This window comes from Thauera sp., assembly GCF_034003485.1.
In the GTDB taxonomy this organism is placed as follows: Bacteria; Pseudomonadota; Gammaproteobacteria; order Burkholderiales; family Rhodocyclaceae; genus Thauera.
Map to the genome: position 1 here is coordinate 1 of NZ_JAVEYL010000021.1, position 57,289 is coordinate 57,289.

Consider the following 57,289-nt stretch of genomic DNA (forward strand, 5'->3'; position numbering starts at 1 on the left):
ACCGAACGGCAGACGCGTGAACGAAGCACCAATTTCACGTCCCCCAACATGTCATGCGAGGTGACGGCTTCACTCGGTTACTTGCCGTTCGCACCACGAAGAGCCCGACGGCTGGATTGGGTCGGGTCGAGACTGTCGCGGACTGTTCGCCCGGTCGCTGCGAAGAAGGGCGAAGGTCTTAGTCCGGCCGAGGCTGTGTCAAAACGTACCTGCGAGTTTCGGCCGTGGGAAACGCGAGTCGAAGCTTGAGCGCAAACTTGCCCTAGGTGGGAACGACTACCATCCGGCCAACCCAATAGTGGTCATAAGTGGGAGTTTTCTCACCCGACTGGCCGAATTTCCGCGTTCTGATACACCCTCGGCCATCACCTGCCTGTCGCGCTTCTTCTGCAAGGCTGACGCCGAACTGGTTTGCGGCACGTGATAGACGAACTCCCTGCCCACCCTCGAGGGAAATTAATCACGGACTTAAGTGTTCCTGAGCGCATCGAGATCGCTCCAGGGGTCGCTGTAGGATTCGGGAAGAAGCCGCGCAGGTCGGTCCGTTACCGTACAGTCTGAAAAACGTATCAGCGCTACTCGCTGCCGCGCCTGATCTTCCCCAACGACAAACTCGGCCGTCCAACCATTTCTGGTCAACACGAAACGTTGCAGCGAGCAGGAAGCACTGTTGAGCACTTCGTCATCACCCTGCCACACCAGGATTGCCTCGAACTCGTTCACCAGTGCTCGCATCATCTTCGCGGTCACGCCTGACTTACCCTGACGCAGGTTCGGCAACTCGACGCCGATCTTCTTGTGAAACCCTTTCATGTTGAAGCTTTCCTCGCAAAGAGCATGCTTCAGCACCCCGCGCAGCGGGCCAACATAAGGCATCCAGCCTCCAGGATCGATCTTCGCGATGACATTCAATACGGTAAGCAGGGCGTAGGCTTCGTCGCTATCGAGCCACATCCCCGGGACATCGAAACGCTCCGCGCGATAATGCAACGTTCTGCCTGCGCTTTCGGCGTACTTATATGCGTTCAGTTCGGCATCGTATTCGATTGGGGCGCCAAGCCTGTCGCGCATGAGCTCGATGTCGCGCATGACTGTTGCACGCGATACTTCGAAATCGGCCTTGAGTTGAGCCAGCGTAACGATTCCCGTTGATTTCAGAAGGAAGTGAATTCGGGCGATACGCTCCGCCTGGCTCATGGAGTCCTCTCGTTGTCAATCTGCGCGAAAACAGGGTGTCGCACTCGGTGAGACACCACCCTCCGTATGATTGCGCCGTCTCCATTCCGATCGGCAGTCATGAAGGAAACCATACCCGTTTTCTACGATGCCCGGCAGGTGTCACAGCCGACATCGTTTTCGCCCAGCGCGGCAAAGCCTCGGAAGGTGGTAGAGCGGTGGCAGGCGATGTCGTTTCCGATCAGCCTCGTTGCGCCCCAACCATTGACTGAGGCGCAACTCAGGCTGGCGCATGACGCAGATTATGTTCGAGGCATTCTTGACTGCCGTGCGGTCAACGGATTCGGCGGCAAGGATCCTGCGGTTGCGGCGTCCCTACTCTGGACAACAGGTTCGATGCTGTCCGCAGCGCGCTGTGCGCTGGCGTCCGGACGTGTTGCGGTGTCTCCGACCTCCGGTTTTCATCACGCGGGCCACAACTGGGGCGGCGGCTTCTGCACGTTCAACGGTCTGATGACCACTGTTCTGTCCCTCGTCGCGAGCGGAGAGGTGCGGAAGGTTGCGATCCTCGACTGCGACGAGCACTTCGGCGATGGCACCGAAGACATCATCAAGGCGCTGGGCGTCCGGAACCTTGTCCGCCACGTCACTACGGGACTCTGCTACTCGCGCGATCCGGATGCCTTTCTCGCAACACTGCCGTCGATCATTGCCGAATTCCTGGATTGCGACCTGATCCTCTACCAGGCAGGCGCGGACCCGCACGTGGACGACCCCCTCGGCGGCTGGCTGACAACGGATCAGCTTTTCGAGCGCGATCGCCGCGTGTTCGGGTGTGCAAGAAGGTACGGGATTCCGATCGCGTGGAACCTTGCCGGGGGGTATCAGGATCCGTTCCACGAGGTTCTCAGGATCCACGACAACACGCTGCGCGCCTGCGCGATAGCGTTTCTCGGTGAAGACTCATGGCGTTGAAGGGCGAGCGGAAAGTCAGTTGGCCAAGGTCCATGGGGATCCGATTGCTTTGCTCGGTCGCCAAATTCCGCTGCCGTGTTGCGGGCGAGGATGCCGCAACCCTGCTGAAGGAGCGCCCATGAAATTCCAGACGGGGAATGGAAGCCGAAGACCGCGACCTCGCGTGGTGACCGTTGCCCCCGCGCTGGCGGTGCTGTGCGCGGCCGGGTTGCTGCTGCCGCTGCTTACCCGGGTTATCGGAGAGGTGTCCCCCACTGCCGCGTGGGCTCTGGATCTCGCCGCACATTGGCAACTGGTATTTGTGACCGGACTCACCATCAGCGTGTCATTAACGGTATTTTCCAAGCCGCATTGGGGATTACTGTTGTTCCTCATCCCGCTCCCGTGGCTCACGGCATGGTCGACGGCTCCCGACAAGGGCGATGGCGCGGAGCTCGTGGTCATCGCCGCCAACGTATCCGTAGGTAATTCCGATCCCGCGCCGCTGGTTGATTGGATACGCAGTGAACAGCCCGATGTCCTGGCAATCGTCGAGATTTCCAACGGGTTTGCCAAAAAGCTGGAACTGGACGATTCATTTCCGTACCAGGTGGTCCGCCCCCGGTCCGACCCATTCGGCCTTGCGCTGCTCTCGCGACATCCGATCGTGGCCCATTCGATCGTGGACGACGCTCATGGAGTCCAGCGTATCGAGGCGAAGCTAAACTGGCGCGGCAACCTTGTCACGGTTGTTGCATTCCATCCGAGACCCCCACTGACCTCCGCCGACCACGTCCGCCGCAATGAGAATTTGGCCGAACTGGCGAGCCGACTCACCGATATGCCCACCGTAATCATGGGCGACTTCAACGCAACGCCCTGGTCCTCAGCCTTTGCGGCGCCCACGCGTGCCGGTTTCCGTCTGGTGAACGGGTACTCGCCCACATGGCCTGCAGCGTGGGGCGGCCTCATGGGCCTGCCGATTGATAACGTCTTGCTGTCACGGCATTGGACGGCGACAAGGCGCGAGATAGGACCGGACGTAGAGTCTGATCATATGCCGGTGTTGGCAAGAATTGCGCTTGATCCGCTTAACGATTAGGGTTCGATCGTGATCGCGAAGCGACCCACAATCGGACATGCACTTTGAGATGACGCAATAGCGGCATTATTGCCGTGAGCTGAAGATGAAATTTTGCCGCTTGAGGATGAGAAATCATGCAGAAATCCTGCCTGTGCTGCACGAAAGGGTTAAGAGCCGAAACACCGAGAATTTGCCCAGAGTGCGGGCACGAGTTTAAGGGCAACGGTTGGGATGGGATAGACGCACATTGGAGAGCCAAGCACGAGGATGTGATGCCCTATAAGCGGTTCTGGGCCAGCTTGTGCTCCCTGCACAAAGGCGCAAAATAACAGACAATCTACTCGGCGCGGCTGCCACCCTCTTTCTCAAATTGACCCATTAGCAAGGGGGTCGACCTTTAATGTCGTACACTGAACAGCTCACCGCGAAGTTCATAAGTCGTGGCAGTCCTCGTGCTGTCGGAGCTGATGCTCGTCTCGCGCGTCGTGTTGAGCCTCAGCAGGTTAAATGCAAGTTGCACGCGATGGCGAAGAAACTTGGAGCTTTAATCTGGATTTCCTTGAGCTTATGCCTAAGCAGCACTTCCCCCTTAATAAGCTCCTGCCGCAAGGAAAGGAGTTCATCGATAGCGAAATGAAAGAGAATATAAAGGGAAAGTATATAGAGATCTGGGAGAAAGATTTTTCCTAACAATTATTTCGTAGGGGAGGTGACAAGACGTGTCCCTCAAGAAGATGCTAGGTTCCGCAAACGTGTGCACCACTCTACTGGTTCTAGTCGCTTCCTTCCCAGGGGGCGCGGTCGCCACGGGCTTTCTATGCACGGTTCGGGAGGCTCATCAACTCACCGATCAAGGGGGGCTGCGGCGGGACTCATGGTACGAGTCTGAGCTCTCTAAAAGACCCTTCTCGGTAAATCGCGAGCGGGGCGTCGTTACGGGTATGCCCATGGATAATGATTGGGCGACTGATATTCACGTGCTAAGCCCTGGAGGCGATGCGAGTGCATTCAAAGTGCTATCCATTCGTGCGAAGGATGATCCCCACTATTTGCGCATCGACGTGTTTCAACGTGGCATTGAAAAACCGTTTGTCGGTCACACGGGTTCATCTGTTTTCGTCGGCACGTGCAGGAGAATGTGATGGCGAATAGGGCGGTGTTGACCGTTTCCTTTATCGCGCTACGAGGCGAAACGAAACTAAAGCGGTATAAGGGGTATAACGATGACGATCACGAGCAGGTCATTAGATGAGCCAGACAATCATTCCCCAATTGCGCATCACCAGCCAAGGGAGCCACTTTGTTTTCCGTATCGACGGACTTCAACGTTGGGCGTCGTTGGTGAGCCATGGACTTTGAGAACCTAAACCGATTACCTGAATTCGGGTTCTCCAGAGGCGTTTCGGTATCCCACTTACAGGTCAGCGCAATCGCACCTTCATGTCAGAATCCCAAGCAGCTCGGCGCGAAATTCGCCAATCGTCGCAGCAGCATGCGCTTGGACTTGATGCTCGCCTTGCGCGTCGTGTTGAGCCGTAGCAGGTTCATCACGATGTGGCGAACGATGGCGAGATTGTTGGCAGCATAGCCGGTGCGCACCCGTAGGCTCTGAATCAAACGGCACGCGCATAAGAAAACGGCCGGCGCATTCAATCATGAGTGACCGGCCGTCTGTCAGGCTAACGCCTCAGTCTTGGTGCTTCATTCGCTTCTTCAGACGGCGAAATCCTCGCGGCTTTTGCCCTCGAGCCAGCGGGGAGCGCGCCCACGGCCGGTCCAAGTCTCGCCCGTTTCCGGGTTCCGGTACTTGACTGCCACTGCTTTTCCAGTCGATTTCTGCTTGCCGAAAAGCTCATCAACCGTGAGGTCGAACGTATCAATCAGGCTACGGGCATTCTGCAGGGCGTCCGCGCGCTCAGCCTTCTTTATCTGAGCGATCTGTTGTTCCAAGGCTTCTTTTTGAGCAAGGAGTTCTTGAAGTGAAGTCATTATTCTCTCATGGTAAATCTGGAAAGGGGTAGCTCCATTTCTGGAGTTGAACGAGAGAATAACATGTCTTCTTTTAAGCCGGGAGGCGCTTGAGTTTTCCGGTGACGACGCCCCAGACTTCCAGCTCGTTCTCCTCCTTCAACGTTAAAGGCAGGTATTTCGGATTTCCCGCCAGAAGCATCACGCTGCCATCCCTTATGGAAAGCCTCTTTACGAGCCGCTCGCCGTTCACAAAAGGCACCACGATGCAGGGCAATCGCACCTTCATGTCATAACGCCGCGAATCTCGGCACGAAATTCGTCGATCGTCGCAGCGAGCATGCGCTTGGACTTGATGCTCGCCTTGCGCGTCGTGTTGAGCCGCAGCAGGTTCATCACGATGTGGCGGACGATGGCCAGGTTGTTGGCGGCATAGCCGCTGCGCACCCGTGACTGATCCTCGTTGACCTGACACACATCCAGACACCAGTGAAGCCGATTCTCGATCTCCCAGTGACTGCGTACGGCCCGAGAGATGCGCTCGGCGTCGGCGGGCAGGCTGCTGATGTAAAAGACGCGCTCGGTGCTGGTGTGATCGCCCACGGTGCGAATGCGCTCGACCACCGCGAAGCTGGCCAGGTCCTCCCAGTCCTCGGACTTGTAGAGGCGATCGATCGCGGTGTAGGCGTGGCATCGACGGATTTCGATGCGACCGTGGTCCTTGATCGTGGTCTCATGGGTCGAGCTCGGCGTCAGCGGCCCTCGCGGATCGATGTCGGCAAACAGGATCGAATCATGCAGGTTCGGATGGTTCTCCTTCACGCACAGCAAGTAATGTGTCGGCGCGCGTCTAAAACGACCCACCGGTGCGCGTTGAATTTTACCCAGGCACTTTAGCTGCTCGTCATGGAGCAGCCAATATTCAGTGTAGTCGAGTCGCCGACCGCGAGCGGGACGCCCCGTTCGATAGGAAATCCTGACGCCGATCACTTGAGCGCCGGGTTTTGGGCGCTCTAGACGCTCGCAATCGCCGTCCCAAGGTCTCAGTCCGGCCATCAAGAGACATCGGGGTAGAGAAATTTCACCTAGCGCGAACGGCGGGTCACTAGTCCCGAATCAGTCGCCCGGTCGTGTTCGAGGTGAAAAACTCTTCGCCCTTTTGGGCCTCCTTCCGTCAAGAGTCACATAGATTGCAGAGTCCCGACCTTTCAGACCGCAATGGGTAAAACAACTTGGGCCGCCACCTGTTGTGCAATCGGCGTGTAGAGATCAACGTCAGTCTCAGGTGTACGGATGGAGACGATCAGGCTATAGCGGGCAGGCAAGTCGTAACGTTCTTGGGCTTGGCGAGTGCGCCACCAACCTTTCGCCGGATACACGGCAACAAAACCCCGGCTTGCCAACTCAGCGGCCGTGCCATGCCAGATATCCTGGTGCAAGGAGCCACGATGCCGCTGCCGATCACCTAAAATCCAGTTTGGATCTTTGGGGTCAATTGGATCGCCCTCGTCCTCACGGTCGGCGGCGGCATTGATGCGCGCCACGAAGTCTTCGGTAGTGGCGTCCAACGCACGTTGAACGTCAAAGCGCAAGCGGTGAGACGGATAATGGAACTTGGAAGACGTACCGCGCGCAGACGGGTTCGGCTCGACGAAATAGGACAGGGTAATTCGCAACTCCACCTGAGTTTTAGGCGGTAGTTCCAGCAATTGGTCTTTGGGCCAAGGCAACGAATGGAGGTTCATGTCCCGACTGACAACACCTTTACCCTTGACCTTCTGATAAGGGCGGACAACATCCTCGACCACCAAGGTGAGGGAATTACCCGCACTCCACAGAGCTCTATCCAAGTTCGGAGCACCCCAACCGCAGTGACGAATCAGGTTCACGTGGTCCGTCTTCGTTGCCGGCCGGGCGGAGGGCAAGTAGGCCGAACGCATCGCCGGAGTCCACTCCGCCGAGTGCACGATCAAGGCGCGAATTGTCTCCGGTCGGAGATCTGGATAAGCAGCCATCAACTGCCCCGCCATCCGAGCCCCCAATGCTGAGGCAGCGCTGGTGGCATTGGTCGTTGTGAAAAGACGCTCAAGCGGCAAATTGTTGGTCGTGAGCAAGTGAAGACTGGGAATCCCAGCAGGTCCCAAAGTATCCTTGCCCACATTTCCACCTTCGAAGACTACTTCAGGCTTTAGCGGCCAAGCGGTATTCCAGTCAGCCGACGTGCGGGTGTACGGACTCAGGCCACCGAATGGCGCAACAGGCGAGTAGCCTTTGGCATCAGCTTCGGAGATCACTACCTTCTCGGTAAAGGCACCAACTGTGAGCGCATTCCACGCTTGGCCGGGGTCTCGAATACCCTTACTGCTCAAGCTGGCTGGGTAGGTACTCCAGGATTGAGCGTCTTCAGTATTGCCAGCGCACAAGACAAACAGCCGGGGAAACTGACCATTGCCATCGTAGTCAGATGCGAGGCGATCAACGGTCGATGACCAAGCAGAGGGGCGCCCCCGATCTCGGTCATCGCTGGATGTAACCGCCGAAGTAAACACGCGTGAGCGAATTGGAGCTGAAATTTCGGGACGCGCAACCGCTTCAGAAAAAAGGTAACCGTGGTGCCTTGCATCACCATCATTGGCGCCCCGTTCGGGCGTGAGTTTTACCGACTCCAGCCGATGCGAAGCGACTATCGGGTCGTCAGTCGCCAAAGCATTCGACAAGTCACCAAACGCAACGAGCCCAGCAAGCCCAGAACCGTGATTCGCAGTGTCGTCCACGCCCCAAGCAGGATTGACGGTGTGCAGGTCGTCAGATGTTAGAAAAGGCGACAGCAGGGGATGCCCACGATTCACGCCGGAATCCAACAAGCAGACTCGCGGCACGGAGTCGTCATCCGGAGGAACAGAAAACCGCGCCGAGGTCTCGTCAACCCACTGCTGCTGCTCATGAGGTGTCATGCCGTCGAAGAAAGCGGCTGTTTCCTTGGCGCGGCGGAGTTCCGCTACGCAATTGAGCATCATGACAGAGGTGGAGAACTGCTTCCGAGAACCAAACATCAGAACGACCGAGCGTTCCGGAAAGTTTATCTGATGCTCGCTGACTTGGCATTCCGCCAGCCCCGCAACCTTTCGGAAGTCGGCAACGACCGCACCGCGATCACCGCGCACAGGCAGCCAGACCTCCCACCAGAACTGCTCGTCGGCATCCTGCGGGAAAGTATCAAAATCATCGGTCCAAAGGGAGCGGATTTCTGCGCTTCGAATGGAGGAAATGGTGTTTAAAAGCGCATGGTGATCGTTCGAATCACCGTTGACCTTCTTGCGCTCCGCCAAATAGTCTTCTACGTACTTTTCGAAATGGGCAAGCTTCCCGTCTGGCACGAAGACATTGGCGTGAGTGATGCCGTCTTCAGACGTGACACTCAGAACTTCAATCTGCTCCTTCCGATTCTTAGCTCGCTCATTTCCAAGACTCTCGAATGCCAGTGCAACGTCCTGCACGCTAACGAACTGGATTTGGAGACCCAAGCCACTTTCAAGATCCTGCTCTTTTTGGGCTTTAATCACCTGCTCCGCAATTGCATTTAACGCTTGCAATTGATCCATCAGCGCCGCCCCATGTTGGGCTCGGTCGGGCTGCGGTATTGCCGGTGTACCGCCGCCACCATTTTGCGGCGCCTTGAATCCTTGGGCCTGTGATGTGTTCGTCAGTACAAGGTGGGGGCGTTTATCTTGTGCTCGTTCCGGCATCGCTTCTTATTGACGTCTTGTTTCGGGCTAGTTTTTCACTGATGAGCCGGCGCTCATGTAGCGCGCGCTCCAGCGCAACTCGTTGCACCTTAGCCTGGTCATGCATGATCGCGTCTTTAATCGATTCGTCCACCGCACGACAAATTTCCGCGTAACTCAAACCCTCTGCACGTTCGGCCAAACCGTCTTTTTTGAATGGTTTTGGGGCAAACGCACCCAAACGCGACCGGATCAAATCAAGTGCCTGTGTGGAGGTCGGCAAGTGGTATTCCACAACGTCATCGAAACGCCGGAATAAGGCGCTGTCTAGGACTTCAGGATGGTTGGTTGCAGCGACAATGAGGCTATTCGACTGGTCATGCTCAATCATCTGTAGGAAGCTGTTCAACACACGCCGAATCTCGCCCACATCGTTAGCATTCCCGCGCTGCGATCCGATTGCGTCAAATTCATCGAAGAAATAGACACCTCGAATGTCAGCGATGGCGTCAAAAACCTGTCGAAGCTTGGCTGCCGTCTCGCCCATAAACTTCGTGATCAACGAATCTAGGCGGACGAGAAACAAGGGGATACCCAATTCGCCGGCCAAAGCGGAAGCTGTCATGGTCTTCCCAGTCCCGGGGGGGCCGACAAGCAAGAGTTTCCTGCGAGGGGATAGCCCATGTTCCTTGATCCGGGCGAGCAGCCGTTGTTCCTTGATGATGCGAGCGAGTTGCATGGCCGCAAATTCGTCCAGAACCATGTCACCCATTCGGTTTGCTGGATGAGTCACGGTTAAGAGATTGGCTAGCTCGCCCCGGGGTCTGGCCGTGTTGCTCAGGGCACCGGCGATGGGCACAAGCTTGCCAGAAGGGTCTTGACCCAAACGGGTCTTAGCTGCGTCGATTAGGTCGCGCAACTCTCCCGCGAACTTGCCATGACCCAGCTTCGCCTCGTGCGCAGCAACCTGCATCGCAACCGAATAGAAATGCCCATCGTCACGGCTGATATGTGACTTAATGAGGGCTTTGAGTTGTTCTGCGCTGGCCATGGCGTCATTGTGAACTAGTTTGATCGCCCAATACAGCCTAAGAATGCTCGAGTCTATGTCCCGAACGGCGCGGTGCGGCTGACTGTTGTTCCGCTACACGAGATTCTCGTGTCCGGCAGCGTCCTGACAGTAAGCTGCTATTGCGCGTGCATACGTCATCAGGCAGGTCTGGGTCGCAAACAGACTGTCGAGGAGGAGATTATGCGACACGGTCTAGATCGACCCATATGGCATTTGATGTCATCGCGCAGCCCGTTGTCACCACTTGCCGGAAGATTAACGTTACGTTTTAAAGCAAGCGTACTCTGGACCTGCCTTAAATGACTCCCATGTAAAATCTGGGTTTTGGGATACTCGGCAAGTGTTGCCCTTCGTATAACAGGATGTCGCGGCGATGAATCCCTGCCCCTGCGGCCACCATGGCGACCCGCTGCGCAACTGCCGATGCACGCCCGACCAGATCGCGCGCTACCGGGGCCGGCTGTCGGGGCCGCTGCTCGATCGCATCGACCTGGTGGTCGAAGTGCCCGCGATCGCGCCCGAGGCGCTCGCTCGCGGCCCGGCGGGGGAGGCGTCGGCAGTCGTGCGCGAGCGGGTAAATAGCGCACGTGCCGCGCAGAGCGTCAGACAGGGCTGCGCGAACGCAGACCTGCCCGCCGGCGAGGTCGAGCGCCACTGCCGGCCCGATCCGGCCGGCGAGACCCTGCTGCAACAGGCCATGCAGCGGCTGAAGCTGTCGGCGAGGGCGTATCATCGCGTGCTTCGGGTGGCGCGCACGCTGGCGGATCTGGCCGGCGTCGAGCGCCCCGGCGCGGCGCACATCGCCGAGGCCATCCAGTACAGGCGCAGCCTCGACGGCCGCTGAGTCCATCCAGTGAGTGCGGCCCGCGAGTGCGGCCCATGCGTCCAGCCACAGGCCGGGCCGTCACGGCCGCTGGACGTACCCGCGCCACGCAGTCCATCAGGCCGAAATGACAAAGACGCCCTCGCTCGATCGCCTCGCCTTCATGCTCGCGCTGCTCTCCGCCATCGGTCCGTTCTCGATCGATGCCTACCTGCCCGCGTTCCCGCAGATCGCCGCGACGCTCGGCGCCACCCAGCTCGAGGTGCAGCAGACGCTCACCGTCTATATGGCCGCGCTGGCGCTGATGGTGCTCTGGCATGGCGCGCTCGCCGACCGCTTCGGCCGCCGCCGCGTGCTGCTGCTGCTCACCGCGGTGTTCGCCGTGGCTTCGCTGATGTGCGCGCTGGCGCCGAGCATCGAGTGGTTGTGGGTCGGCCGTGCGCTGCAGGGGGTGAGCGGCGGGGCCGGGATCGTTGTCGGCCGCGCCGTGGTGCGCGACTTGCACGAGGGGCCTCAGGCGCAGCGCCTGATGTCGCGGGTGATGCTGATCTTCGCGCTCGCCCCGGCGATCGCGCCGATGGTCGGCGCCGGGCTGCTGGCGCTGGCCGGATGGCGATCGATCTTCGTGTTCCTGACGGTGTTCGGCACCTTCCTGTGCTGGATGATCTGGCGCTTCCTGCCCGAGACGCTCGATGCGGATGAACGCCAGCCGCTGCATCCGCTGCACCTGCTGCGCGGCTACGCCGGCATCTTCTCCCATCCGGCGTTCATGCTGCTGGCCATCGGCATCGCGCTCAATTTCAACGGCTTCTTCGTGTATGTGCTGTCGGCGCCGGTGTTCATCATCGACCACCTCGGGCTGGGCAGCGGCGGCTTCATCTGGCTGTTTGGCCCCGCGGTGATCGGCATGATGCTCGGCTCGGTGCTGTCCGAACGTGTGGCGGGACGGTGGTCGCAGATCCGCACGGTGGCGACCGGATTCGCGGTGATGTTCGCCGCGGTGGCGCTCAACCTCGCCGTGTCGGGGCTGCTGCCGGCCGGCGTGCCGCAATCGGTGCTCCCGATCGGCTTGTTCGCATGCGGGATGTCGATCGCGATGCCGGCAATGAGCCTGCTTGCGCTCGAGCTCTTTCCGGCGCGCCGCGGCATGGCGTCGAGCTGCCAGAGCTTCCTCCAGATCGGCCTCAACGCGGTGACCGCCGGCATGACGGCGCCGCTGCTGTGGGGCAGCACCTTCAGCCTCGCGAGCGGCATGGCGCTGTTCGCCATGGCCGGCCTTGTCGCGTGGCGGCTGTGGATGCGCCTGCCCGCGGCGCGGCGCTGAGCGCGCGCGGCGTGGCGGTCAGCACTGCTCCCAGGGCAGGCCGTCGTGGCGCCAGCCGTTGACCGAATTGCGGTGATGCCGGGCGTCGAGTTCGCCCTCGAAGCCGTACATGACGTTGTAGACGGTGCTGAAACCGGCCTCGAGCAGGGCGTTTCCGGCAACCTCGGAGCGGTTGCCCGAGCGGCAGATCAACAGCAGCGGGCGGTGGCCGCCGTTTCCCGCGAGCTTCTTCACCTCGCCGACGAAGTTCGGGTTCACCTCCCAGTCCGGGCCATCGTTCCACGACACGTGGATGGCGCCGACCGGGTGGCCGACGAAGAGGTACTCGATCTCGCTGCGCACGTCGATCAACAGGGCGTCGGGGTTGGACTGCTGCAGTTCGTAAGCCTCGGTCGGGGTGATGTGTTTCATCGCCGGTCTCCTTATTGTTGGGCGCAGAATTATATTCTGAACAACCGATGTGCTCCTGCGGCGCAGTGTAGTGGTTGGCCCTGATGTTTCCGTTCTGGCGCTTCGGCTAACGTGGGTTTCGTTTCAGTTTTTTGAATCCTGCCGTGCCCGGTGCAAGGAACCCCGACGCTATGCTCGAAGTGGACGGCCTGGTCAAAGCCTTCGGCGGCTTTCGTGCCGTCGACGGCTGCAGCTTGTGTGTCAGGCAGGGCGAGATCCTCGGCCTCATCGGCCCCAACGGTGCGGGCAAGACCACGCTGTTCAACCTCATCGCCGGTGCGCTGCAGCCGACCGCGGGCGCGATCCGCTTCCTCGGCGAGGACATCACCGCGCTGCCCACCGACGCGCGCTTCCACAAGGGCCTGGTGCGCACCTTCCAGATCCCGCACGAGTTCCACAACCTCAGCGCGCGCGAGAACCTGATGATGGTGCCGCCGGGCCAGCCGGGCGAGAACCTGTTTGCCAACTGGTTCGCCGCCGGCAAGGTGCGCGCGGCCGAAGAGGCGGTGCGCAGGAAGGCTGACGACACGCTCGCCTTCCTCGAGCTCGGCCACGTCGCCGACGAGCGCGCCGGCAACCTCTCCGGCGGCCAGAAGAAGCTGCTCGAGCTCGGTCGCACGATGATGACCGACGCCAGACTGGTGCTGCTCGACGAGCCCGCAGCCGGCGTCAACCGCACCCTGCTGCGCAAGCTCGAGGACAAGATCCTGATCCTCAACCGCGAGCGCGGCTACACCTTCATCCTCATCGAGCACGACATGGAGATGATCGAGAAGCTGTGCGCGCCGGTGGTGTGCATGGCCGAGGGCAAGGTGCTGATCGAGGGCGATTTCCACACCGTGCGCTCCGACTCCCGCGTGCTCGAGGCCTACCTCGGCGAGACGCCGACCGCGGTCGAGCGCGAGGCCGCCGAGCACGATCCCAAGGTCGAGGCCCTGCGCGAGCAGGAACTGCACCGGGAGGATCTGTGATGGCGCTGCTCGACATGAGGGCGGTGCGCGGCGGCTATGGCGACGCCGACATCCTGCACGGGGTGTCCATCACGGTGGGCGAGCGCGAGATCGTGGTCATCGTCGGCCCCAACGGCGCGGGCAAATCCACCGCGATGAAAGCCGTGTTCGGCCTGCTCAAGGTGCGCGGCGGCAGCATCGTGTTCGATGGCGAGGACATCACCGCCTGGGCGCCCGACCGCATCGTGCAGCGCGGCATCTGCTACGTGCCGCAGGTGGACAACGTGTTCCGCGAGATGACGGTGCACGAGAACTTCGAGATGGGCGCCTTCCTGCGCCGCGGCGATTTGTCCGCCGCCTTCGACCGCGTGTATGGCCTCTTCCCCGACCTCAAGGCCAAGCGCAAGAACCTCGCCGGCGACCTCTCCGGTGGCCAGCGCCAGATGGTGGCGATGGGTCGCGCGCTGATGCTCGATCCCAAACTGCTGCTGCTCGACGAACCCACCGCCGGCCTGTCGCCCAAGTACATGGAACAGATCTTCCAGATAACCCGCGACGTGCGCGACGCCGGGGTATCCATCCTGCTCGTCGAGCAGCACGCCAAGCAGGCGCTCGCCTTCTGCGACCGCGGCTACGTGCTCGCGACCGGTGCCAACCGCCACGAGGGCACCGGACAGGCCCTGCTCGCCGATCGCGAGGTGGCCGAAATGTTCCTCGGCGGCTAAGGGAGTCCGGCGCTCATGAGTTTCATGGACTTCCTCAACTTCCACCTCGTGCCCGGCATCGTGCTCGGCTCGGTCTATGCGGTGGGTGCGATCGGGATCACGCTGGTGTTCGGCATCCTGCGCTTCGCGCACTTCGCCCATGGCGACATGGCCACGCTCGGGGCCTTCATCGCGCTCGCCCTGGTCACCGCCGGGCTCACCCCGTGGACGGCGCTGCCGATCGCGATGGCGGCGGTCGCGGTGGTGGCGATCGGTGTCGACAAGCTGTTCTACGACTACCTCAAGGTGCGGCCCAAGATCATGACCGTGATGGCCTCGCTCGGCGTCGCGCTGATGCTGCGTGCGGTGGTGCAGGTGGTGTTCGGCGTCGATCCGCGCACCTACGCCACCGGCATCGTGCGCCCGGACGACTACTTCGGCCTCCTGCTGCGCGACCGCGAGCTGTACACACTGGCGGCGGTGGTGCTGATCGTCGTGGGCCTCACGCTCTTCCTGCGTCATTCGCGCTGGGGCAAGGCGATGCGGGCGATGTCCGACAACCCCGATCTGGCGCGGCTCTCGGGCGTGGACAACCGCAAGGTCACCATGCTGACCTGGGCGATCGTCGGCGCGCTGTGCGCGGCCTCGGGCTTCATGCTCGGCATCAACAACGAGCTGCACTCGATGATGGGCTGGCAGGTGCTGCTGCCGATGTTCGCCGCGGCGATCCTCGGTGGCGTCGGTCGCGTCGAGGGCGCGGTGCTCGGCGGCCTGATCGTGGGCATCGCCGAGGAACTGTCGATCTTCATCCTGCCGGCGCAGTACAAGGCCGCCACCGCCTTCGTGCTGCTGCTGCTGATCCTGCTCGTCCGCCCGCGTGGGCTGCTCAACGGCAAGGTGCTCTGATGGATCTGCTCGGTCTCGCCAACTACGCGGTCTTCATGGGCATCCTGATCGGCATCTATGCGCTGCTCGCGCTCGGGCTGAACATCCAGTGGGGCTTCACCGGCCTGTTCAACGCCGGCATCGCGGGCTTCTTCGCGGTCGGTGCCTATGCCTCGGCGATCCTCACCAGCCTGCCGGCGAGTGGCCGGCTCGGCGGCTACGAGCTGCCGCTGGTGGTGGGCTGGCTGGCGGCGATGGCGGCCGCGGCGGCGATCGCATGGCCGATCGGCAAGGTCTGCCTGCGCTTCCGCTCCGACTACCTTGCGATCGCCACCATCGGCATCGCCGAGATCATCCGCCTGGTGATCCGCACGGAGGGCTGGCTCACCGGCGGCGTGCGCGGCGTGACCGGCGTGCCGCGCCCCTTCGGCGATCTCGACTACATGCCCTCGCAGGTGGCCTACCTGGCCATTGTGGCCACGCTGGTGCTGGTCGCCTACCTGCTCGTCGAGCGTCAGGTGAGATCGCCCTGGGGGCGCATGATGCGGGCGATCCGCGACAACGAGCTCGCCGCGGCGGCGATGGGCAAGCAGGTCGAGGCGCGCCGGCTGCAGGCCTTCGTGTTCGGCTCGGCGCTGATGGGGCTGGCGGGCGCGCTGTTCGTGCATTTCAACCGCTCGATCACGCCCGAGGCGATCGACCCGATGATCGCCACCTTCCTGATCTGGATCATGCTGATCCTCGGCGGCTCGGGCAACAACCGCGGCGCCATCCTCGGCGCGGCGGTGATCTGGATCATCTGGTCGGTGTCCGAGCTGCTCACCGACCGCCTGCCGACCGAGATCGCGGTGCAGGCCAAGTACGCGCGCGTGTTCATCATCGGCCTGACGCTGCAGCTGGTGCTGCGCTTCCGGCCAGAGGGCATCCTGCCCGAGCGCCAGCCGGGTTCGCCGCCGCATCGCTGAACGCCGGCGCGCACGACATTCGTAGCGGGCCCGCCGCGGGCCCGGATCGTCCATCAGTGCTTCGGCACATTCAGGAGGTGACAAAGGTGAAGAAAAGAACAGTCGCAGCAGTGGTCGGCGCCATGCTCGGTGCCGTGGTCCTTGCCACACCGGCCCATGCCCAGGACGTCAAGATCGGCCTGATGGCGGCGATCTCGGGCCCGATCGCGGCGCTCGCCCCGCCGATGGCGGCGGCGTCCAAGCTGGCCGTGGCCCACGTCAACGAGCAGGGCGGTATCCTCAAGGGCGGCAAGCTCGAGGCCGTGCTCGGCGACAGCGCCTGCAACCCGCAGAACGCCACCGACGCGGCCACCAAGGCGGTGAACATCGACCGTGTGCTCGCCATCGTCGGCCCGGCCTGCTCGGGCGCGGTGCTCGCGACCGCCAACTCGGTCGCCATCCCCGCGGGCGTGCTGATGATCACCCCCTCGGGCACCTCGCCCGAGATCACCAAACTCAACGACAAGGACCTCGTCTTCCGCACCCTGCCGTCGGACGATTACCAGGGCCGGGCGCTGGCGCGCACGCTCAAGGCGCGCGGCATCGACAAGGTCGCAGTGGCCTACCTGAACAACGACTACGGCAAGGGCCTGGCCGAATCCTTCAAGGCCGAGTTCGAGGCCAACGGCGGCACCATCGCCGGTTATTCGGGGCATGAGGACGGCAAGGCCTCCTATCGCTCCGAGCTGGCCACGCTCGCCCGCGGCGGCGCCGATACGCTGATCATCTTCGACTACGGTGACGGTACCGGCCTCAGCCTGCTGCGCCAGGCCCTGGAAAACGGCTTCTTCAAGACCTTCGTCGGCGCCGACGGCATGAAGTCCGAAGGCCTGGTGAAGTCGATCGGCGCGCAGAACCTCGGCGGCTTCTTCGTCTCCGCACCGGTGGGCGAAGCCTCGGCCTCGCTCGACAACTTCAACAAGGCCTACAAGGCCGCGGGCGAGAACATCGACGCGGTGTTCGCCACCACCTCGTACGACGCCGCCTTCCTGGTCGCGCTGGCGATCGAGAAGGCAGGCGGCGACAAGGCCAGGCTGGCCGAATCGCTGCGCGCGGTGGCGATGGCGCCGGGCGAGCCGATCATGGCCGGCGAGTGGGCCAAGGCCAAGCAGCTGATCGCCGAAGGCAAGGACATCGACTACAAGGGCGCCGGCGGCGACCACGAGTTCGATGCCGCCGGCGACGTGCCGGGCAGCTACGCCTTCTTCAAGGTCAGCGGCACGGGCTACGAGTCGATCGCCGACATGAAGTGAGCGCCTGCGGTCAGGCCGTGATACGGCCCGGCTGCGGCCCAGGCAAGGGCCGGACGGGGGTGCCTGTCCGGCCCTTGCCCTTTTGCCGGCCTGGGCGCGCAGTGCTCGTGAAGATTGCAAACGCTCACGCTGCGAGCGTTGCAAATCCGGCGGTCATGGCGGATCCTGATGGCGTCTTTGTCTGCTGGGGCCCCCAGCCCCGGGTTGTGTCGTCGCCACCGTCCTCTGCCGGCACATGTCGATCTGTGCGGGACGACCGGGAGAATCTGCATGAAACGCGTCATCGCCTGGCTGTGCGGCCTGTTGTCGGCTATCGGCATCACCGCCTGCGACTACATCAACGTCAAGGAACTTCAACCCGGCGTGTCCACCGCGACCGAGGTGCGCGAGCGCTTCGGTCCGCCGCACATGGAGTGGAAGAACGACGACGGCTCGGTGACCTGGGAGTTCAGCCGCCAGCCCCAAGGCATCGAGTGCTTCATGATCACGGTCGGTGCGGACAACATCCTGCGCAGCATCGACCAGGTGTTGAACGAGCAGACCTTCGCGCGTGTCGAAAACGGCATGAACGGGGACCAGGTTCGCCGCCTGCTCGGCAAGCCGGCCTCGAGCCAGTTCTTCCAGCTCAAGCAGGAGACGGTGTGGGAGTGGCGGATCTCGCATGGCGCGCCGGGGACCAGTGATCCGGTGTTCTTCACCGTGTCCTTCAATACCGACGGCCGGGTGACCGGCACAGGGCGCTACACCCAGTACAAGCGTTGAACGGGAGGCCTGCATGATTCCCCACATGAATCCGATCTCGCGCAGCGTGCCGCTCGTCGTGCGCTGGCTGTTGCTCGTGCTGCTGGCCGGCGCGCTCGCCGGCTGCGCCACCTTCCAGCCGCCGCGCCCCTACACGACCGAGGCCGAAGCACTCGCCGCACGCGGCGAGCCGACCCGGCGCTGGAGCAACGACGACGGCACCACCACGCTCGAGTACTCGACCCAGCCCAACGGCTGGACCTGCCTGATGGTGCAGGTAGACCAGGGCGGCATCGTGCTGCGGCAGTGGAATGCGCTCGCCCCGGAAAACCTCGCTCGCGTCGAGCGCGGCATGAGCAGGGAGCAGGTGTCGCGTCTGCTCGGCACGCACCGCTCCGAACAGCGCTTCACGAATTCCGGGGAGACGGTCTGGGACTGGAACATCCGCAATGACGGCCCCGGCATCGCCACGCTGTTCAACGTGCATTTCATCGACGACAAGGTGGTGCGCACCAGCCAGACCTATGTGTATCCGCGCGATGGGGCGGTATTCGGTGGCAGGGGCGGGTATTACGCCTACCCCTGGGGCTGGGGTGGCGGCTGGTGGGGCTATCCGCGCCCTTTCTACCCGCATCCTTTCATGCATCCCTGGTACTGGTAGCAGGTCTCCCACAGATCCTCACGCCCACAGCGGCGCCCGTGGCAGCGCCGTGCGGGGTTGTGATCTTGGCAGTGCTGCGCGACAAGGGCTAGAATCCGGGCCTTGCCGAGGAGCGCTGCGACCCACCGAACCTGTGCGGGCCAGGCTCGGCAACCGATCAACGGCGCTCACAAACCTTCAGCCGGTTTGTGGCGCCGTTCGCTTTTGTGCGTGGCGTTGCCCGGCAGCCGTTGAACGACCGAGGACCCAGCCATGCAAGCCGACCGCAGCACCGAACTCCGCCAGCTTCTCGCCGAACGCATCCTGATCCTGGATGGCGCGATGGGTACGATGATCCAGCAGGAGAAGCTGGGCGAGGCGGACTATCGCGGCGATCGCTTCCTCGATCACCCGAAGGACCTCAAGGGCAACAACGACCTGCTGGTGCTGACCCGCCCGGCGGTCATCGCCGGCATCCATCGCGGCTACCTCGAGGCCGGCGCCGACATCATCGAGACCAACACCTTCAACGCCACCCGCGTGTCGCAGGCGGAGTACGGGCTGGAGTCGGTGGCCTATGAGCTGAACGTCGAAGGCGCGCGTCTGGTGCGCCAGTTGTGCGACGAATACACCGCGCACAATCCCGCCAAGCCGCGCTTCTGCGCCGGCGTGCTCGGCCCGACCTCGCGCACGCTGTCGATCTCGCCGGACGTGAACGATCCCGGCTACCGCAACATCAGCTTCGATGCGCTCGCCGACGACTACTACGACTCGGCCAAGGCGCTGCTCGAGGGCGGCGCCGACCTCCTGCTGATCGAGACCGTGTTCGACACCCTGAACGCCAAGGCGGCGGTGTTCGCGGTCGAGAAGCTGTTCGACGACCTGGGCAAGCGCTGGCCGGTGATGATCTCGGGCACGATCACCGACGCATCGGGGCGCACATTGTCGGGCCAGACCGCGGAAGCGTTCTGGAACTCGCTGTCGCACGCGCAGCCGATCTCGTTCGGCCTCAACTGCGCGCTCGGCGCCGACCAGTTGCGTCAGTACGTCGAGGAGCTGTCCACCGTCTGTGACACCCATGTATCGGCGCACCCCAACGCCGGCCTGCCCAACCCGCTGTCGCCCACCGGCTACGACGAGACCCCCGAGCACCTCGCCGGGCAGATCCAGGAGTGGGCGCAGAGCGGCCTGGTGAACATCGTCGGCGGTTGCTGCGGCACCACGCCGGCGCACATCGCGGCGATTGCCGAAGTCGTCGCCGGATTGGCGCCGCGTGCCGTGCCGACGATCGAGAAAAAGCTGCGCCTCTCCGGGCTGGAGCCCTTCAACGTCGGCAGCGATGCGCTGTTCGTCAACGTCGGCGAGCGCACCAACGTTACCGGCTCCAAGGCCTTCGCGCGCATGATCCTCGAGGGCCGCTTCGACGACGCGCTCGCGGTGGCGCGCCAGCAGGTCGAGAACGGCGCCCAGGTCATCGACATCAACATGGACGAGGCGATGCTCGATTCGGTCGCCGCCATGGAGCGCTTCTGCAAGCTCATCGCCACCGAGCCCGACATCTCGCGCGTGCCGATCATGCTCGACTCGTCGAAGTGGTCGGTGATCGAGACCGGCCTCAAGTGCATCCAGGGCAAGGGCGTCGTCAACTCGATCTCGATGAAGGAGGGCGAGGCCGAGTTCCTGCGCCAGGCCCGCCTCGCGCGCCGCTACGGCGCCGCGGTGATCGTGATGGCCTTCGACGAGCAAGGCCAGGCCGACACCTTCCGCCGCAAGACCGAGATCTGCGAGCGCGCCTACAAGCTGCTGACCAGGCCGGTGGCCGAGGGCGGCGCCGGCTTCCCGGCCGAAGACATCATCTTCGACCCCAACATCTTCGCCATCGCCACCGGCATCGAGGAGCACGACAACTACGCGGTCGACTTCATCAACGCCGTGGCCTGGATCAAGGACAACCTGCCCCACGCCAAGACCTCGGGCGGGGTGTCGAACGTGTCCTTCAGCTTCCGCGGCAACGACCCGGTGCGCGAGGCCATCCACACCGTGTTCCTGTACCACGCGATCAAGGCCGGCCTGTCGATGGGCATCGTGAATGCCGGCCAGCTCGGCGTGTATGACGAGCTCGATCCGGTGCTGCGCGAGAAGGTCGAGGACGTGGTGATGAACCGCAAGCCCGCGTCCGGCCAGAGTCCGGGCGAGGTGCTGGTGGAGATGGCGCAGTCGGTGAAGGGCCAGGCCAAGGAGTCGGCGCAGGATCTGGCCTGGCGCGCGTGGTCGGTGGAGGCGCGCTTGAGTCACGCGCTGGTCAAGGGCATCACCGAGTTCGTCGTCGCCGACACCGAGGAGGTGCGCGCCAAGCTCGAGGCCGAGGGCAAGCCGCCGCTGGCCGTCATCGAAGGCCCGCTGATGGCGGGCATGAGCGTGGTCGGCGATCTGTTTGGCGCGGGCAAGATGTTCCTGCCCCAGGTGGTGAAGTCGGCGCGGGTGATGAAACAGGCGGTCGCCCACCTCATTCCCTACATCGAGGCCGAGAAGCTGCGCACCGGCGCCAGCAGCAAGGGCCGCATCATCATGGCCACGGTCAAGGGCGACGTGCACGACATCGGCAAGAACATCGTCGGCGTGGTGCTCGGCTGCAACGGCTACGAGGTCATCGACCTCGGCGTGATGGTGCCGGCGGCGAAGATCCTCGAGGCCGCCAAGGAGCACGGCGCGCAGGCGATCGGCTTGTCGGGCCTGATCACGCCCTCGCTCGAGGAGATGAGCCACGTCGCCGCCGAGATGAAGCGCCAGGGCTTTTCCGTGCCGCTGCTGATCGGTGGCGCCACCACCAGCCGCAACCATACCGCGATCAAGATTGCGCCGCATTACGACCAGCCGGTGGTGTACGTGCCGGACGCCTCGCGTGCGGTGGGTGTGGTCACCGCGCTGCTCTCCGAAGGGCAGAGCGAGGCCTTCAAGGCCGAGGTCGCCGCCGACTACGAGAAGATCCGCGTGCTGCATGCCAACAAGAAGGGCGTGCAACTGGTCGGCATCGAGGCCGCGCGCGCCAACGCCTTCCGCTGGGCGCCCGACTACCAGCCTGCGCGTCCGAACATGCTCGGGGTGCAGGCGATCGACGTCGAGCTCGGCGAGCTGGTCGACTACATCGACTGGGGCCCGTTCTTCCAGACCTGGGACCTGGCCGGCCGCTTCCCCGCGATCCTCGATGACGCGGTGGTGGGCGAGACCGCGCGCAACGTCTTTGCCGACGGCAAGGCCATGCTCGACAAGATCGTCGCCGAGCAGTGGCTGCAGGCCAAGGCGGTGTTCGGCCTGTTCCCGGCCAACGCGGTGGGCGACGACATCGAGATCTACACCGGCGAGGACCGCAAGCACCTGGCCATGGTGTGGCACGGCCTGCGCCAGCAGCACGAGCGCCCGGCGGGCAAGCCGCACTGGTGCCTGACGGACTTCGTCGCGCCCAAGGAGTCCGGCGTGCCCGACTGGGTCGGCGCCTTCGCCGTCACCGCCGGCCTGGGTATCGAGGCCAAGCTCGCCGAGTTCGAGGCTGGTCACGACGACTACCACGCGATCATGTTGAAGAGCATGGCCGACCGCCTCGCCGAGGCCTGCGCCGAGTGGCTGCACGAGCGCGTGCGTCGCGAGTGCTGGGGCTACGCCGCGGACGAGACCCTCGACAACGCGGCGCTGATCGCCGAGCAGTACCGCGGCATCCGTCCCGCGCCCGGCTATCCGGCCTGCCCGGATCACACCGTCAAGGGGCCGCTGTTCGAGCTGCTCGGTGCGCGCGAGCGTATCGGCATGGAGCTGACCGAGAGCTACGCGATGATGCCGGCCGCGGCAGTCAGTGGCTTCTACTTCGCGCATCCGGAGAGCCACTATTTCGCGATTCCGAAGATCGGCCGCGACCAGCTCGAGGACTGGGCTCGTCGCACCGGCATGGAGGTCGCCGAGGCCGCGCGCTGGCTGGCGCCGCTGCTCTGAGCGCGCACGCGCGGCCCGCCGCCGGCGGGTGCGCGGGTGCCTGCGCGTGTATCATCATGAATCGCTTATCAAACAGGGGCTGACATGGCAACCGTCGAACTTACCGCCGACAATTTCAACGACACCATCGGGCAGAACCCGATCGTTTTCCTCGATTTCTGGGCGGCGTGGTGCGGCCCTTGCCGTAACTTTGCCCCGACCTACGAGGCCGCGTCCGAAGCCCACCCCGACATCGTCTTCGCCAAGATCGACACCGAGGCCCAGCAGGACCTCGCCGCCGCCTTCCAGATCCGCTCCATCCCCACGATCGCGGTGATTCGCGAAGGCGTGATGGTGTTCCGCGAATCCGGCGCGCTACCGGCGAACGCGCTGAATCAGGTCATCGATGGCGTGCGCGGTCTGGACATGGATCAGGTGCGCGCCGAGATCGCCGAGCAGCAGGCTCAGGGCGGCCAGCAACAAGCCTGAGCAGTCGCCACGCTCCTTGGCGGCGGACGACAAAAAAGGCGCTGACGACCGGAAATCCGATCGTCAGCGCCTTTTTTGTGCTTGCCTGCGGCGACGCTCAGCGTCGCTGCGTGGCTTCGCTGGCCGGTGCCGCGGTCAGCATGTCGTCGTGCTCCTGCATCTTCCACGGCAGGCTGCCCGGCGAGATGTGCAGGAAGTGCAGGTACTTCTCGAACTGGTCGAGGATGTCGTCGATGATCTGCTGGCCCTCGTAGCCGTAGATGTCGTACGACTGTCCGCCGCGACGCAGGAAGACCTCGGCGCGGTAGTAGTGCTTGGGGTTGTCCTCGGCGATCTCGGGGAAGGCGTACTCCGGCATCGCATACTCGACCATGCGGATATCGTAGATGAAGTCGATCTGGCCTTCCTTCACCACCTCGATGAAGGCGCGTCCCGAATCGGCGTCGAGCACCACCTCCGAGGTCCAGCCCTGCGCGCCGAGTTCGCGCTGCACGTGCTTCATGCTGTCGGCGACCGGGCCGCGGATGAAGGCGTCGACCTGCGCGTGCGCCGGAAAGCGCACCAGCTCTTCCAGGCGCTTCTTCCAGGTGCCCGCGCCGGTGCGGCTGCGCGCCATGTGCGACTGCAACGACACCTCGCGGTGGCCCTCGATGATCAGCGCCCGCCACATGCCGAAGGCGGCGATGAGCATGATGATCGCGAACGGCAGCGCGCTGGCGATGGTCATGGTCTGCAGCGCCTTGAGACCGCCGGCGAGTAGCAACACCGAGGCGACCACGCCTTCGGTGATGGCCCAGAAGGCGCGCTGCCAGGCCGGCGTCTTCGCCGCGCCGCCCGAGGCGAGCGCGTCGATGACGAGCGAGCCCGAGTCGGACGAGGTGACGAAGAAGGTCACGATCAGGATCACCGTCATGAAGGACACGATCGAGGTCAGCGGCAGGCGCTCGAAGAGCTTGAACAGGGCGAGTGCGTGATCCGCCTGCACCTCGTCGATGAGCGCGCTGTAGCCCTCGACCATGATCAGGTGCAGCGCGGTGTCGCCGAAGATCGAGAACCACAGGAAGGTGAATATCGACGGCACCAGCAGCACGCCGAACACGAACTGGCGGATGGTGCGCCCGCGCGAGATCTTGGCGATGAAGAGGCCCACGAACGGCGCCCAGGCGATGGTCCAGCCGAAGATGAACAGCGTCCAGTTGCCGATCCAGTCTCCGCGTGAGTAGGCCTGCAGGTTGAAGGTGCGCTCGACGATGTTGTTGAGGTAGGCACCGGTGTTCTGCAGGAAGGTCTCGAGGATCATGATGGTGGGGCCGACCGCGAACACGAACAGCATCAGCGCGACCGCCAGCACCATGTTGAGGATGGACAGGTTCTTGACCCCCTTGTCCAGACCAGCGAGCACCGAGATCAGCGCCAGCGCGGTGATCACCGCGATCGCGATCACCTGCACCGTGGTGCCGACCGGGATCGACGGCCACAGGTAGTTGAGGCCGGCGTTGATCTGGGTGACCGACAGGCCGAGCGTGGTGGCGATGCCGAACAGGGTGCCGAGGATGGCGATGACGTCCACCGTGTGACCGATCGGGCCATAGATGCGCTCGCCGATCAGCGGGTACAGCGCCGAGCGCATCGACAGCGGCAGGCCATGACGGAAGGCGAAGTAGGCCAGCACCAGGCCGACCAGGCCGTAGATGCCCCAGATGTGGAAGCCCTAGTGGAAGAAGGCGATCTGCATCGCCTGGCGCGCGGCGTCCACGGTCTCGGCCGCGCCCTGCGGCGGCGAGGCGTAGTGCAGCACCGGCTCGGCCACGCCGAAGAACAGCACCGCGATGCCGTAGCCGGCCGAGAACAGCATCGCGAACCAGGCCGGGAAGCTGTACTGCGGAGTGGCGTGATCGGGGCCGAGCTTGATGTTGCCCCAGCGCGAGAAGCCGATGGCGACGACGAAGACGAGGAAGATCACCACCGACAACATGTAGAACCAGCCGAAGGTCCTGGTGATCCAGGCCAGCGTGGACGAGAAGATCTCGCCGGCGAGGGTGGGGTTGCTGATGGTGCCGACCACCAGCAGGAAGGTGACGATGACCGCCGGCGCGAACACCGGGATCCGGATGGTGGAGGAGGATTTTCTGTTTGTGTCAGGCGTCGGGTCTCCAGGGGGGGAGGTGGGAGCGGACCATTTGCGTGCACGCAGAGGTGTGTAAAATAATTTGTGCAAATGGAAAGGTGTGAATTGTAGCACGCTGATATATCAGCCCATTTTGCCCGCCCGCTCCCGGATCGCCTGCATCGCCGGATGCGACAGTCGGCGCTCGGTGGTGATTGCGTAGACCTCGCTGCTGACCTCCGCAATCTCGCCGACCGCCTCCAGGCCGTACTGGTGGCACACGGTGTCGGCGATCGTGGTCGGTGCAACGAACGCGCCCGTGCCGCTCTGGGCGAAGGCCTTCATCAGTGCGCTGTCGTCGAATTCGGCGACGATCGACGGGCGCACGCGCTGCGTCTCGAACCACTGCAGCAGCGCGCCACGGTGGGCGACGTCCTCGCCCGGCAGCAGGAAGGGCGCGCCGTCGAGCGTTGCCGGAAAGCCATCGGCCAGGCGTGCGGCGAGCGCGGGCGCCGCGAACACCGTCAGCGTGCTCTCGCCGAGCAGCGTGCTGTAGCCACGCACGCTGACCTCGGGCGGCATCGGCCGGTCGGCGATCACCAGGTCGAGCCGGTGCACCGCCAGCTCGGCCAGCAACTCGGCGAGCGGTGCCTCGCGGCACACCAGGCGACCGGGGCGTTCCACATGCAGTGCGGGCTCGATCAGGCGGTGGATGACGGATTTGGGCATCGAATCGGGGAAACCGATGCGAAACGGCAGGCTACGGCGCAGCGTGTCGTCGCGCACCAGGTCCAAGATCTGGTCGCCGAGCGCGAAGATCTGCTCCGCATGGCCGAGGATGCGCTCGCCCGCCTCGGTGAGCACCAGCCGGCGCCCGACGCGGCGGAACAGGCTGACGCCGAGCGCGGCCTCGAAGGTCGCGATCTGGGCGCTGATCGAATGCGGCGCCAGATCCAGCACGCGGCCGGCCTCGGCGATCGTGCCCACCCGCGCCACCGTCCAGAAGTAGCGCAGGTGCTTGAAGTTCAGTTCGGTCACGTTTCAGGCTCCGGCGTTCCATCGAAAAAATAGATTATATAGCGACTAATAATCGACTTTTTGTGCGATTACTTCTCCTTTAGGCTGCAACTGTCTGCAGTGGCACCGGGGTCTACCCACCCGGCCGACCCGACCCCTGCAGCCATCCCGACACAACAAGGAGACCGCACCATGCGCCACTACGAAACCGACAGCCGCCCGGCCGCCACCCGCCTGCTCGCCCTCACCGTGCTTGCCGACGGCGGCCTTGACCGCAACGAGATCGACGCCCTGATGGAAGCCGACCTCGCTCGCCGCCTGGGGCTCGGCAGCGCGGAGTTCGAGCGCATCCTGCGCGAGTACTGCGACGACCTGCTCCTGAGCGCGCACTACCTCGACGGCATGCGCCTGAAAGTGGCCGACGAGGTGCTCGACCTGCTGCTCGAGGACATCGCCGATCCGGCGCTGCAGCGCGCCCTGCTGCACACGATGCAGGACATCGTCAGCGCGGACGGCGTGGAGACCACGGCCGAGGTCGAGGTGCTCGCGCGGGCGCTGCAGAAGTGGGGCGCGCGCGTCGCCGCAAGCGGTCTGAACTGATCGCGATCGCCGCGCCGGGCGCCAACGCCCGGCGCGGCGAAGCGTGCGGCGCAATGCCGGCACCCTGGAGGAGGACATGGACACCCCGAAGATGGCGCGCCCGCCGGAGCACGACAACCACCTTGGCGAGCGTGTCGACGATCCGCTGATCGACCGCCTGCACTGGGTCATCCGCCAGGCGATCCGCGTGCTCGCGGTGCTGATGGTGGCGGTGATCCTGTGGACGGTGGCCGACGTCGTCCTCGTGCTCTACGAGAAGCTGTCCGCCCCGCCCTTCCTGCTCCTCGACCTCAACGACATCTTCGTCGTCTTCGCCGCCTTTCTGGCGGTGCTGATCGCGATCGAGATCTTCGTCAACATCACGCTCTACCTGCGCGACGACGTCATCCACGTCAAACTGGTGATCGCGACCGCGCTGATGGCGATCGCGCGCAAGGTCATCGTGCTCGACCTGACCACGCTGGAGCCGATGTACCTGTTCGCGATCGGCGTGATCGTGCTCGCGCTGGGCGTGACCTACTGGCTGGTGTCGGCGCGACCGGCTGAGTGAGGGGCCGCTCCGGATCAACGCCATTGACGCCAGCATCTGGTCGCCTCGGGCTGCATTGCGCGGGGATCCTCTGCTGCGGATATCGCCTCGCCACGGCACGGAAGCTGTCAGAATTCAGCCCCTTCCGTCCTCTCTTGCGTCTGCCCGTCGTGATCGTTCGTCCCCGCCCGCACTGGATTCACCTGCTCTTTGTCCGCCGCGGCTCGTTGTTGCGGCGCATCTTGCCGCAGCAGCTTTTCGTGCTGCTACTGGCGTGCGCGGTGGTGGTCGCGCACGGTCAGCTCTTCCACATCAAGGTCACGCTGACCTCGGCGCCGTTCTCGTTGATGGGGGTCGCCCTGGCGATCTTCCTGGGTTTTCGCATCAACGCCAGCTACGACCGTTACTGGGAGGCGCGCAAGTTCTGGGGGGTGGTGCTGGTCGAGGCGCGTAATCTCTCGCGGCATGCGCTGACGCTGACCAACGACGACGTCGATGTACGACCCTTCGTTTTGGGGTTGATCGCCTTCGCGACCACGATGCGCAACCAGTTGCGCGGCCGCCCGCGTGATGAAGGGCTCCACGGGCTGCTGCCTGAAGAGGTGCTTGCGCGCGTGCGGACCGCGCGCTTCGCACCCGCACTGGTGCTGCTTTGGCTCGGTCAATGGATACGCGGCGTGCGCGATGCAGGCCGTCTGTCGCCGATGCTGGCCCAGCACATGGAGCGCTCGGTCGACGAGCTGTCGGCCGCGCTGGGCGGTTGCGAGCGCATCGCCAACACGCCGCTGCCCTTCACCTACTCGGTGATCCTGCATCGCAGCTCATACTCGTACTGCATGCTGCTGCCCTTCGGTCTGGTGGATACGACCGGCTGGATGACGCCGCTGGTGGTGGGGTTCGTGTCCTACACCTTCTTTGCGCTGGAAGCGCTCAGCGACGAGATCGAGGAGCCCTTCGGCACGATGGCGAACGACCTGGCGCTCGATGCCATCGTCGCCGCCATCGACGCGAGCCTACGTGAACTGCTGGGTGAGGTGCCGCCGCCTGCCCCGCAGCCGGATGCCGACTTCGTGCTCAACTGAGCATGCGGTGGGCGCCGCGACGCGCCTCACTCGAACAGCACGCCCACGCTCTGCCCGCTGTGGATGCGCTCGATCGCGGCCGCGAACAGCGGCGCGACGTTGAGCACGGTGAGCTTGTCGAGGCGCTTGTCGGCGGGCAGGCTCACCGTGTTGGTGACCACGATCGAGTCGATTGCCGCATCGCGCAGGCGCTCGATCGCAGGCCCGCACAGCACGCCGTGGGTGGCGGCGGCATGCACGCTGCGCGCCCCGGCGGCCTTGAGCGTCGCCACCGACGACACCAGCGTGCCTGCGGTGGCGATCTCGTCCTCGAAGATCACCACGTCGCGCCCGACGACCTCGCCGACTACGTGCCCCTGCTTGACCGCCGTGTCCGAGACCCGGCGCTTGTCGATGATCGCCATCGGGATGCCGAGCTTCTCCGAGAAGCGCCCGGTGCGCTTGGCACCGCCGGCGTCGGTGGCGACCGCGACCATGTTCGACAGGTCGTAGCGGTTGCGGAAGTGCTCGGCGACCATCGACACCGCGGTCAGGTGATCGACAGGCACGCTGAAGAAGCCATGCACCTGGTCGGCGTGCAGGTCCATGGTCAGCACCCGGTTGGCGCCGGCGGTCTGCAGCAGGTCGGCGATCAGGCGGCCGGTGATCGAGATGCGCGGCGCGTCCTTCTTGTCCGAGCGCGCGTAGGAGTAATAGGGGATCACCGCGGTGATGCGCTGCGCCGAGGCGCTGCGCAGCGCATCGAGCGTGATCATCAGTTCCATGATGTGCTCGCTTACCGGCTCGGTGAAGGACTGCACCACGAAGACGTCGCGCTCGCGCACGTTCTCCTGGATCTGCACGCGCAGGTTGTCGTTGGAAAAGCGCGAGATCTCGAGCTGCCCGAGGCGCAGGCCAAGGCGCTGGGCGATGTCGCCCGCGATATCACGGCTGGCGTTGCAGGCGAAGATCTGTAGGCCGTGCTTGATCATCGGTCGAAAACTCCTGTGGTGGATTGAGCAGCCGCGGCCGCGCTTGGAAAGCGGGCTTGATGTCACCGACGCGTTGGCCGCAGGCGCAATGCTACGGGAAGACGGCGCGCGAAAGGCGCATCGGGGGCTTGCGGACGGTCGATTTTTGCCACATCGTTGCCCAAAACAAGGCGGCTGGAAAAAGCTCCGGTGCAAGCGTCCGAACCGCCCGGACGCGTGCTCTGACTCGAGGCGCTCATGATTGCGCATGGCTCGCCGTTCGGCCGTCTGCAGGGGGATTTTTTCGGCGGGCTCACCGCGGGGGTCGTCGCCCTGCCGCTGGCGCTCGCCTTCGGCGTGGCTTCCGGCGCGGGGGCTGCGGCCGGGCTGTACGGCGCGATCGTACTCGGCCTCGTCGCCGCGCTGCTCGGCGGCACGCGCATGCAGATCTCCGGGCCGACCGGGCCGATGACGGTGGTTTTCGCCTCCGCGTTCTCCGTGGTGGGTGGCGACCTGGCGGTGGCGATGGCCGCGGTGATGATCGGCGGGCTGGTACAGATCGGGCTTGGCCTGCTGCGCGCGGGCGTGCTGGTGCGCTTCATCCCCTATCCGGTGGTGTCGGGCTTCATGAGCGGCATCGGCGTCATCATCATCCTGCTGCAGAGCGCGCCGCTCGTCGGTGCGCCGCCGCCGTCCTCGCCGCTGGCCGCGGTGATCGGCCTGCCCGGCGTGCTGGCGCAGGTCAACGGCGAGGCGTTGCTGCTCGGCTTCCTCACCCTGCTGATCGTGTTCCGCACACCGATGGCAGTGAGCCGGATCGTGCCGGCGCCGCTGGTGGCGCTGGTCGCCATGACCGCGCTCGCGGTCGTCGCCGGCTTCTCGGTGCCGGTGATCGGTGATATCCCGAGCGGGCTGCCCGGCCTGGTGCTGCCCGCATTCACGCTCGAAACCTGGACCACCGTGCTGCTGCTCGGCATCACGCTCGGCCTGCTCGGCAGCATCGACAGCCTGCTGACCTCGCTGGTCGCCGACTCGATCACCCGCACCCGTCATCATTCCAACCGCGAACTCATCGGCCAGGGCGTCGGCAACCTGCTGTGCGCCTTCGTCGGCGGACTGCCGGGGGCGGGCGCGACCATGCGCACGGTGATCAACATCAAGTCGGGCGGGCGTGGGCGGACGTTGGGCGTGGTGCATGCATTGTTCCTGCTCGCGCTGCTGCTCGGGCTGGGGCCGCTGGCCGAGCGCATCCCGCTCGCGGTGCTGGCCGGCATCCTGATCAAGGTCGGCGTGGACATCCTCGACTACCGCATGCTGCGCCTGGTACATACCGCACCGCGCGCCGACGTTGCGGTGATGGGGGCCGTGTTCGTGCTCACCGTGCTGGTGGACCTGATCGTGGCGGTGGGCGCCGGGGTGGTGCTGTCGATGATGCTGATCATCCACCGCCTCGCGCGCCAGGCAAGCTTTCGCGTGCGCCCGCTGCATCGGGACCCGGCGGACGACGGCGGGCGCCTCGATGCGGACCTGGAGAGCGGCATCCGCGTCATCGAGATCGACGGCGCCTTCTTCTTCGGTTCGGCGAGCCAGTTGCTCGACCGCGTGGATCAGGTGATCGGCACCCGGGTGGCGGTGTTCGATTGCAGCCGGGTGCCGTTCATGGACCTGTCGGCGCAGTTTGCGCTCGAGGAGATGATCGAGCGCCTCAAGGCGCAATCGATCGCTGCCCTCGTCGTGGTGCCGCCGACCATCTTCGAGCAGTTGCTGCGCCTGCGCGCGCCGCACCTGCCCGCGGGCCTCCTGCGCGATGATCTGGAGGCGGCGCTGGCCGAGGCGCGCGGCCTGGTGGCGCAGCCCGGGTAGCGCAGGAAGGGGCGGCAAAAAGGGGGCGGCGAGAAGGGGGGCGCTCAAGGGCGAGCGCAAGGAGGTCGAGCAAGGCCTGGCTCGAGAGGTGCCCCCGGGGCTTGGCGGCCTGCACCGGCGGGCGCATGCTGCGGTCCGGTATGGCAGGTGTGCGGGAGGGCGGCGGTGTCGGGGATCTTCATCAGCCACAGCAGTCGCGACCGGCAGGCGGCCGAGGAGATGGCCGCGCGCCTGCGCGCCCAGGGCTACCAGTCGCTGTTTCTCGACTTCGACCCCGCCGACGGCATCCCCGCCGGGCGCGACTGGGAGCGCGAGATCTACGCCCGGCTGCGCAGTTGCAGCGGCGTGGTGGTGCTGTGCAGCGCGCACTCGATGGCTTCCGACTGGTGCTTTGCCGAGATCACCCACGCGCGTGCGCTCGGCAAGCACCTGTTCCCGGTGCTGATCGGCGAATGCACCCTGCGCCCGCTGCTGGTCGACACCCAGGTGGTCGATCTGCGCGCCGACGCGGAGGACGGCTACGCCCGGCTCTGGCGCGGCATGCGCGGCGCCGGGCTGGACCCGGCCGACAGTTTCGCGTGGGAGCGCGGGCGCGCGCCCTATCCCGGCCTCGCGCCCTTCCAGGCCGCCGATGCGGCGGTGTATTTCGGCCGCGAGCAGGAGCAGCGCCGATGCCTCGACACCCTGGCGCAGATGCGCCGCTACGGCGGCGAGCGCCTGCTGGTGGTGGTCGGCGCCTCGGGTAGCGGCAAGTCCTCGCTGGTGCGCGCCGGCGTGCTGCCGCGTATTGCGCGCATGCCCGACTGGCGCGTGCTCGCCCCGATGCGACCCTTGCGCCAACCCGACGAGGAACTCGCGCACCTACTGCTGCCGAGCCAACCCGCGCCTGCAGACACGCCGGCGGCGCTCGGCGCGGCGCTCGCGTCGGCCTTCGCCGCCGAGCCGGGGCGGCCGGCGGTGCTGCTCGTCGTCGACCAGCTCGAGGAGCTCGTCACCACCAGCGCACCCGAGGCCGCGGCGCGCTTCGTGCAGGCCTTGCGCGCGGCGCTGGCTCCCGAGGCCGGCGAGCTCTACTGCCTGGCGACCCTGCGCGCGGATTACGTCGGCGCGCTGCAGGCGCATCCGGCGTGGGGCGCGCTGCCCTTCCGCCAGCAGCCGCTGGCGCCGATGAGCGCCAGTCACTTCGCCGAGATCATCACCGCTCCGGCGCGCGTCGCCGGGCTCGAACTCGAGGATGGCCTGGTCGAGGCGGTCGCGCACGACACCGGCAGCCCCGACGCGCTGCCGCTGCTCGCGTTCACGCTGAACCGGCTGTGGCGCGACTTCGGCGACGACCGTCGCCTCACCCTCGACGAGTACCGCGCGCGCTTCGGCGGCCTGGAGGGTGCGATCCGCCACGAGGCCGAGGCGGTGCTCGGCGCGCTGGCCCCGGCGCCCGAGGTGCTCGCGGCGCTGCGCCAGGCCTTCCGCCAACTGGTGCGCGTCGAGCCCGAGGGCGGTTACACGCGGCGCGCGGCGCGTTGGCAGGATCTGCCCGCGGCCGCGCACCCGCTGCTCGAGGCCCTGGTCGCCGCCCGCCTGCTGGTGTCCGGCCAGGAGGAGGGCGGCGCCCGCATGCTGGAAGTGGCCCACGAGGCCTTGTTCCGGGCCTGGGACCAGCTACGCCGCTGGCTCGACGAGGACCGCGTGTTCCTGCTCTGGCGCCAGCACGCACTGGCCGCGGCCGAGGCCTGGCAGCGCGCGCCGGCCGACACCGGCCTGCTGCTGCGTGGCGGCCCGCTCGCCGAGGCGCGGCGCTGGCAGGCCGAGCGCGCCGACGAACTCGGCGAGACGCTGCGCGCCTACACCGACGCCAGTGCCGCGGCCGAGCGTCGTGCGCGCCTGCGCCGCCTGGGCGCACGTGGCGGCCTGGCCGTGCTGGTGCTCGCCTCGGCCGCGCTCGGCGCCGGCTTCTGGCAACAGCAGCGCGAGGCCGCCCGGCAACGCATCGACAGTTACTGGAGCGGAGCGCTGGCCGCGCGCGATGCCGGCGACGACGCGCTGCGCGCTGCCCACTACCTCGCGCGTGCGGCCGACCTTGGCGGTCACGGTCCGGCGCGCGACAACGCCCTGATCGCGATCGGCATGCTCGCCGGCGGTGTCGCTTTGGCGGGCGAGATCACCCTGCCGGGCGCGCCGGACGGCGTGCGCCTGTGGACGGGTGCGGAAGGTGGGGCGCACGTGCCAGATGACGTGGATGGGCGAGACGCACGCGACGCACGGGATGGCGTGGACGGGCGTAGGGGGGAGCTCCCGAGCGTGCTGCTGGCCTGGCGCGGCCGCGAGGCGATCGTGTACGACCTGGCCGATGGCCGCCAGCGTGCGCGCTTCGAGCACCCCGATGCGGTGGCGGACGGGCTCGTCCTCGCCGGCGGGGCGGTGGTCACCCGTGACGCCGGCGGTGGCGTGTGGCTGTGGGGCAAGGGGGCGCCGCCGCGCGCGCTGGCACAGGGCGGAGTGGCGCGGATTGCCGGCGCCCGCGACGGGCGTCGGCTCGTCGGCTGGGGCGACGACGGTGTGCGCCGGTGGGATCTGCCCGAAGGCGCGCCTGGCGGGCATCTGCTCGCGGGCCGCGCGCTCGCTGGCGCGGCCTTCGTCGATGGTGGCGGGCTGCTGGCCTGGAGCGCCGCCGGCCAGTTCTGGCGCGCGGACGCGGCGGGCGCGACCGTGACCTGGGAGACCGCCTGCGCGCCGCGCGGGGTGGAGGTCGCCGCCGACGGGCGCAGCGCGATCAGCTTCTGCGACACGGCATTGATTCGCCACGACCCGGCCGTGGGCCGGGTGACCGCGCGCTGGAACTCGCCCGAGCTGATCGACGGCGTGCGCTTCGATGCCGAAGCCGGCGTGGTGGTGTCGTGGAGCGCTGGCCGCGGCCGGCTGCGGGTGTGGCAGGCGGCCGATGGCGCGGCGCGCATCGAGCGCCCGCTCGATCGTGAGGGCAGCCTGTCGCGGGTGCTGCTGCTGGCGGGCGCAAGGCGGCTCGTCACTGCCGGCGCCGATGGGTGGCTCGAGACCTGGAACCTGGAGCATGGCGAGCTGGCCGCGCGCGGCCGCCATCACCTCGCCGACGCCCCGGTGCTGGCCGCGGCCAGTGCCGATGGCACCCGCGTGCTGGCCTGGAGCCAGGCGACGGGGGCGCGGCTGTGGGACGCCGGCACGCTGACGCCGCTGAGCCTGCCACTGCAGCACCCCGGCCGTGTCGTGGGCGCGGCCCTCGACGAGGCGGGCGGCGCGATCCTCACCTGGGCGGACAACGGCAGCGTGCGGCTGTGGCGGCGGCAGCCGGCGCTCGAGCTCACCGCGCCGGCGGCGCCGGGTGCGGACGCGGCCCTGCCGCGTGCGCAGGCGCCGGACGCCACGTTGAAGGCGCGGCTCGACGCGCTCGGCCTGCACGGTTACGAACTGCTCGACACGCAGGGCGAATACGCCTTGCTCGGTGCGGGCCCGCTGGTCCGCCGTCTCGGTCCCGGCGACCGCCTGTCGCCACCGCTCGCGCTCGATGAGGGCGCGCGCGGCGGTGCCCTGCTCGACGGCGAGCGCGTCGTGCTGTGGGGCGCCAGCAGCGTACGCCTGTGGGACGCGGTCGGCGGCCGGCCCCTCAGCGCCCTGCTGCGTTCGGACGTGCTGTTTCCCGAGCGCGGGACGATCGACGACGGCCTGCTCACCGCGGATGCCCTGCAGGCGCGGCGCTGGCGCTGGCCGCTGGCCGAAACCGGCGCCGCCGGCGTGGCGGCCTGGCTCGCGCTCGGCAACGCGACGACGATGGACGAGCACGGCGCGATCCGTGCCCTCCCGCGCGCGGAGTGGTGCGAGTTCATGCACACGGAGCAACGCGCGGCGAGCGGCTGCGAGCACTGACGGGCGCCCCGACGGTGCCGTCTGCTGACGGCCTAGTGGCTGGCGGCGCTGTGGGCACGCCCCACAAAGACTGCGCTCACAGCCTTACTGCGTTCGCCCATGCGGGGCGTGGCAGGCTGGCGCCCACCTGAACGGCTTGGGGCGTGTGCTTCACTGCACCAGCACGACCGACTCCGACCACGCCCCGACCCAGTCGCCGCCGTCGTCCCACACGCGCACCTGAAGCTGGTGGCGGCCGGCCGACAGTTGCGCCTGTTCGTCGCGGCCGTCCCAGCGCTGCGTGGGCGCGCTCTCGACGCGGTGCTCGCGCTGCACCGGGCCGATGCGCTGGCCGCGCACGTAGCGTTTGCGCACACCGTCCGGGCTCTGCGTGACCTGCATGAACTCGACCGCGGCGTGGTCGAAGTCGGAGCGTGAATGGAAGGCGTAGCCGGCGGTCTCCCCGCGCGCCGGGCGCATCAGGCCGGGATCGAATTCGAGCCGGTCGACCGCCACCGAGCCCACCGCGCGCGGGCCGATGCCCAGGCCGAGGACGCTGAAGCCGTCGATGGTCTCGCGGCCGGTGTCGAGGTCGGCCGCGGTGAGCGCGATCACCGCGGGCTTGAGGCGGTCGCCGAGGAAGGGCGGCAGATCGAAGCGCAGCACGTGGCGACCGGGACCGAACTTGTCGAGCCGGTAGGTGACGGTCTCGGCGCCCGGGATCGCGATCCGCAGCAGAACGCGCCCGGGGCGCTGCTGGGCGTAATCGACCACCACCGGCCAGCCGCCGCGCACCAGGCCGCGCACGCCGAAGGCGCTGCCGTTGTACTGCGGGGCGAGCTGCGGACCGTCGCGCAGCAGGGCACGGGTGGCCGCGTCGTCGTCACGCTGCTCGGTCTTCTCTTCGGAGAGTGCCTTGCCGATCGCGAACAGTGCCGTCGCGCCGACGAGGATCGCCGGAATCAGCCAGTTGCTACCGCCACCGGAGCGGCGCTCGTCACCCTCGCCGCCGTTGGGCGGGGCGGGCGGTCCATCCCTCGTCCCCGCGGCGGGGCTCGGGGTGGGCGTTGGAGCGGGCACCGCGCCAGGCTGCGCGCTGATTTGCCCGGAAGGGTTCTGCTCGATGCCCTGCGCGCTCGCCGCGGGCGGCAGCCCGGCCAGCGCGAGACCGAGGACGAGACACAGGCTGCGGCGTGCGATCGTGTGTTTCATCGGAGACTCCTTGCGCAGGCGGCGCAGGCGCTCAGGCGGACTGGCCGCTGAAATCGAAGCTGTCGTCGCCCGGCGTGCGGCAGGCCACGCCTTCCATGACCTCGCGCCGGCCGTCGACGTACACCACCTGGTCGAAACGGCGGCACTCCTTGCCGGCGTCGGCGTAGAAGTCCGAGGTGGGTGTCACCGCGAAGTCGCGCCCGGTGTCGTCGTTGTGCCAGCTCACCGTCTGCCCGCTCGGCGCCGCATCGATGGTTTCGGCGAGGCGCTTCTTGTCGGCGTCGTCCATGTACTGGCCGATCATGCGCCCCACCACGCCGCCAACCAGCGCGCCGATTGCGGCGCCGCCGGCGCTGTCCTTGCCGAGCTTGTAGCCGGCGATGCCACCGAGGATGCCGCCGATCGCGGTGCCCCAGTCGCGCTTCTGCATGTTCTCGCAGCCGGTCGCCGAAACCAGCACCAGGGCGGCGGCAAGGGCCGCGGCCAGTGGGCGCACGGCAGGAATTCCGAGCATGGCGATCACCTCCGGAGGAAGAGGAGAGCGGACCTGCGCCGCCCGGGGCGCGGCGGCGGCAGGGCGAAGGCTCAGATTCATTCTAGGCCAGCGTGGGCGTCCTGCTTGCCCGCGTGGCTGAGCGGGCGGTTCAGCCCGGGTAGCGCAGGAAGGGGCGGCGCGTGTCGAGCCAGGCGGCCTCGTCCGCACAGGCGAGCGCATCTAGGTCGGCGGGCGTCGCATTCGCGTCATCCACCCATTCGCGCAGCAGCGGCGAGCCGTTGATCAGGTCGATCGCCAGGCGGTCGTGCTCGTACTCGTAGGCAAAGTCACGCCACAGCGGGTAGTCCGGCTGCAGCCGGCGGAGGGCCTTGAAGGCGAGCGCCTGCACTCGCCAGGGGCGAAATGTCGTGTGCTCGTAGTGCGCCGGGTCCTCGACGTGGATCTGTACCCCGTTGCACAGCTTGCCGGCGTGCTTGTGGAAGGTGGGTTCGAACCAGCACTCGCGCAGCACGCAGCCGGCGAGCCAGTCGGGCGCCAGCGCGCGCATCTCGGCGACGAGCGCGCGCGCGTCGAGGTCGGGGGCGCCGAAGAGCTCCAGCGGTCGGGTGGTGCCGCGGCCTTCGGACAGCGTGGTGCCCTCCAGCATCACGGTGCCGGCGTAGGCGCGCGCCATCCACAGGTTGGGCGCGTTGGGGCTGGGGTTGATCCAGCTGCGCTCGCCCAGCGGCCAGCCGAAGCCGGGGGCGGCGTCGGGCTGCCAGCCTTCCATGTCGATCACGCGCCAGTCGACGTCGAGCTTCAGGGTGGCGACGAACCAGGCGGCGAGTTCGCCCATGGTCATGCCGTGGCGCATCGGCAGCGCGCCGGCACCGACGAAGCTCTCCCAGCCTTCGCGCAGCAGCGTGCCTTCGACCGGACGGCCGGCGGGGTTGGGGCGGTCGAGCACCCACACCGACTTGCCGTGCTTCGCTGCTTCTTCGAGCACGTAGCGCAGCGTGGTGATGAAGGTGTAGATCCGGCAGCCGAGGTCCTGCAGGTCGACCAGCAACACGTCGAAGGTGTCCATCATCGCCGCGGTGGGGCGGCGCACCTCGCCGTACAGGCTGAACACCGGAATGCCGAGCAGCGGGTCGGTGTAGTCGGGCGACTCCACCATGTTGTCCTGCTTGTCGCCGCGCAGGCCATGCTGCGGGCCGAAGGCCGCCGACAGGGTGAGCTCGGGCAGCGCGGCGAGCGCGTCGAGCGAGTGGGTGAGCGCGCGCGTCACCGAGGCCGGGTGGGCGAGCAGGGCGACGCGGCGGCCAGCGAGCGGGCGGCGCAGCGCGGGTTCGGCGAGCAGGCGGTCGAGGCCGAAACGGACGGGGTTCGCCATGCGCTCAGTTCGCCCTGTGCGTTGCGGTGGCCAGGGTCAGCACGAAGGTGTCGCGGGCGTGAAAGTCGGGCTGGGCGGAGACGTGACGCAGCGTCCAGTACTCGAACTGGCCGTCCTTGCGCTCGATGACTGCGGCCAGGTTCACCTGCAGGTCGCTGCCAGCCGGCACCGTCGGCAGCAGCTCGGGCGGGAGGTAGGCCTCGAGCACCAGCGTGCCGTCTTCCTGCGTGCAGGTGATCTCCGGTGCCGCGGCGGGGGCGAAATCCTGGTCACGCTCGCGCCAGGCGCGAAAGGCGTACACCGCCCACTGCCCGGAGGGCGAGAAGTTGTACTCGCGGTACTGCGGCTCGCCGGGCACGCCGAGGAAGACCTCGAAGCAGGTGTGCTGCCACAGCCCGTCCACCGGCCTGGATCGCTGCGCTTCGGGGATCGACGCGGGGATGGCGAGCTTGCCGAGGCGGGTGTCCTCGAGGTGGAACTCGAACACCGCACCGCCTTCGGGCGGCGCAAACATGGTCGCCAGCAGACGGCCGACCGGGCCGGCAGCGGGGGTGCCGGCATCGGGGCTGGTGGGGTGAGGGCGCAGACCGACGGTGATGAGGGGGACGCGCGGGCGTTCGGGGCGGGGCGAGGTCACGATGGGCGGGGTTGATCAGTGTGGTGAAGGGTAGTCCACCGGCGCCTGGGCGCCTGTCGATGCGGGCGGATGAAAGCCGCAATGGTAGCCGCTTCGGGCGTCGGCACCCAAGGACAGGCGGCACGCCTTGGCGAGTTGCGCTGGGGCTGCCGCAAGGGATTTCCCCGCTTGAGCGCCTGCGCCCGCCGCCGCACACTGCCACGCCATGCGCTCATCTCCCCTCGCCGTCATCGTCATCGCCCAGCTCTTCGGCACCTCGCTGTGGTTCTCCGCCAACAGCGCGGGCGACGACCTGATGCGCGCGTGGGCGCTGCAGGCGGCCGACATCGGGCGGCTGACGATCGCGGTGCAGCTCGGCTTCATCCTCGGCACGCTCGGGTTTTCGCTCAGCGGCCTGGCCGACCGTTTTGCGGCGAGCCGGATCTTCGCCGTGTGTGCGGTGCTCGGTGCCGTGGCCAACGCCGGATTTGCGCTGCTCGCGCACGGCCTGGGCGAAGGCCTGGCCTGGCGCTTCGTGGTCGGGCTGGCGCTCGCCGGGGTGTACCCGCTGGGCATGAAGCTGGTGGTGAGCTGGGTGCCGCAGCATGCGGGCGCGGCGCTCGCCTGGCTGGTCGGCATGCTCACCCTGGGCACCGCGCTGCCCCACGGGGTGCGCGCGCTCGACGTCGGCTGGGGCTGGCAGGCGACCCTGCTGGTGTCCTCGGTGCTGGCGCTGCTGGCGGCGGTGATGATCTTCGTGCTCGGCGACGGGCCGCATCTCGCCCGCCGCGCCGGCGCGCCGCGGCTGCGCCTGGGAGAAGGCCTGTATGCGCTGCGCGATCCGCGCTTCCGGGCCTCGGCCTTCGGTTACTTCGGCCACCAGTGGGAGCTGTACGCGTTCTGGACGCTGGTGCCGCTGCTGGTGACGGCCGCACGCGGGGCCGAGGCGGGCTCGTCCGCCGGGCCGGCGTTCGCGGTGATCGGGATCGGCGCCGCCGGCTGTGTGCTCGGCGGTGTGCTCAGCCGGCGCATCGGCAGCGCGCGGGTCGCGGCGCTCGCGCTGGCGGTGTCGGCGCTGTGCTGTGCGATCTACCCCTTCGCCGCCGGCTGGCCGCCGCTGCTGCTCGCCGCTTTGATGCTGGTGTGGGGCGCGAGCGTGGTCGCCGATTCGCCGCATTTCTCGGCCCTGTCCGCGCGCGCCTGCGCGCCGGAGAGCGTGGGCAGCGCGCTCGCCTTCCAGAACGCGATCGGGTTCGCGATCACGATGGCGTCGATCGAACTCACCACCCGCCTGTGGCCCCTGATCGGTGACCGCGTGGCGTGGGTGCTGCTGCCCGGGCCGGTGCTGGGGCTGATTGCGCTGCGGCCGCTCTATCGGTCTTCGTGAGGGCTCTTTCCGCCGGTTTGTGCATGATTACAGGGAGCGCCGGATTTCGTCATTGCCCAAATTGAGTTGTTGCTGCAGCATGCAGTTCGCACACGACGGCCAGGTGCCGGGCGTGGTCCATTTCTTGAGAGGCAAGGATGAAGGGCAGGCTGCCGATGTCGCTCAATCTGCGTCTGTGGGCCGTCGTGCTGGTCGCCGTGCTGCCGATCTTCTCGATGGTGGCCCTGGACTACCAGGCGCAGCGGCACGAACGGGCGGGCGAGCTCGAGGCCAATGTGCTGCGCATGCTGTCCGTGTCCGAACAGCAGGAAGTGCTCGCGCTGGAATCGGTGCAGGGCACGCTTGAGGTCATGTCGCGCGCGAACGATTTGCAGGAGATCGAGCCGCGAGCCTGCTCGGCGCTGGCGGGGCGGATGCTGGCAACCCTGAGCGAGTACAACAACCTGGGCGCGGCCCTGCCTGACGGACGCGTTTTCTGCAGCGGCCGGGGCGCCGTCAGCGCGACATCGGTGCAGGATCGGAAGTGGTTTTCCGACGCGAGTTCGGCTACGGGCCTGACGCAGGGGGAGTTCGTCATCGGCCGCATCTCCGGCCAGCCTGGCCTGGTGTTCGGCTACCCGGTGCGGGACGAGGCCGGCACACTGCGCGCGACGCTGTTTGCGTCGATCGGTTTTCGCTGGTTCGATCGCCTGATCGTGGGCTACGGGCTGCCGGCGGGCTGGGAGGCCAATCTGATCTCGCGTGACGGTCTGCTCCTCGCGGGCTCGTCGATGGGCGAGCAGGGTCAGGCGCTTCCGCCCGCGCAAATGGCCGCGTTGCTGAGCATCGCGCGCACGTCGGAGCGCCCCGCCGAAGTAACCGATGCGGGTGGCCAGGTCCGCCTCTATGGCGCGCGCAGCGTCAGCTTTGCCGGGGACGATATCTTCGTTGCCATCGGCGCGCCGCTCGGAGCCACGCTGGGCGAGATCGACCGAGTCTTCCGCATTCGCGTCGCATTGCTCGCGCTGGTCACCCTGGTGTCGGCCGTGCTTGCGCGCCTGGTGGTCCATGCCTTGATCGGGCGATGGGCGCGGCGCGTCCGTGAAGTGGTCGAGACGATCGGTGGAGGTCGCCTCGATGCGAGAGTCGAGGTCGGCTCGTCCGTGCGCGAGTTGCGTGCGCTGGAGAAGGGCATCAATCGGATGGCGGCAGGACTCGAGCGGCGCGAGGCGGCGCTGGCTGAGCGCGATCAGGAACTCCGCCGCCTTTCGATGGCAGTCGAGCAAAGCCCCGAGAGCATCGTCATCACCGACGCCGGGGGGTGTATCGAGTACGTCAATGACGCATTCGTACGCAACACCGGGTACGCGCGCGAGGAGCTGATCGGCGGCAATCCGCGCATCCTCAACCAGGGCGCCACTCCGACTACCACCTATCAGGACCTGTGGGCAACGTTGCTGCGCGGCGAAGTCTGGCGGGGCGAGTTCCACAACACCCGCAAGGACGGTTCGATCTACATCGAGCTTGCCACCGTCGCACCGATTCGCGATGCAGCCGGGGCGGTGACCAATTATGTCGCCGTCAAAGAGGACATCACCCTGCGTCGGCGTTCGGAAGAGCTGGTGCACCGCCTGGCTTACCACGACCCGCTCACCGAGCTCCCCAACCGCGCCATGCTGCGCGACCGCCTGCAGCATGCGATCCTGGCCAGTGCCAGCAGTGGCGCGTTCGGCATGTTGCTGCTGCTCGACATCGATCGTTTCAAGCAGCTCAACGATACCCGCGGTCACGTGCTCGGCGACGAATTGCTGCGCGCAATCGCCCGCCGGCTGCGCCTGGTCGTGGACGAGGCGGCTACGATCGCACGCCAGGGCGACGACGACTTCGGCGTCATCGTCGAGAATCTGGGCGAATGTGTGGAGGATGCGCTGCTGCGCGCCGAGGCGCTGGCCCGAGAGATCCACGGCAAGCTCAACGAGCCATACGCACTCGAGGGTTCCGTCACCCTGAGCTATGTCACCCACAGCATCGGCATCACCTTGTTCAAGGGCCGGCAGTGGTCGCAGGAGAATCTGTTCAAGCAGGCCGAGGTGGCGCTGTTCACCGCGAAGGACGAAGGGCGCAACACCATCCGCTTCTTCAGCCCGCAGATGCAGTCGCTGGTGGACGCTCACGCGGCCATGGAGCAAGGCTTGCGCGCGGCGCTGGCGAACGCCGCGTTCCGCCTCTTCTATCAGCCCCAGGTCGACGCCGCGGGGCGGGTCACGGGGGCGGAGGCCCTGATCCGCTGGGTCGATGACGACGGGCGGTTCGTGTCGCCGGCGGCGTTCATCCCGGTCGCAGAGGAAACCGGCCTGATCGTGCCGATCGGTCAATGGGTGCTGGATACGGCATGCGCCCAGCTCGCGGCGTGGCAGGCGCAGCCGGAAACGCGGGCGCTGAGCATCTCGGTCAACGTCAGCGCACGCCAGTTCCACCAGCCCGATTTCGTCGACCAGGTGCTCGCCTGTGTCGAACGCCACGCCGTGGATCCGGCGGGCCTGAAGCTCGAACTGACCGAGAGCGTGATCCTTGGCGACCGCGACGAGGCGGTCGCGCGCATGGCCTACCTGAAGGTGCGCGGCCTGCGTTTCGCGCTCGACGACTTCGGCACCGGGTATTCGTCGCTGTCCTACCTCAAGCGCATGCCCCTGGATCAGCTCAAGATCGATCAGTCCTTCGTTCGCGACATGCTCGATGACGCGAGCAGCGAAACCATCGTCCGCGCCATCCTCGGCATGAGCGCATCGCTCGCACTCGGGGTCATCGCCGAGGGGGTGGAGACGGTCGAGCAGGCTGCATTCCTGAAGGCGCAGGGCTGCACCGGCTTCCAGGGCTACCTGTACGGGCGGCCACAGCCGATGGAGGAGTGGCCGCAGGAGTGGCTGCGGCCAACTGCCGTCTGATCCGCCGGCTTGCCCTGCGTCGGCCGTGCGGCAACAATGCAGGTGCCCGATTCGGGTGCTGACGGGAAATGCCCTATATGAACACCCTTGCCGGAAATCGCTTCGCCCTCCTTCTCGCGTTCGTCCTGCTCGTGCCCGTTGTTCCGGCGTCGGCCCAGGTCGTGGCTGGGGACGAGCCGGCGCTGCGCCTCGAGTGCGGCGGTATCGGCCTCGAGGAGTCGGAGCGCATGCGCGCCGAGGTCGCGATGCATGCGCTCACGTTGTTCTTTTCCACCACCGAGGGCGGCTTCGTGACCGACGTGGCGACGCGGGTGGATGATCCGCTCGCCGACCGCAGGGTCGAATCATCCTGCGGGCCGATCGGCCAGCTCGACGTTCCCGCGCCCGGGCGCTACCGGATCACCGCGACCTACGCCGGCGCGACCCAGGAGCACTGGGTCGAGCTGACGCCGGGCGGCGGTGCGCGCTTGTCGCTGCGCTGGAAGGAGTGAACGCGACCGATCCGCCAGAAAGCGGTCGCGGATCGGAGGCGGCGCTGTGGGAGGGCGCTTGCCCGTGAAGGCGGTGGTCCGGAACGCGCCATTCGCGGGCAAGCCCGCTCCCACGGCAGGCGCGCCACCCGCATGGTTTGCGATCGCCCGCGATCTGCCTTATCCGCACGCGCCGAAGCCGTTAAACTCGCGGTCTTTGTCCAGTTTGAGCCGGAGCGATCCATGACTGTCCAGCGCGTCCTCACCGGGATCACCACCTCGGGCACGCCCCATCTCGGCAACTACGCCGGCGCCATCCGTCCGGCGGTGGCCGCCAGCCGCCAGCCCGGGGTGGAGAGCTTCTACTTCCTGGCCGACTACCACGCGCTGATCAAGACCACCGACCCGCTGCGCGTGCAGCGCTCGACGCTGGAGATCGCCGCCACCTGGCTCGCCGCCGGGCTCGACACCGACCGCGTGTGGTTCTACCGCCAGTCCGACATCCCCGAGATCCCGGAACTCACCTGGCTGATCACCTGTGTCGCCGGCAAGGGCCTGCTCAACCGCGCCCACGCCTACAAGGCGGCGGTGGATCGCAACACCGCCGAGGGCGTGGATCCGGACGCCGGGGTCAACATGGGCCTGTACATGTACCCGGTGCTGATGGCCGCCGACATCCTGATGTTCAAGGCGCACTCGGTGCCGGTCGGGCGCGACCAGATCCAGCACATCGAGATGGCGCGCGACATCGCCGGCAGCTTCAACCACATCTACGGCGAGCATTTCGTGCTCCCCGAGGCCGCCATCGACGCCTCGGTCGCCACCCTGCCCGGGCTGGACGGCCGCAAGATGAGCAAGAGCTACGACAACACCATCCCGCTGTTCGCGCCCACCGCCGAGCTCAAGAAGCTGATCTTCTCGATCGTCACCGACTCCAAGGCGCCGGGCGAGCCCAAGGACGCCGACGGCTCGGCGCTGTTCCAGCTCCACCAGGCGTTTTCGACCGCCGAGGAGACGCGCGCGATGCGCACCGCCTTCGACGAGGGCATCGCCTGGGGCGACGCCAAGCAGGCGCTGTTCGAGCGCATCGAGGCCGCGGTGGCGCCGATGCGCGAGCACTACCTGGCGCTGATCGCCGAGCCGGCGCGCATCGAGAAACACCTGCACGAAGGCGCCGCCAAGGCGCGCGCGATCGCCACCCCCTTCCTCGCCGAGCTGCGCCACGCCGTTGGCCTGCGCAACCTGGCCAGCGTGCCCCAGGCGGCGAAGGCGGAGAAGGCGAAGGCCGCGCTGCCGCAGTTCAAGCAGTACCGCGAGGCCGACGGCCGCTTCCACTTCAAGCTGGTCGACGCCGACGGCCGCCTGCTGCTGCAGGGTGCGGGCTTTGCTTCGCCGCGCGAGGCGGGCGCGGTGGTGGCGGCGCTGAAGCAGGGCACAGCGTTCGCCGTCGAGGGCGCGAACATCGTGGTCGATGGGCAGACGGTGGCCGCGCTGGCCGAGGACGTCGCCCCGGCCGAGCTGAGCGAGGCACTGGCGGCCTTCGCCGCCTGAGCCGGCGCCGCGACCGGGCAAGCGCCGGCCGCGCGCGCATCGGTCAGCGTTCCTTCGGCCCGGTCCTTCAATGCCGGGTGATCACCACCTCCAGGTATTCGCCCGGCACCACCAGCGAGTCCGCGCCGCCGACGTTGAGCGACTCGAGCAGCGCCGCCAGGTCGGCCTGCAGGCGGGCCTGGCCGGCCTCGTCGAGCGCGGCGAAGGCCTTGTGCGTGGGGCCGTAGTAGTTGCGGAAGACGTCGATCCAGTGCGCGGGCGAGCGGTAGCGGAAGTTGAAGCTGCGCCGGCTGCACTGGATGTCCTCGGCGTGGGCGCCGAACAATTCCACCAGATAGGGCTCGTCGCCCCATTTCACCGGCGAGCGCAGCCCCGCCGGCGGCGGCACGTGCGCGCCGACGGTGCGGAACAGGCGGCCGATGAAACCCTCCGGCGTCCATGCGGCGAAGCCGATGCGCCCGCCCGGACGCACGACCCGCAGCAGTTCTTCGGCGGTGCGCTGGTGGTCGGGCGCGAACATTGCGCCGAAGGTCGACAGCGCGACGTCGAACTCGCCGTCGGCGAAGGGCAGGGCCTCGACGTCGGCGACCTGGAAATCGACCGCCAGCCCTTCGGCGCGTGCGCGCGCGGCGGCCTTGTCGAGCAGCGTGGGCACGTAATCGGTCGAGGTCACGTCGGCGAAGCGGCGCGCCGCGGCCAGCGTGGCGTTGCCGTTGCCGGCGGCGACGTCGAGCACACGTTCGCCGGCGCGCACGTCCGCGGCTTCGGCGAGGTTCTCGCCGACGATCTGCAGGGTGGTGCCGATGACCGCGTAGTCGCCGCTGGCCCAGGTGGCCTGCTGGCGCAGCTTGATCGCGGCCAGATCCGGGGTGGCGGCGATGGCTGCGCGCAGTTCGGTGGGGGCATTCATGATGAGTCTCCTTGGAGTGGGAGTGGGATTGGGGTTGGGGGTGGGCCTCTGCGGGCCCGTGCCGGGGGACGAAACCTTCCGACGCATTCATTCTTTCGCTGTGGCGAATTCGGTGCTTCACTGGAAATCCGGCAGGCTTGCTCGTGCGTCCGCCGTTGCGGCGCGTGCGCCTGCCCGATTTGCGGAGGTCCTGCCCGATGGGGCGCGATACGCTGTCCGATCTGCTCGGCACCGTGCGCTTGCGTGCCGCGGTCTTCTACTACGTGAGTTGCTGGCGCAACTGGGCGACCGAGGCGCCGCCGGCTTGCGAGATCGCGGCGGCGGTGATGCCCGGCGCCGACCATGTCATGGCCTTCCACATGGTCGTGCGCGGCAGCGGCTGGGCCGCGGTCAGCGGAGAGGCGCCGCTGCGGTTGGCGACCGGCGACATCGTCGTGCTGCCGCATGGCGATGCGCACGTGATGTCGAGTGCGCCCGGGGTGGCGGCCGAGCGCCTGCAGCCGGAGTGGGTGTTCGCCAACCGTGATGCACCGCGCCCGATCCCGGTCAGCTACCGCGGCGGCATCGGCGAGCCGGCCCCAGCCGAGCCCTGCGCGGATGCCGATGCCGTGCTGGTGTGCGGCTTCCTGGGCTGCGACCTGCGCCCGTTCAACCCGCTGGTGGCAGCGCTGCCGCGGCTGCTGCACCTGCCGGCGGCGCGGGCCGGGGGCTGGATGGCGCATGTCATCGACCAGGCCGCACACGAGTCCGCCGAACGTCGGGCGGGGGGCGACGCGGTGCTCGAGCGCCTGGCGGAGATGATGTTCGTCGACACCGTGCGCCGCTATCTCGACGACCTGCCCGCCGACGCCCGCGGCTGGCTGGCCGGCTTGCGCGACCGCCAGGTCGGGCGTGCGCTGGCGCTGCTGCACGGCGACCCGGCGCACGGATGGACCATCGACGAGCTCGGGCGTCAGGCCGGCCTGTCACGCTCGGCCCTGCACGAGCGCTTCGTGCAGTTCCTCGGCCAGCCGCCGATGCACTATCTGGCGAGCTGGCGCATCCAGCTCGGCTCGCGCCTGCTGCGTGAGACCCGCCAGACGGTGGCCGCGATCGCAGCGGAGGTCGGCTACGAGTCGGAAGCGGCATTCTCGCGCACGTTCAAGCGCCTGGTTGGTCTTCCGCCGGCGGCGTGGCGGCGAAGGGCTCAGCTTGCCGTGCCGCCGACCGCGCCGGCCACCGCCGCCTCGGTCAGCTCTGGTGCGCACAGTTCGATGAAGCGATAGGCGAAGCCGCGCAGGTAGTGGCCGCGGCGTACGGCAATGCGGGTGATGTTCTCGGCAAACAGGTGATCGCTGTCGAGCTTGCGCAGCCCCGGGTCGCGCGACGGGTTGAAGGCCATCGACGCCAGGATGCCGACGCCGAGACCGAGTTCGACGTAGGTCTTGATCACGTCGGCATCGAGCGCCGACATCACCACGTCGGGCGTCAGGCCGGCGCGGGCGAAGGTCTGGTCGATGCGGGTGCGGCCGGTAAAGCCTTCGTGATAGGTGATGACCGGATGCGCGGTGATTGCTTCCAGGCTCAGCGGTTGCACCTGCTCGAGCGCATGGCCGGCGGGCACGACCACCGCGTGCTGCCAGCCGTAATACGGAAAAGAGGCCAGTTCCGGGACTTCGGCCAGCGCCTCGGTGGCCACACCGATGTCGGCCTCGCCGTCGAGCAGCATCTGCACGATTTCGCCCGGGCTACCCTGATGCAGTTTGAGGTGCACCTTTGGGTAGGCGTGCTTGAAGGCCGCGACCACCGTCGGCAGCGCATACCGCGCCTGAGTGTGGGTGGTGACCACGGTGAGCTGGCCTTCGTCGCGCCCGCGATACTGGTCGGCCAGACGCTTGATGTTGGCGGCGTCGAGCAGCATGCGCTCGACCATCACCACCAGCTCCTCGCCGGGCGGGGTGAGGCCGAGCAGGCGCTTGCCCTTGCGCACGAAGAGCTCGATGCCGAGCTCGTCCTCGAGGTCCTTGATGTGCTTGGACACCCCCGACTGCGAGGTGAACAGCGCGTTGGCCACCTCGGTGAGGTTGAAGCCGCGCCGTACGGTCTCGCGGATGATGCGCAACTGCTGAAAGTTCATCGGGCGGCTCCGGCCGTGGTGGTGGCTGGTCGCGATTCGAACAGGCTCAGGTTCGAGGGTAGCAGGCGGACGGCCTGGCCTTCCGCCAGACCGAGGCGGGCGACGCGCTCACGCGTGAGTTCCACCTCGAAATGCTGGCCGCGGGCGCCGTTGACGCCATCGAGCTCGACCCGCGCGGTGACGCCGAAGGCGAGGATGCGGCTCACCCGCGCCGCGATGCCTGCACCGGCGCCGACGACGATGTCGAGCTCGTGCGGGCGGGCAAAGGCCACCACCTCGGCGCCCTCGCCAAACTGCCCGGCGCCATGCGGCAGGCGGTCGTCGCCCACGCGCAGGCCGTCGCCATCGACCCGACCGTGGAAGAAGTTCACCGCCCCGAGAAAACCATACACGAAGGGCGTCGCCGGCCGGCGGTACACCTCTTCCGGGGTGCCGATCTGCTCGACCGCGCCCTTGTTCATCAGCACCACGCGGTCGGCCACTTCCAGCGCCTCCTCCTGGTCGTGGGTAACGAAGATCGAGGTGATGTGCAGCTCGTCGTGCAGCTTGCGCAGCCAGCGCCGCAGCTCCTTGCGCACCTTGGCATCGAGCGCGCCGAAGGGCTCGTCGAGCAGCAGCACGCGCGGCTCCACTGCCAGCGCACGGGCGAGCGCGATTCGCTGGCGCTGGCCGCCGGAGAGCTGGGCGGGGAAGCGGTCGGCCAGCCAGTCGAGCTGCACCAGTTCGAGCAGCGCGTGCACCTTCTCGGCGATCTGCTTTTCCGACGGGCGCTGCGCACGCGGCTTCATGCGCATGCCGAAGGCGACGTTGTCGAACACGCTCATGTGGCGGAACAGCGCGTAGTGCTGGAACACGAAGCCAACCTGGCGGTCGCGCACATGGGTGCCGGAGGCGTCCTCGCCGTCGAGCAGGACCTGGCCGGCGTCGGCCGCCTCGAGCCCGGCGATCACCCGCAGCAGCGTGGTCTTGCCGCAGCCCGAGGGGCCGAGCAGGGCGACCAGCTCGCCGGTGGGGAAATCGAGCGACACGTCGTCGAGGGCAACGAAGCTGCCGAAGCGCTTGTGGATCTTGCGAACCTGGATGCTCATGGCTGTCCCTCGTGAAGGTCGTGTTTTGCGTGGGCGGCGCGGTGCTCGATCCAGGTCTTGATGCCCAGGGTCACCAACGCCAGTAGGGCGAGCAGCGAGGCCACCGCAAAGGCGGCTGCGAACTGGTATTCGTTGTAGAGAATCTCGACGTGCAGCGGCAGCGTGTTGGTCTCGCTGCGGATGTGGCCGGAGACCACCGACACCGCGCCGAACTCGCCCATCGCGCGCGCGTTGGTGAGGATCACGCCGTACAGCAGGCCCCACTTGATATTGGGCAGGGTCACGTACCAGAAGGTCTGCAGGCCGTTGGCGCCGAGCACGACCGCGGCTTCCTCCTCTTCCTTGCCCTGCGCCTGCATCAGCGGGATGAGTTCGCGGGCGATGAAGGGGAAGGTGACGAACACGGTGGCGAGCACGATGCCGGGCACGGCGAAGATGACCTTGAGGTCGTGCTCGGCCAGCCACGGCCCGAACCAGCCCTGGGCGCCGAACACCAATACGTAGATCAGGCCGGCGATCACCGGCGATACCGAGAACGGCAGGTCGATCAGCGTGATCAGGAAGTGCTTGCCGCGGAACTCGAACTTGGCGATCGCCCACGCCGCGCACACGCCGAACACCAGGTTCAGCGGCAGCGCGATGGCCGCGGCGAGCAGCGTCAGGCGCAGCGCCGACAGCGCGTCGGGATCGATGAGCGCGGTGAGGTAGGTCTCCCAGCCCTTGCGCAGTGCCTCGACGAACACCGCGATCAGCGGCATCAGCAGGAACACGGCGAAGAAGGTCAGCGCGGTGGCGAGGATCAGCCACTTCACCAGCGGTGTCTCGCGCGTCGCCGCACGGGCCTCGAAGCGGGTCTGGCCGATGGCATGGGCCGCCCCCAGGCGGAGCGTCGTTGCGGCAGCCATCAGCGGTCCCCCCCGGTACGTTTGGCGGTCCATGCCTGCAGGCCGTTGATGACCAGCAGCAGGGTGAAGGACAGGATCAGCATCACGGTGGCGATCGCGGTGGCGCCGGTGTAGTCGTACTGCTCGAGCTTGGTGATGATCATCAGCGGGGTGATCTCCGACACCATCGGGATGTTGCCGGCGATGAAGATCACCGAGCCGTACTCGCCGACCGCACGCGCGAAGGCGAGCGCGAAGCCGGTCAGCAGCGCCGGGAACAGGATCGGCCGGATCACGTGGCGGAAGGCCTGCCAGCGTTGCGCGCCGAGGCTGGTGGCAGCTTCTTCCAGCTCGGTGTCGAGGTCCTCGAGGATCGGCTGCACCGTGCGCACCACGAAGGGCAGGCCGATGAACACCAGCGCCACCAGCACGCCGAGCGGCTTGAACGCGACCTGGATGCCGAGCGGCTCGAGGAGCTGGCCGATCCAGCCGTTCCTGGCGTAGAGCGCGGTCAGCGCGATGCCGGCCACCGCAGTGGGGAGCGCGAAGGGCAGGTCCACCAGGGCATCGATCAGCTTCTTGCCGGGAAAGGAATAGCGCACCAGCGCCCACGCCAGCATCAGCCCGAACACGGCGTTGATCGCGGCGGCGAGCAGCGACATGCCGAAGGACAGCTTGTAGGAGGCCACCACCCGCGGCGCGGTGACCACGGTCCAGAACTCGCTGAAGCTCAGTTCCGCGGTCTTCAGGAACACCGCCGCGAGCGGGATCAGCACGATCAGCGACAGGTAGCCGAGGGTGTAGCCGAGCGTCAGGTTGAAGCCCGGTAATACGCGGAAGGTCGGCGCGGCGGGGGCGGGGTGAAGCGGGGGAGAGAGGGCTGCGGTGCGCATGATGGATGCCGTGACTCGGGAATGCGTTCGAGTCTAGGGGGCGGCTTCAGGGACGAAAAATAATAAAAACAGCGTTGCTTATGCGATTTTCTGCAACGCGGGTGGTGATGTCGCGCGGGTCAGGCGCCGCGGCGGAGCGCGCACGACGACTACAATGGCGCGCTTCATCGAGGAGGCGATCGCGTGACGGACTTCTTTGGCAATTTCCTGCTTGCGCTGCTGCTGGTCGTGCTCCTGCGTTTTCTCTACGCCGTGTGCGCGCTGCTCGTGCGCACCCGCGATGGAGGAAACATCGCGTTTGCGGTCGCCCTGCCCGCGGGCCTGCTCTACATCGTCGTGCGCAACCCGGTGCCGGTGACCAGCTGGGCAGGACTGGCGACCGGGGTGATCCTCGGCGTGGCGCTGCTGCTGTCGATTGCGCTGTGGAAGCGGCGTCGATCCTGAAAAGGTCGCAGCCTGGCGGCGCAAAGCTCGGAGCCTGAAGAGCTCAGCACAATTTCTTCGTTCGGGTTCGGATGCACATCCTCATTGATACGTCCCTTGCGGCCGGCATTCAGCACGATCAGCGCGCCTTCGTGCCGCGCAACGACCGCAACACCGGCTTTCATGTGGCGATTCGTGAGCCCGTGCGGGTGACCTGCACTGCGTGCGGACGGACGGGCGCCAGGACTGCCGGCCAATCCAGACCACTCAAACGCCGGTGTACGCGAGACCAATGGCCGCGCACGCCGCAATCACCTTCATGACGTCCTGCTTGTACTTCCACAGCGCGATGGAGGGCACGAGCGAGATCAGCTCATAGATCCACCGAAGCCGCCCGAGAAGGGCGCGGCTTCGGTGGCACGCGGGAAGATTACATGCCAGCCGAAGAACAGCGCCAGGCCGTCGATCATCTAGGTGCCGGTGAGCCAGCCGTAGGTGTCGACACCGCCCTGATCGACATAGGGCAGCACGGCGTAGGTGCCGCCGAAGGTGACGAGCGCCGCCTTGGTCAAGAACTCGCCCATGGTTCACAGCACCGGCTCGCTCAGCATCGCCATTGCCGCGCCACAAAGGCCGCCGCCGCCAGCGCCCACAGCAACCGGTGCTTCAAGGCCCGCGAGCCGATCCGCCACGCCGCGAACACCACGATTGCCACCACCGCCGGCTTGATGCCGTTGAAGATGCCCTGCATGAAGCTGATGTCGCCGAAGGCGAGGTAGATGTAGGTGAGCGCGCCCAGGATGAGCAGCGATGGCAGCACGAACAGCGTGTCGGCATCGATGCCGCTCCAGGTTCGGTGCAGCAGCCAGCCGCTGTAGATCGCGAGCTGCCCGGCCGGGCCGCCGAAGCTGATGAAGCAGAGTTTCAGCCAGTACAGGAAGGCCTCGCGGAACGAGGGATGGGCGCGGCGGGGGCGCGCCACGGGCACAAAGTTCGCGCTTTGGTGGCGGGTCACGATTGTCGCTGACCGAGCGCCACGCGGGGGGCGGGTCCGCTTCGCTCAGTTCGCAGCCGGTTCGAGCCCGAACAAGCTCGCCGCGCTGCCCCACAGCGCCTTGGCGGGGCTGGACGGCGCACCCTGCCCGGCCTTGGGAAGGGTCAGCCGCTTTGCGGTGTTTGATTCGGGCATGTACGACGTCGCCGCGGATGATTTCCTTCACCCGCCCGCGAAACTGGTTGCGAACGTTGATTGCCTTGATTGCCTTGTCGGGGCTCCCTGATTACCTGGCGTAGACCTGGTCGAACACGCCGCCATCGGCGAAGTGCTTCGTCTGCGCGGCTTGCCAGCCGCCGAGGTCCTCGATCGTGATCAGCTCCACCTTCGGGAAGCGCGTGAGGTCGGCGGGGTCGGCATGCTCGGGTGTCACCGGGCGGTAATAGTGTTTCGCGGCGAGCTTCTGGCCGACCGGCGAGTACAGGTATTCGAGGTAGGCCTGGGCCACTTTTTCCGTGCCGCGCTTCTTCGCCACACCATCGACGACGGTGACCGGCGGCTCGGCGAGGATCGAGACCGAGGGCACGACGATCTCGAACTTGTCCGGGCCGAGCTCGTTGATCGACAGGAAGGCTTCGTTCTCCCACGCCAGCAGCACGTCGCCGATGCCGCGCTGGACGAAGGTGTTGGTCGAGCCGCGCGCGCCCGAGTCGAGTACCGGCACGTTCTTCAGCAGGCGGGTTACGAAGTCCTGTGCGCTCTGTTCGCTGCCACCGGGTTGCTTGAGCGCGTAGCCCCACGCGGCCAGGTAGTTCCAGCGCGCGCCGCCTGAGGTCTTCGGGTTGGGCGTGATCACCTCGATGCCCGGTTTGACCAGATCACCCCAGTCCTTGATGCCCTTGGGGTTGCCCTTGCGCACCAGGAACACGATGGTCGAGGTGTAAGGCGAGCTGCTATGGGCGAGGCGTGTTTGCCAGTCGGCGGGGATCTTGCCGGTCTTTTCCGCGATGGCGTCGATGTCGTAGGCCAGGGCCAGCGTGACGACGTCTGCTTCCAGCCCGTCGATCACAGCCCGTGCCTGCTTGCCCGCGCCGCCGTGGGACTGCCTGATGGTCACGGTTTCGCCCGTCTGTGCATGCCAGTGCCTGGTGAATTCCGGATTGAATTCCTGGTAAAGCTCGCGTGTCGGATCGTAGGACACGTTCAGCAGGGTCGTCTGCGCTGCGACGCCGCCGGCGAATCCAGCGGATAGCGCAAGGGCGAGCAGCGTGCGGTGAAGGGGGTGACGCGCCATGGTGTTTGCTCCAGATCGGTGATTGCGATGGAGAGAATCTATCCGCGGGGCTCGCCAACCCCAACCAAGAAGAAATGCATTGCATATTCGACGTCACACGCCTTGATGGCGGTCGTGTGCCTCTGTTTGGGATGAAGGCTTGATTGATGTCGATAAATATGTAAAATCTCGAGAAATAATGCGGTTCTGCGCATCAACTATTGATCCGGGGAGATCGGGTTGCCCCATCGGCGCGAAGGCGAATCAAGCGGTCAAGTGGATGCCTCCATCAGGCATGGGCCTGGGATGGTCGGCGCTGCCTCGACCCGAGCCGTGCCCCCGCGCCGGGATCGCGTCCTCGACCTGTGCCGCTTGCGTCATGCCGACACGGCAGAGCGTTCATCGACGGTGGCCGACGGGGCGTACGAGATTCACCTGATCCTGGACGGTCATTGTCGGGCTCCCCAGCTCCGCTATGCTCGCCAGCTCGGTGCCGGGCACATCGTGCTGCGCCTTGCGAACGCGCCCGATGCGCTGAGCTGCTCGGAAGATTTCGACAGCTCGATCATCCGGCTTCCCATTGCAACGGTGCATGAGCTTTGCGTGGCGCATGGCGGGGTCAAGCCCGAAGGCAGCGGGGCCTTCAGCTCGACCCCGCCGAGGTGCTGCAGCACTACGCCAGCGTGCTGGCCTGCAAGCTGATCGCCACGCTCCACCCGGGCAGCATCCACGGCGAGCCCGACGCGCAGGCGCGGTGCCTGGCGCGCATCGTCCAGTACGTCGACGACAACACCCGCCAGACGTTCGGAATCCTGCCATCGACGAGTCTCAAGGCGCGCCAGGATCAACACAAAGGCGATTAGGGAGAGGGTGCCGCCTGCGGCTTGGCTGGGGCGTGCTTGTAACAGTGTCATTTTTACGCCGCAGAATGGGGATAATTGTGGCAATGCAACATCGCCTCGCCCGCCCTTGAATCCCGATACTCCGAACCATGAGCCGGCACCCGCGCCGCCATCGGGACGCAGTCCGTTGCGCCCCGGGCGCCTGCTCGCTGCCGCCATTGCAATCGTGCTGCTGGTGGCGAGCGTGGCGGGCGGCCTGCTGCTGTGGCACGAGATGAAGACCTCTCGGCTGCAGGCGCGTGAGATTGCACGCTATGCCGCGCGTCTCGACTACCAGCGCGTCGCCGGCCCGAGCGACGCGATCCGCTTTCCGCCCCACGGCCCCTTCGATCAGCGCCTCGGCTATACCGAGCTGCCGCGCTTTGCCGAGCGCCTGCAGGCGCGTGGCTTCGCGCTCACCGAGCAGGTGCGCTTCAACGACGCGCTGATCGAGCACGTCGAGCACGGCCTGTTTCCGCCCTACGCCGAGAAGACGCGCGCCGGGCTCGACGTCTTCGACTGCCGTGCCCAGCCGCTGTACGGTTTCCGCTATCCCTGGCGCGGCTATGCGCGCTTCGAGGACGTGCCCCCGATCGTCGCCCAGGCCCTGCTGTTCATCGAGAACCGCGACCTGCTCGATGAATCGCGACCGACGCTGAACCCGGCTGTGGACTGGGTACGCTTCGCGCGCGCGGCGCTCGGTCAGCTCGGGCGCATGGTCAATGCCGACCTCGATGCGCCCGGCGGCAGCACGCTCGCCACCCAGATCGAGAAGTACCGCCATTCGCCCGGCGGCATAACCCTTGATGCGCGCGAAAAGCTGCGCCAGATGGTGTCGGCCTCGGTGCGCGCGTATCGCGAGGGTGAGCAGACGCTGCCGGTGCGTCGCCGCCTGGTGCTCGACTACCTCAACACCGTGCCGCTGTCGGCCGCGCCCGGCCATGGCGAGGTCAATGGTCTGGGTGACGGGCTGTGGGTGTGGTTCGGCGCCGATTTCGAGCGCGTCAACGCGCTGCTGTCGGCGCCCGAGGGCGAAGGTGCCGCGCGCATCGAACAGGGCAAGGCACTGCGTCAGGTGGTTGCGCTGATGATCGCGCACCGTCGGCCGTCGTGGTATCTCGCCGGCGGGCGGGCAGAGCTCACCCGCAGCACCGACTCCCACCTGCGCCTGCTCGCCGACGCCGGGCTGATCAGCGCCGCGCTGCGCGATGCGGCCCTCGGCCAGCCCCTCCTCTATCGCGACCTCGCCGCCAACCCGGCGGTGGTGCCGGCCAGTCCGGGCAAGGGCACCACCGCGGTGCGCGCGCGCCTGGCCGGCATGCTCGGCACCTCGCTGTACAGCCTCGACCGCCTCGACGCGCAGATGGGTACCACGCTGCACGGCGGGCTGCAGCAGGCGGTGAGCGGCTACCTCGGCCAGCTCTCCGACCCGGCGTTCGCGCGCAGTCAGGGGCTGATCGCCGACCGCATGCTGCATCCGGCCACGCTCGGCGCCGTACGCTACAGCTTCACGCTGGTCGAGCGCACCGAGGGTGGCAATCGCGTGCGCGTGCAGACCGACACCACCGACCAGCCGCTCGACATCAACGAGGGCAGCAAGCTCGAGCTCGGCTCCACCGCCAAGCTGCGCGTGCTCGCGACCTACCTCGAGATCGTCGCCGAGCTCCACGGCCGTCTCGCGGCGCTCGACGTGCCCGCGCTACGCACGGTGGACGTCGATAACCACGACCGCCTCACGCGCTGGGCGATCGACTACCTCGCCACCACGGCGGACCGCAGCCTGCCGGCGATGCTCGAGGCCGCGCTCGAGCGCCGCTACTCCGCCAGTCCGGGCGAGGGCTTCTTCACCGGCGGCGGGCGCCACACCTTCGGCAACTTCAACGCCAGCGACAACGCCCGCGAGCCCACGCTGCGCGAGGCGCTGCAGGCCTCGATCAACCTGCCCTTCGTGCGCCTGATGCGCGAGATCGTGCGCCACACCATGTACCAGGTGCCGGGCAGCACGGCGCGCCTGCTCGAGGACAACCAGGATCCGCGCCGCGTCGAATACCTTGCCCGCTTCGCCGACCGCGAGGGCCAGACCTTTCTGCGCCGCTTCTGGCGCAAATATCAGAATCGCAGCGCGGAGGAAATGCGCTCGATGCTGCTCGACGGCCTGCGCCCGGGCGCCGACCGCCTGGCCGCGGTGTTCCGCTATCTCGAACCCGAGGCGCCGCCGTCCGCGCTCGCCGCCTTCCTCGGCCGCCGCCTCGGCGACGCGCAACTGAGCGAGGCGCGCATCGGCCAGCTCTATGCCCGCCACGCCCCGGGCGCGTTCGATCTGCCCGACCGCGGCTACGTCGCGCGCGTGCATCCGCTCGAGTTGTGGCTGGTGGCTTTCCGCCTGCAGCATCCGGACGCGAGCCTGGCGGACGCGGTGGCGGCGAGCGAGAAGGAGCGCCAGGAGGTGTATCGCTGGCTGTTCCGCACCCGCGCCAAGGGCGCGCAGGATTCACGCATCTTCACGCTGCTCGAGGTCGAGGCCTTCCTCGACATCCACCGCCGCTGGGCGCGGCTGGGCTATCCGTTCG

Annotated in this window: 46 protein-coding genes, 4 pseudogenes and 1 riboswitch (1 of these 51 cut by a window edge); of the genes and pseudogenes, 27 read left to right on the plus strand and 23 right to left on the minus strand. The window is 66.7% G+C overall.

Going from position 1 to position 57,289, the window contains the following annotated elements; translation table 11 throughout:
• Positions 1–468: 468 nt before the first annotated feature.
• Entirely contained in the window at positions 469–1,197 is a 729-nt protein-coding gene (locus RBT54_RS12635; RefSeq protein WP_320367428.1) for a helix-turn-helix transcriptional regulator, read from the minus strand.
• 99 nt (positions 1,198–1,296) lie between these two features.
• On the opposite strand from RBT54_RS12635, the gene RBT54_RS12640 reads away from it, so the two are divergent.
• The 3 genes from RBT54_RS12640 to RBT54_RS12650 all read left to right on the plus strand — a co-directional run bounded on the left by RBT54_RS12640 (position 1,297) and on the right by RBT54_RS12650 (position 3,904).
• Entirely contained in the window at positions 1,297–2,151 is an 855-nt protein-coding gene (locus tag RBT54_RS12640; RefSeq protein ID WP_320367429.1) for a hypothetical protein, read from the plus strand.
• A 118-nt stretch (positions 2,152–2,269) separates the two neighbouring features.
• Positions 2,270–3,232 (plus strand): endonuclease/exonuclease/phosphatase family protein, encoded by a 963-nt coding sequence (locus tag RBT54_RS12645; protein WP_320367430.1) that lies wholly within the window; start codon positions 2,270–2,272, stop codon positions 3,230–3,232.
• A gap of 489 nt (positions 3,233–3,721) precedes the next feature.
• Positions 3,722–3,904 carry a hypothetical protein gene (locus RBT54_RS12650; RefSeq protein WP_320367431.1) on the plus strand — a complete coding sequence of 61 codons (183 nt, stop codon included), beginning with the start codon at positions 3,722–3,724 and terminating at the stop codon, positions 3,902–3,904.
• A gap of 748 nt (positions 3,905–4,652) precedes the next feature.
• Here RBT54_RS12650 and RBT54_RS12655 read toward each other — a convergent pair.
• The 6 genes and pseudogenes from RBT54_RS12655 to RBT54_RS12680 all read right to left on the minus strand — a co-directional run.
• Positions 4,653–4,816: pseudogene (locus RBT54_RS12655) on the minus strand (ISAs1 family transposase); the annotation flags it as partial.
• Positions 4,817–4,927: 111 nt separating this feature from the next.
• A complete protein-coding gene (locus RBT54_RS12660) occupies positions 4,928–5,203 on the minus strand; it encodes an H-NS histone family protein (protein WP_320367432.1) in 276 nt (91 codons plus the stop codon).
• A gap of 73 nt (positions 5,204–5,276) precedes the next feature.
• Positions 5,277–5,471, minus strand: coding sequence for a LexA family protein (locus tag RBT54_RS12665; protein WP_320367433.1), 195 nt, complete (start codon positions 5,469–5,471; stop codon positions 5,277–5,279).
• Positions 5,468–6,034 (minus strand): annotated as a pseudogene (locus RBT54_RS12670) (ISAs1 family transposase); the annotation flags it as partial. The pseudogene RBT54_RS12670 and the gene RBT54_RS12665, both read right to left, overlap by 4 nt.
• Positions 6,035–6,390: 356 nt before the next feature.
• Entirely contained in the window at positions 6,391–8,928 is a 2,538-nt protein-coding gene (locus RBT54_RS12675) for a S8 family peptidase (RefSeq protein WP_320367435.1), read from the minus strand.
• A complete protein-coding gene (locus RBT54_RS12680; RefSeq protein ID WP_320367436.1) occupies positions 8,906–9,958 on the minus strand; it encodes an ATP-binding protein in 1,053 nt (350 codons plus the stop codon). Before RBT54_RS12680 ends, RBT54_RS12675 begins: the two co-directional genes overlap by 23 nt.
• A gap of 394 nt (positions 9,959–10,352) precedes the next feature.
• On the opposite strand from RBT54_RS12680, the gene RBT54_RS12685 reads away from it, so the two are divergent.
• Positions 10,353–10,823 carry an ATP-binding protein gene (locus RBT54_RS12685; protein ID WP_320367437.1) on the plus strand — a complete coding sequence of 157 codons (471 nt, stop codon included), beginning with the start codon at positions 10,353–10,355 and terminating at the stop codon, positions 10,821–10,823.
• Between the two features lie 106 nt (positions 10,824–10,929).
• Entirely contained in the window at positions 10,930–12,126 is a 1,197-nt protein-coding gene (locus RBT54_RS12690; RefSeq protein ID WP_320367438.1) for a multidrug effflux MFS transporter, read from the plus strand.
• Between the two features lie 18 nt (positions 12,127–12,144).
• On the opposite strand, the gene RBT54_RS12695 is transcribed toward RBT54_RS12690, so the two are convergent.
• The gene (locus RBT54_RS12695) at positions 12,145–12,537 is read right to left on the minus strand and encodes a rhodanese-like domain-containing protein (protein WP_320367439.1); all 393 of its coding nucleotides are present in this window, start codon (positions 12,535–12,537) and stop codon (positions 12,145–12,147) included.
• A gap of 170 nt (positions 12,538–12,707) precedes the next feature.
• Between RBT54_RS12695 and RBT54_RS12700 the strand changes: the two genes are divergently transcribed.
• The 9 genes from RBT54_RS12700 to trxA all read left to right on the plus strand — a co-directional run bounded on the left by RBT54_RS12700 (position 12,708) and on the right by trxA (position 23,205).
• Positions 12,708–13,547, plus strand: a complete 840-nt coding sequence (locus RBT54_RS12700; RefSeq protein WP_320367440.1) for an ABC transporter ATP-binding protein — start codon at positions 12,708–12,710, stop codon at positions 13,545–13,547.
• On the plus strand, positions 13,547–14,251 hold the full coding sequence (locus RBT54_RS12705) for an ABC transporter ATP-binding protein (RefSeq protein ID WP_320367441.1): 705 nt from the start codon (positions 13,547–13,549) through the stop codon (positions 14,249–14,251). The genes RBT54_RS12700 and RBT54_RS12705 overlap by 1 nt, the downstream gene beginning before the upstream one ends.
• A gap of 15 nt (positions 14,252–14,266) precedes the next feature.
• Complete coding sequence (locus RBT54_RS12710) at positions 14,267–15,136, plus strand: branched-chain amino acid ABC transporter permease (protein ID WP_320367442.1); 870 nt, start codon at positions 14,267–14,269, stop codon at positions 15,134–15,136.
• Positions 15,136–16,080 (plus strand): branched-chain amino acid ABC transporter permease, encoded by a 945-nt coding sequence (locus tag RBT54_RS12715; RefSeq protein WP_320367443.1) that lies wholly within the window; start codon positions 15,136–15,138, stop codon positions 16,078–16,080. The genes RBT54_RS12710 and RBT54_RS12715 overlap by 1 nt, the downstream gene beginning before the upstream one ends.
• An 86-nt stretch (positions 16,081–16,166) precedes the next feature.
• Complete coding sequence (locus tag RBT54_RS12720) at positions 16,167–17,372, plus strand: ABC transporter substrate-binding protein (protein WP_320367444.1); 1,206 nt, start codon at positions 16,167–16,169, stop codon at positions 17,370–17,372.
• A 270-nt stretch (positions 17,373–17,642) separates the two neighbouring features.
• A complete protein-coding gene (gene bamE, locus RBT54_RS12725) occupies positions 17,643–18,134 on the plus strand; it encodes an outer membrane protein assembly factor BamE (RefSeq protein ID WP_320367445.1) in 492 nt (163 codons plus the stop codon).
• A 25-nt stretch (positions 18,135–18,159) separates the two neighbouring features.
• Positions 18,160–18,774: an outer membrane protein assembly factor BamE gene (bamE, locus tag RBT54_RS12730; RefSeq protein ID WP_320367486.1), complete on the plus strand. Its 615-nt coding sequence runs from the start codon at positions 18,160–18,162 to the stop codon at positions 18,772–18,774.
• 101 nt (positions 18,775–18,875) lie between these two features.
• A riboswitch (S-adenosyl-L-homocysteine riboswitch) is annotated at positions 18,876–18,950 on the plus strand.
• A gap of 76 nt (positions 18,951–19,026) precedes the next feature.
• Positions 19,027–22,737, plus strand: a complete 3,711-nt coding sequence (metH, locus tag RBT54_RS12735) for a methionine synthase (RefSeq protein WP_320367446.1) — start codon at positions 19,027–19,029, stop codon at positions 22,735–22,737.
• Between the two features lie 84 nt (positions 22,738–22,821).
• Positions 22,822–23,205, plus strand: coding sequence for a thioredoxin (trxA, locus tag RBT54_RS12740; RefSeq protein ID WP_320367447.1), 384 nt, complete (start codon positions 22,822–22,824; stop codon positions 23,203–23,205).
• Positions 23,206–23,302: 97 nt separating this feature from the next.
• Here trxA and RBT54_RS12745 read toward each other — a convergent pair.
• Positions 23,303–25,447 (minus strand): annotated as a pseudogene (locus RBT54_RS12745) (BCCT family transporter).
• Between the two features lie 9 nt (positions 25,448–25,456).
• Positions 25,457–26,350: a LysR family transcriptional regulator gene (locus tag RBT54_RS12750; RefSeq protein WP_320367448.1), complete on the minus strand. Its 894-nt coding sequence runs from the start codon at positions 26,348–26,350 to the stop codon at positions 25,457–25,459.
• 171 nt (positions 26,351–26,521) lie between these two features.
• Between RBT54_RS12750 and RBT54_RS12755 the strand changes: the two genes are divergently transcribed.
• From RBT54_RS12755 to RBT54_RS12765, 3 genes are all read left to right on the plus strand, one after another.
• Positions 26,522–26,929, plus strand: a complete 408-nt coding sequence (locus RBT54_RS12755) for a TerB family tellurite resistance protein (protein WP_320367449.1) — start codon at positions 26,522–26,524, stop codon at positions 26,927–26,929.
• 76 nt (positions 26,930–27,005) lie between these two features.
• Positions 27,006–27,479, plus strand: a complete 474-nt coding sequence (locus RBT54_RS12760) for a phosphate-starvation-inducible PsiE family protein (RefSeq protein WP_320367450.1) — start codon at positions 27,006–27,008, stop codon at positions 27,477–27,479.
• A gap of 149 nt (positions 27,480–27,628) precedes the next feature.
• Positions 27,629–28,540 (plus strand): bestrophin family protein, encoded by a 912-nt coding sequence (locus RBT54_RS12765; RefSeq protein ID WP_320367451.1) that lies wholly within the window; start codon positions 27,629–27,631, stop codon positions 28,538–28,540.
• Positions 28,541–28,566: 26 nt separating this feature from the next.
• Here RBT54_RS12765 and RBT54_RS12770 read toward each other — a convergent pair whose 3' ends face one another.
• Positions 28,567–29,511 (minus strand): ribose-phosphate pyrophosphokinase, encoded by a 945-nt coding sequence (locus RBT54_RS12770; protein WP_320367452.1) that lies wholly within the window; start codon positions 29,509–29,511, stop codon positions 28,567–28,569.
• 237 nt (positions 29,512–29,748) lie between these two features.
• On the opposite strand from RBT54_RS12770, the gene RBT54_RS12775 reads away from it, so the two are divergent.
• Positions 29,749–31,353 carry a SulP family inorganic anion transporter gene (locus RBT54_RS12775; RefSeq protein ID WP_320367453.1) on the plus strand — a complete coding sequence of 535 codons (1,605 nt, stop codon included), beginning with the start codon at positions 29,749–29,751 and terminating at the stop codon, positions 31,351–31,353.
• Positions 31,354–31,518: 165 nt separating this feature from the next.
• Positions 31,519–35,250, plus strand: a complete 3,732-nt coding sequence (locus RBT54_RS12780; protein WP_320367454.1) for a TIR domain-containing protein — start codon at positions 31,519–31,521, stop codon at positions 35,248–35,250.
• Between the two features lie 150 nt (positions 35,251–35,400).
• Here the strand turns inward: RBT54_RS12780 and RBT54_RS12785 are convergent, their stop codons facing one another.
• The 4 genes from RBT54_RS12785 to RBT54_RS12800 all read right to left on the minus strand — a co-directional run bounded on the left by RBT54_RS12785 (position 35,401) and on the right by RBT54_RS12800 (position 38,946).
• Positions 35,401–36,441, minus strand: a complete 1,041-nt coding sequence (locus tag RBT54_RS12785; protein ID WP_320367455.1) for a hypothetical protein — start codon at positions 36,439–36,441, stop codon at positions 35,401–35,403.
• A 31-nt stretch (positions 36,442–36,472) separates the two neighbouring features.
• Positions 36,473–36,955 carry a glycine zipper domain-containing protein gene (locus RBT54_RS12790; RefSeq protein ID WP_320367456.1) on the minus strand — a complete coding sequence of 161 codons (483 nt, stop codon included), beginning with the start codon at positions 36,953–36,955 and terminating at the stop codon, positions 36,473–36,475.
• Between the two features lie 130 nt (positions 36,956–37,085).
• The gene (locus RBT54_RS12795; protein ID WP_320367457.1) at positions 37,086–38,309 is read right to left on the minus strand and encodes a DUF1343 domain-containing protein; all 1,224 of its coding nucleotides are present in this window, start codon (positions 38,307–38,309) and stop codon (positions 37,086–37,088) included.
• A gap of 4 nt (positions 38,310–38,313) precedes the next feature.
• On the minus strand, positions 38,314–38,946 hold the full coding sequence (locus RBT54_RS12800) for a DOMON-like domain-containing protein (protein ID WP_320367458.1): 633 nt from the start codon (positions 38,944–38,946) through the stop codon (positions 38,314–38,316).
• 205 nt (positions 38,947–39,151) lie between these two features.
• Between RBT54_RS12800 and RBT54_RS12805 the strand changes: the two genes are divergently transcribed.
• The 4 genes from RBT54_RS12805 to RBT54_RS12820 all read left to right on the plus strand — a co-directional run bounded on the left by RBT54_RS12805 (position 39,152) and on the right by RBT54_RS12820 (position 45,257).
• The gene (locus RBT54_RS12805) at positions 39,152–40,312 is read left to right on the plus strand and encodes an MFS transporter (RefSeq protein ID WP_320367459.1); all 1,161 of its coding nucleotides are present in this window, start codon (positions 39,152–39,154) and stop codon (positions 40,310–40,312) included.
• 137 nt (positions 40,313–40,449) lie between these two features.
• Positions 40,450–43,236, plus strand: a complete 2,787-nt coding sequence (locus tag RBT54_RS12810) for an EAL domain-containing protein (RefSeq protein ID WP_320367460.1) — start codon at positions 40,450–40,452, stop codon at positions 43,234–43,236.
• Positions 43,237–43,313: 77 nt separating this feature from the next.
• Positions 43,314–43,727: a hypothetical protein gene (locus tag RBT54_RS12815; RefSeq protein WP_320367461.1), complete on the plus strand. Its 414-nt coding sequence runs from the start codon at positions 43,314–43,316 to the stop codon at positions 43,725–43,727.
• 222 nt (positions 43,728–43,949) lie between these two features.
• Positions 43,950–45,257 (plus strand): tryptophan--tRNA ligase, encoded by a 1,308-nt coding sequence (locus RBT54_RS12820; RefSeq protein ID WP_320367462.1) that lies wholly within the window; start codon positions 43,950–43,952, stop codon positions 45,255–45,257.
• A gap of 67 nt (positions 45,258–45,324) precedes the next feature.
• Here RBT54_RS12820 and RBT54_RS12825 read toward each other — a convergent pair whose 3' ends face one another.
• Positions 45,325–46,167 carry a class I SAM-dependent methyltransferase gene (locus RBT54_RS12825; protein ID WP_320367463.1) on the minus strand — a complete coding sequence of 281 codons (843 nt, stop codon included), beginning with the start codon at positions 46,165–46,167 and terminating at the stop codon, positions 45,325–45,327.
• A gap of 197 nt (positions 46,168–46,364) precedes the next feature.
• Between RBT54_RS12825 and RBT54_RS12830 the strand changes: the two genes are divergently transcribed.
• Positions 46,365–47,432, plus strand: a complete 1,068-nt coding sequence (locus RBT54_RS12830) for an AraC family transcriptional regulator (protein WP_320367464.1) — start codon at positions 46,365–46,367, stop codon at positions 47,430–47,432.
• Here the strand turns inward: RBT54_RS12830 and RBT54_RS12835 are convergent.
• Genes RBT54_RS12835 through cysT form a run of 4 tightly spaced genes read right to left on the minus strand, consistent with a single transcriptional unit; the run spans position 47,354 to position 51,148 of the window.
• A complete protein-coding gene (locus RBT54_RS12835) occupies positions 47,354–48,283 on the minus strand; it encodes a CysB family HTH-type transcriptional regulator (protein WP_320367465.1) in 930 nt (309 codons plus the stop codon). The genes RBT54_RS12830 and RBT54_RS12835 overlap by 79 nt on opposite strands.
• Complete coding sequence (locus RBT54_RS12840) at positions 48,280–49,371, minus strand: sulfate ABC transporter ATP-binding protein (RefSeq protein ID WP_320367466.1); 1,092 nt, start codon at positions 49,369–49,371, stop codon at positions 48,280–48,282. Before RBT54_RS12840 ends, RBT54_RS12835 begins: the two co-directional genes overlap by 4 nt.
• Entirely contained in the window at positions 49,368–50,276 is a 909-nt protein-coding gene (cysW, locus tag RBT54_RS12845; protein ID WP_320367467.1) for a sulfate ABC transporter permease subunit CysW, read from the minus strand. The genes RBT54_RS12840 and cysW overlap by 4 nt, the downstream gene beginning before the upstream one ends.
• On the minus strand, positions 50,276–51,148 hold the full coding sequence (gene cysT, locus RBT54_RS12850; RefSeq protein WP_320367468.1) for a sulfate ABC transporter permease subunit CysT: 873 nt from the start codon (positions 51,146–51,148) through the stop codon (positions 50,276–50,278). Before cysT ends, cysW begins: the two co-directional genes overlap by 1 nt.
• 183 nt (positions 51,149–51,331) lie before the next feature.
• On the opposite strand from cysT, the gene RBT54_RS12855 reads away from it, so the two are divergent.
• A complete protein-coding gene (locus RBT54_RS12855; protein ID WP_320367469.1) occupies positions 51,332–51,592 on the plus strand; it encodes a hypothetical protein in 261 nt (86 codons plus the stop codon).
• 452 nt (positions 51,593–52,044) lie between these two features.
• Here the strand turns inward: RBT54_RS12855 and RBT54_RS12860 are convergent.
• From RBT54_RS12860 to RBT54_RS12870, 3 genes and pseudogenes are all read right to left on the minus strand, one after another.
• Positions 52,045–52,559, minus strand: a pseudogene (locus RBT54_RS12860) (chromate transporter); the annotation flags it as partial.
• Positions 52,560–52,631: 72 nt separating this feature from the next.
• The gene (locus RBT54_RS12865) at positions 52,632–52,760 is read right to left on the minus strand and encodes a hypothetical protein (RefSeq protein WP_320367470.1); all 129 of its coding nucleotides are present in this window, start codon (positions 52,758–52,760) and stop codon (positions 52,632–52,634) included.
• A gap of 91 nt (positions 52,761–52,851) precedes the next feature.
• Positions 52,852–53,859, minus strand: coding sequence for a sulfate ABC transporter substrate-binding protein (locus RBT54_RS12870; RefSeq protein ID WP_320367471.1), 1,008 nt, complete (start codon positions 53,857–53,859; stop codon positions 52,852–52,854).
• A gap of 641 nt (positions 53,860–54,500) precedes the next feature.
• On the opposite strand from RBT54_RS12870, the gene RBT54_RS12875 reads away from it, so the two are divergent.
• Complete coding sequence (locus RBT54_RS12875; protein WP_320367472.1) at positions 54,501–54,701, plus strand: hypothetical protein; 201 nt, start codon at positions 54,501–54,503, stop codon at positions 54,699–54,701.
• 166 nt (positions 54,702–54,867) lie between these two features.
• Positions 54,868–57,289: the 5' portion of a transglycosylase domain-containing protein gene (locus RBT54_RS12880; protein ID WP_413788449.1), read on the plus strand. It continues 677 nt past the right edge of the window; 2,422 of the gene's 3,099 nt are visible here — the first part of the coding sequence; the start codon lies at positions 54,868–54,870; its stop codon lies beyond the right edge, outside the window.

Bases quoted from the DNA above. Each gene is read 5' to 3' on its own strand.
- RBT54_RS12820 (WP_320367462.1), top strand. From the start codon at position 43,950: ATGACTGTCCAGCGCGTCCTCACCGGGATCACCACCTCGGGCACGCCC.
- trxA (WP_320367447.1), top strand. From the start codon at position 22,822: ATGGCAACCGTCGAACTTACCGCCGACAATTTCAACGACACCATCGGG.
- bamE (WP_320367486.1), top strand. From the start codon at position 18,160: ATGAATCCGATCTCGCGCAGCGTGCCGCTCGTCGTGCGCTGGCTGTTG.
- RBT54_RS12785 (WP_320367455.1), bottom strand. From the start codon at position 36,441: ATGAAACACACGATCGCACGCCGCAGCCTGTGTCTCGTCCTCGGTCTC.
- RBT54_RS12830 (WP_320367464.1), top strand. From the start codon at position 46,365: ATGGGGCGCGATACGCTGTCCGATCTGCTCGGCACCGTGCGCTTGCGT.
- RBT54_RS12760 (WP_320367450.1), top strand. From the start codon at position 27,006: ATGGACACCCCGAAGATGGCGCGCCCGCCGGAGCACGACAACCACCTT.
- RBT54_RS12690 (WP_320367438.1), top strand. From the start codon at position 10,930: ATGACAAAGACGCCCTCGCTCGATCGCCTCGCCTTCATGCTCGCGCTG.
- cysT (WP_320367468.1), bottom strand. From the start codon at position 51,148: ATGCGCACCGCAGCCCTCTCTCCCCCGCTTCACCCCGCCCCCGCCGCG.
- RBT54_RS12810 (WP_320367460.1), top strand. From the start codon at position 40,450: ATGAAGGGCAGGCTGCCGATGTCGCTCAATCTGCGTCTGTGGGCCGTC.
- RBT54_RS12770 (WP_320367452.1), bottom strand. From the start codon at position 29,511: ATGATCAAGCACGGCCTACAGATCTTCGCCTGCAACGCCAGCCGTGAT.
- RBT54_RS12675 (WP_320367435.1), bottom strand. From the start codon at position 8,928: ATGCCGGAACGAGCACAAGATAAACGCCCCCACCTTGTACTGACGAAC.
- RBT54_RS12840 (WP_320367466.1), bottom strand. From the start codon at position 49,371: ATGAGCATCCAGGTTCGCAAGATCCACAAGCGCTTCGGCAGCTTCGTT.
- RBT54_RS12635 (WP_320367428.1), bottom strand. From the start codon at position 1,197: ATGAGCCAGGCGGAGCGTATCGCCCGAATTCACTTCCTTCTGAAATCA.
- RBT54_RS12870 (WP_320367471.1), bottom strand. From the start codon at position 53,859: ATGGCGCGTCACCCCCTTCACCGCACGCTGCTCGCCCTTGCGCTATCC.
- RBT54_RS12755 (WP_320367449.1), top strand. From the start codon at position 26,522: ATGCGCCACTACGAAACCGACAGCCGCCCGGCCGCCACCCGCCTGCTC.
- RBT54_RS12865 (WP_320367470.1), bottom strand. From the start codon at position 52,760: ATGCCCGAATCAAACACCGCAAAGCGGCTGACCCTTCCCAAGGCCGGG.
- RBT54_RS12835 (WP_320367465.1), bottom strand. From the start codon at position 48,283: ATGAACTTTCAGCAGTTGCGCATCATCCGCGAGACCGTACGGCGCGGC.
- RBT54_RS12650 (WP_320367431.1), top strand. From the start codon at position 3,722: ATGCAAGTTGCACGCGATGGCGAAGAAACTTGGAGCTTTAATCTGGAT.
- RBT54_RS12790 (WP_320367456.1), bottom strand. From the start codon at position 36,955: ATGCTCGGAATTCCTGCCGTGCGCCCACTGGCCGCGGCCCTTGCCGCC.
- RBT54_RS12705 (WP_320367441.1), top strand. From the start codon at position 13,547: ATGGCGCTGCTCGACATGAGGGCGGTGCGCGGCGGCTATGGCGACGCC.
- cysW (WP_320367467.1), bottom strand. From the start codon at position 50,276: ATGGCTGCCGCAACGACGCTCCGCCTGGGGGCGGCCCATGCCATCGGC.
- RBT54_RS12695 (WP_320367439.1), bottom strand. From the start codon at position 12,537: ATGAAACACATCACCCCGACCGAGGCTTACGAACTGCAGCAGTCCAAC.
- RBT54_RS12640 (WP_320367429.1), top strand. From the start codon at position 1,297: ATGAAGGAAACCATACCCGTTTTCTACGATGCCCGGCAGGTGTCACAG.
- RBT54_RS12665 (WP_320367433.1), bottom strand. From the start codon at position 5,471: ATGAAGGTGCGATTGCCCTGCATCGTGGTGCCTTTTGTGAACGGCGAG.
- RBT54_RS12700 (WP_320367440.1), top strand. From the start codon at position 12,708: ATGCTCGAAGTGGACGGCCTGGTCAAAGCCTTCGGCGGCTTTCGTGCC.
- RBT54_RS12685 (WP_320367437.1), top strand. From the start codon at position 10,353: ATGAATCCCTGCCCCTGCGGCCACCATGGCGACCCGCTGCGCAACTGC.
- RBT54_RS12775 (WP_320367453.1), top strand. From the start codon at position 29,749: ATGATTGCGCATGGCTCGCCGTTCGGCCGTCTGCAGGGGGATTTTTTC.
- RBT54_RS12795 (WP_320367457.1), bottom strand. From the start codon at position 38,309: ATGGCGAACCCCGTCCGTTTCGGCCTCGACCGCCTGCTCGCCGAACCC.
- RBT54_RS12805 (WP_320367459.1), top strand. From the start codon at position 39,152: ATGCGCTCATCTCCCCTCGCCGTCATCGTCATCGCCCAGCTCTTCGGC.
- RBT54_RS12660 (WP_320367432.1), bottom strand. From the start codon at position 5,203: ATGACTTCACTTCAAGAACTCCTTGCTCAAAAAGAAGCCTTGGAACAA.
- RBT54_RS12680 (WP_320367436.1), bottom strand. From the start codon at position 9,958: ATGGCCAGCGCAGAACAACTCAAAGCCCTCATTAAGTCACATATCAGC.
- RBT54_RS12645 (WP_320367430.1), top strand. From the start codon at position 2,270: ATGAAATTCCAGACGGGGAATGGAAGCCGAAGACCGCGACCTCGCGTG.
- RBT54_RS12710 (WP_320367442.1), top strand. From the start codon at position 14,267: ATGAGTTTCATGGACTTCCTCAACTTCCACCTCGTGCCCGGCATCGTG.
- metH (WP_320367446.1), top strand. From the start codon at position 19,027: ATGCAAGCCGACCGCAGCACCGAACTCCGCCAGCTTCTCGCCGAACGC.
- RBT54_RS12715 (WP_320367443.1), top strand. From the start codon at position 15,136: ATGGATCTGCTCGGTCTCGCCAACTACGCGGTCTTCATGGGCATCCTG.
- bamE (WP_320367445.1), top strand. From the start codon at position 17,643: ATGAAACGCGTCATCGCCTGGCTGTGCGGCCTGTTGTCGGCTATCGGC.
- RBT54_RS12825 (WP_320367463.1), bottom strand. From the start codon at position 46,167: ATGAATGCCCCCACCGAACTGCGCGCAGCCATCGCCGCCACCCCGGAT.
- RBT54_RS12815 (WP_320367461.1), top strand. From the start codon at position 43,314: ATGAACACCCTTGCCGGAAATCGCTTCGCCCTCCTTCTCGCGTTCGTC.